Origin of the sequence: Paraburkholderia sp. JHI2823 (genome assembly GCF_038900695.1) — a bacterium.
Classification (GTDB): Bacteria; Pseudomonadota; Gammaproteobacteria; order Burkholderiales; family Burkholderiaceae; genus Paraburkholderia; species Paraburkholderia mimosarum.
On record NZ_JAYMRY010000003.1, the window covers coordinates 115,343 to 173,013 of the forward strand.

Consider the following 57,671-nt stretch of genomic DNA (forward strand, 5'->3'; position numbering starts at 1 on the left):
GGCTTCGCGCCTCGGCGCGTGTCTCCGCACAAACCCTGGCTTTTCCGCTTTACCCGCGCGGGTTGCCAATTTGTGCTGCCGGACTTCATTTTTGGCCTCCTACATTGCGTCTCAGCGGCGTGATGTCGCACACGCCTTCGGCGTAGGGCAGCAGCCTCAACGGACACAAGAGCGGCTTAATGGAGAGAGCGCGAATGAACGTCATAGCGGAACCAGCATCCTCGACCGAGCTGCGCAAAGGCGCACTCGGGTTGGGTTTTATCGTCTTTTTCGTGATCTCCGCAGCCGGCCCGCTGGTGGCGATCGCGGGTGGCTTTCCGCTCGGCATCATGCTGGGCAATGGCGCCGGCACACCCGCGCTCCTGATCGCGACGGTCGCAATCCTCCTGATGTTTGCGTCCGGCTATACGGCCATGTCCCGTCACATCACCAATGCGGGCGGCTTTTACGCGTTCACGGCGCGAGGTTTGGGCGGCACGGCGGGCGGGGCCGCCGCATTGCTGGCGCTGCTCGGCTACAACACGATGCAGATCGGTCTGTATGGCATGTTCGGCGCGGTCTCAGCGGGCTTTCTCAGCATGCATCTGGGTATCGACGTGCCGTGGTGGACGTGTTCGCTCGCTGCGATGGCGAGCATTGCCTTGCTGGGCTATCGTCAGATCGATCTCTCCGCGAAGGTGCTCTCGTTGCTGGTCATGGGCGAATACGTGGTCGTGCTGATTCTAGACCTGGCCATTCTGAAAGCGGGCGGCGCACACGGTATCGACACGGTTTCCTTCAGGCCGCATGTGTTCATGGCCGGATCGCCCGCAATCGGTTTTCTGTTCTGCTTTGCGAGCTTCATTGGCTTCGAGGCCACGACGATCTATAGCGAAGAAGCAAAAGACCCGAAGCGAACCGTGCCGCTGGCGACGTATATTTCCGTACTCCTGATCGGTGCCTTTTATGCATTTTCGGTCTGGTGCATGATCATCGGCGCGGGTAGCACTGACGTAGTGAAGACGCTCACGGCACTCTCCGACCCCACGACCTTCCTTTATTCGCTCTCGAGCCGCTACGCCAACGCAACGCTCACCGACGCGATGAGTGTGCTCTTCATCACGAGTGTGTACGCCGGTTTGCTGGCCTTCCATAATTCCGCGGCGCGATATTTTTACGCAACGGGCCGCGAAGGTCTGCTGCCTGCCCGGCTCGGCCGCACCCACCCGGTGCATAGCAGCCCGCACGCGGGATCGGTGATGCAGACTGCGCTCGCTGCGGCTGTCGTCCTGTTCTTTATCGTCGCCAGGGCCGATCCCGTGCTGACGCTCTTCTCCTGGCTCACGAACGTCGCGACGTTGTGCATCATCGCGCTGATGGCCTTGTCTTCGGCAGCGGTCATGGCGTTCTTCAGCCGGCAGCCGGCGAGGGAGGAGAGCACCCTGCGCGTTGGGTTCCTCCCGCTTGTCTCCGGTGTTGCGCTGGGCGCGGTACTGGTTCTGGCCATCGTCAATTTCCCGACGCTCACGGGAGCGGGTCCGCTGCTTTCCTACTCCCTCACGGCGCTGCTGCCCATATTTGCCGTGCTTGGCGTGGTTGCGGCCTCCCGTCTGAAACGACGCGACCCGCGGGCGTTCGCGCAACTCGGCAGCTCGAAGCTCTGATTCACACGTCCGCCTGGGGGGCGCCGGCGCGCGCACCCAGGCGACGCCAACCAACTACAAAACGACCATGAAACGCGAAATCTCCATCAATTCATTAGTGATACTAACCGCTGGAGTATGCGGCAGTGCGTATGCACAAAGCAGCGTAACGCTTTATGGAACTGTCGACGCCGGTGTGATCTATTCGACCAACCAGCAGGTGACGCATGCGGACGGCTCGGTGAGCGGCGGTCATGCGGTTCAGATGAGCGGCGGCAATCTCGTGCCGTCGCGTTGGGGGCTGATGGGCTCCGAAGACCTGGGCGGCGGTGTCAAAGCGACGTTCGCCCTCGAAAATCAGTTCCTGACCGGGACGGGCGCCATGCTGCAAAGCGGTGCGCTATTCAGCCGGCAAGCGTGGGTAGGTCTGGGCGATGAACGCTTCGGCACGCTCACCGCGGGTCGCCAATACGATTCCTATTCGGATTTCCTCGGCGTGTACGCATCGAGCAATAGCTGGGCAACGCTGTACGGCGCCCATATCGGCGATGTCGACAATCTCAACGAGGCCTTCAACTTCAACAACGCGCTCAAATTCACGAGCGCGAACTTTGGCGGATTCACGTTCGGGGGAACGTTCAGTTTCGGCGGACAGGCGGGGGATTTCGCGGCGAAGCGTGGTTACGCGCTTGCCGCTGCATACAATCAGGGCCCGTTTTCGCTCAGTGCCGGCTATCTGTCGTTGAACCAGCCTTTAGACGCAGCCCTTGGCGGGAAAACCGGCTACATCGGCGACTTCGCCTGCAGTAACGCGGCCGCGCAGTATTGCCAGCTGCAGAATGCGCAATCGCTGAAGGCATGGGGCGTGGGCGGATCGGTCGCGATCGACAAGCTCACGCTTGCGCTGGTGTATACGCACACGCGCCTTGAGGATAGCCAGTATTTCGCCAGCGCGACGAACCCGGTCGGCTCCGATGTTTCTTTCGATATCGCCGAACTGAACGCCGTCTACAACCTGAGTCCCGAGTGGACGTTAGGCGCGGCATACCTCTTCAACAATGCGAAAGTGAGCGGCGGGAGTTCGACACGCTTCCACCAGATCAATCTTGGCGCCAACTACGCACTGTCGAAAAGGACGGCACTGTACATGGTGGCCATTGCCCAGAAGTCATCGGGCGCGGGCCTCGGCGTCGACCCGGCTACCGGCGCCAATACGAACTACGCGCAGATCCCCAATCTCGTGAACAGCAATTCCGACCGGCAGCTGGCCGTGATGGCTGGTGTGCGCGTGAACTTCTAGGCGGAGTGGTTTGTGTATGTGCCGCCCGCCAAGGCGGGGCGGTCGCCGCGTCGGGCCGGGCAGGGTGCTCTTCCGGCGTTAGCCCAGGTCGCGGCGCGATGATGACCTTTGCATCAGGTGATGTGCCCCTTCGGACCGCAGGTATCCGCACTATCCCTAAGCCCTCCATTGCTTGCCGATCTGTGCTGACGGTCGCCATTTCCGGACGCTTAAAGTACTTCGAGCGTTCGCGATAGCGGCGGCAGGCACTGAGGGAGACTCAGCCTCGGCGCGACGATCATGGAACGGTGGGAGCAGACGCCGGGCTGGTCCGGTTGATCAATGAAATGCGTTCTGACGCGACAACGCGCGAGCGGGAAATACGATGCACACTGACGAAACGGCTACGTACTACACGGCCACGAAGAAATACGAGCTGAGCTTTCCTTCACTGGAAAACGATATCGAAGCCGACGTTGTCATCATCGGGGGCGGCTTTTCAGGCATCCACACCGCGCTCGAACTGGCCGAGCACGGCGTGACGAACACGGTGGTGCTCGAAGCGCGTTATCTCGGCTTTGGCGGGACCGGCCGCAATGGCGGGCAGGTGATGGCAGGCATCGGTCACGACCTCGACGCCATCAAGAAGGACGTGGGCGAAGACGGTCTGCGCACCATCTTCGCGCTCAGCGATCTGGGGCCGCAGATCATGCGCGAACGCATCAAGCGCTATAACATCGACGCCGATTTTTGCAGCGGTTACGGCTATCTTGCCTACAACGCGCGTCAAGCGAAAACGCTGCGCAGCTGGGAAAAGGATTTCAAGTCACTTGGCAGTTCGTATGAAATTCGCTATGTCGAGGGCGCGGACGTCAAGCAGATCATCGGCTCGGACGTCTATCACGCAGGCCTTCTCCATATGGGCGGCGGCCACGTTCACTCGTTGAACCTGCTGCTCGGCGAAGCCAGGGCCGCGTCGGAAATCTATGGCGTGCGCATCTTCGAGTACAGTCCCGCGCTGCAGATCACCTATGGCGGCACGGTACACGTGCGCACCGCGAAGGGCAGCGTCAAGGCGAAAAAAATCGTTTGGGCGTGCGACGGGTTCAACAACAACGTCGAGCCGGAACTGCACAAAAGCACGATCAACGTCTACGCGTTCAACTCGATGACCGAGCCCCTGAGCGACGAACTGATCGAGCGAATCAGCCCGATTCGTGGCGCTTACAGCGACATCCGGCCCGTCATCAATTATTACCGCGTCACGAACGAGAACCGGTTGCTGTTCGGCTCCTCCACGTCGCTCGTCGAGCACATTCCCGCCGACCTGAAAGCGTGGAACCGGAAGCTGATGCTCGAAGTGTTCCCTTATCTGCAGGACGTGAAGATCGATCTGGCGTGGGGCGGCCCGATGGCCTCGACGCTCAATCTGTTCCCCCAGATCGGCACGCTGCCCGACCGGCCCAATGCGTTCTTCGTGCAAGGCTATTCGGGATTCGGCGTCACGCCGAGCCAGATCATTTGCAAGATTCTCACGGAAGGCATTCTCGGCGGATCGGACCGTTACCGCCTGGTCAGCTCGATCCCGCGCGCCACGATACGCGGCAAGGATCAATATCGCGCGCTGCTGGTCACGCTGGGCAAAGTGATGCACCAGAGCTCGGGCTACTGGCACGGCCGCCGGTGAACGAGAGCCGCAACCCATTTATTGAAAAGGAGTCGTTGAACATGAGTCTTGGCGCAATTCAACAGGGCATCAAAATTTCGGAACTCGATGCATGGGGCAAGCTGAGCGACCTCGGTGCGCAAATCCTGGAGGGGGGTGACATCGCTGCATTCGGCAAGATGACGCATGGCGCGCCGACCGATCCCATTTCTGCGGCCTACTTCGGCACGACGAAGGGTAAGTTCCGCCTCGTGTATCCGTTCTCGGAGCAGGCCACCGTGGTCGATGGCCAGATTCGCATCACGGACGAATCGACGGGCGAAACGCGCACGTTCACGGCCGGCGATTCGTGGTTCGTGACCAAGGGGACGTCGACCGTTTGGGAAGTGCTATCGGAAGGCTTCGTCAAGCACTACCTCGCATTCGCGTGAGGCCCGCCAGGCTGCGTTCAAACCGATACACGGGCTTCGGCCCCTCTCTTGGTGCAAGCAAACAATGACGAATCCCGCCACGCAAGCGGCACGAGCCGCCTTCAAGCAGTTTCTCGACCGCGACCTCGGTCTCTTCGTCAATGGCGGCCCTCAGCGCGCGCACTCAGGGCGCTGGCTCGACGTATTCAATCCCGCTACGGGCGAGCCAATTGCGCGCGTGCCGGACGCGGACAGCGTTGACGTGGACCGTGCTGTCGCGAGCGCGCATGAAGCATTCGAACAGCGTCGCTGGAGCGGCCTGCGCCCCGCCGACCGCGAGCGCATCCTGCTGCAGCTTGCCGACGTACTCGAACGGCACGGCGAAGAACTCGCCCAGCTCGAAACCTTGAATCAGGGGAAATCGATCAACGTTGCGCGCGCAATCGAAGTCGGGGCGACCGTGGAGTACGTGCGGTACATGGCCGGCTGGGCGACGAAAATTCACGGCGAAACGCTCGATGTGTCGATTCCGTTTCCGCCTGGCGCGAAATACACGGCATTCACGCGCAAGGAGCCGGTTGGCGTGGTGGCCGGTATCGTGCCATGGAATTTTCCGTTGATGATCGCGGTGTGGAAGCTGATTCCGGCGCTCGCCGCGGGCTGCACGGTGGTCATCAAGCCGTCGCCGGAAACGCCGCTCACGGCGCTGCGCCTGGCCGAACTGGCCATCGAGGCGGGCATTCCGCCTGGCGTATTCAACGTCGTGACAGGCGGGCGGGAATGCGGCGCCGCGCTTGCCGCGCATCCCCGCATCGCGAAGATTTCCTTTACGGGTTCGACGCCTACCGGGAAGCTGGTTGGCGCGGCGGCGCTGCAGAACCTCACCCGCTTCTCGCTCGAACTGGGCGGAAAGAATCCGGCGGTGATGCTGGCCGACGTGGACGTCGACCAGGCCATTCAGGGCGTGCTGGCTGGCGGCTTTCTCAATCAAGGGCAGGTTTGCGCGGCGGTGTCGCGCGTGTACGTGCATCGCAGCCAATATCGCAGGATTGCCGATGGCCTCGCCGACATTGCGCTGCAGATGAAAATCGGGCCCGGCTGCGACCCGGACGCGCAGATCAATCCGCTCGTGTCGGCGGCGCATCGCGAGCGGGTGGAGCGTCACATCGCGGTCGCGAAGGAAGCGGGTCTTCGCTTTCTCGCAGGCGGCGCGGCCGTAGAGGGGCCTGGCTTTTACGTGCGTCCGACCGTGATTGCCGACGTGCCGCCCGATGCAGCGATCATTCGCGACGAGGTTTTCGGTCCGGTGATCGCGCTAGTTCCGTTCGACGATCCTCAAGATGCGCTGCGGCTCGCCAACGCGTCGCCTTATGGCCTCGCGGCGAGCTTGTGGACCAACGATCTGCGCGCCGCCATGAACATGGTGCGGGAGATCGATGCGGGCACAGTATGGGTGAACGCTCATGTACCGCTCGATCCGAACATGCCGTTCGGCGGTATGAAGCAGTCCGGCATGGGCCGCGAGTTCGGCAAGGGTGCCGTCGAGAGCTTCACGGAGACGAAATCCATCTGTATCGCGCACTGATTCTTCCGCACTGGCCCTCCCTGGCGTTTATTTAGAACTAAAATGTCGAACGAGCGCTGGCTTTCAGTATGCTCAAGCGCTGATGGGCACGAGGTAAGCCTGTGGGAGAGTGGCGATGGAATTCAGGGTCCGGGCAACGTCCGATGTGCATGATCATTCGTTCGCGGTGAACGGCTGGGAGCAGGTGTATAACCAGCTCACGCCGGGGCGTTTCGAGAGTGTCGTCATGCAGGCCCAGGCGCCCGGTTTCCTGTTTTTTCGCGAGTCGACGAACCGGCGGGTCGCGCAAGCGGGCATCGCACCGCGTGGGCTCTCTTCGTTGGCGCTGCCGCTCCAACGCCCCGTTTCCGGGACGTTCCAGGGGTGCCGCCTCGATGGCTACGCCCTCTGGTTGCTGGGGTCCGGGGAGGAGTTTCGCTTCTATACGCCGGAGACGATGCATTATCTCGGCGTCAGCATCCCCACCAGCGACCTGCATGCACTCGCGGCAGCAGTGCTGGGCGAGAAGGCGCTGCCGCTGCTCGAGCGCAGCGTGGTGCCGGTGCCGACCGAGGAGGGCGAACGGGTTAGCGCCGAACTTTCCCGATTCCTCGATGCATTCCAGCGGCAACCCGCTGCTTTCGAGAATCCCGCTGCGGGCAAGCGGTTTCGTGACGAAATCATGAGCATGCTGCTGGAACTCTTCAATCCCCATCACGCCGACAAGCGCGACGTAACGCACGCGACCTACGCCGAAATCGTTCGGCGCAGCGAGCGCATCCTTCAGGATCGCCTGGAGGAACCGCAGACGGTCCTCGACCTGTGCGTGGCGCTGCGTTGCAGCCGTCGTACCTTGCAGACGAGTTTTCAGCGCGTTGCCAACGTGACTCCCATCGAATACTTACGCTCCGTGCGTTTGAACGGCGTGCGCCGCCTGTTGCGTTCGACCAGCCAGGACGAGCTCATGGTGGGGGATGCAGCTGCCCGATGGGGCTTTACGCACCCTAGCTATTTCGCGCGCGAGTACCGCGATCTGTTCGGCGAATTGCCGTCCCAGACGCCTCGCAAAGGTTGAACGCCTCGCGACGCCTTTCCACCTGAAGCACGACCGGTTCGCGGTGCGTTGCGCGCTCATGAGGAAAAACACCCCAAAGATTGGATCAATGTCCAACTTTTGGGGTGCAAATTACTAGCCGGGCTTTTCTTTGCCGGGGTAATGCATTCACTACCCCAGGCATCTGAACCGGCGATCAGAAGCTGTGGTACATGCCAACGTTGGCTTTCCACTGGGTGCCGCCCGATGCGGTGGCGCCGCTGTCAGCAGCCGAAGCGAAAGCGCCCTGAGCATGGACGTAGGCGCCCATGGCGTACACCGAGGTGCTCTTCGACAGCGAGTACGTAGCACCCAGCGACGCCTGGTTGATCGAAGCCATCGTGCGGCCTTCAGCGGCTTGCGCAGGTGCGGCTGCCGAACCGTAGACGTACGTGTAGCCAGCAGCCAGCGACAGTGCCGCGTTCGCCTGGTATTGCAGAAGGGCGCCCATCACGTTGAAGTGAATCGAGTCCTGGCCAACGGCGCCGTTGCCTTGGTACTGAGCGTTCGAGTAACGCAGGCCAGCCGTGAACTGGCCGAACTGGTATTGGCCTGCAACTTGAGCGATGCCTGCTTTCTTGAACGCAATGCCTTGGTTGTAACCCGAGCTCGCGTAGCCCAGCGCAGTACCGAACGACGGTTGTGCCGTTGCGTTACCCCAGAAGCCGTCCTGGCTATCAGCGCGGAAGTAGCCGCCAGCGACCGTCAGACCACCTTGAGCGTAGTCAGCAGCCACCGACCACGATTGATTCTGGCCCATAGAACCGGCAACGCCACCGAACGAGTACGCGCCTTCAGCCTGGAAGCCGCCGATGACCGGCGTGATGTACTTCACGGCGTTGTTTTGGTTCGTCGTGTTGTCGTTGTTGTCCACGTCGCCCGGGGTCGAGAATGCGAGTGCCGAAATGCAGTCGCCCGTCAGGCATTGAACCATTTCAGTCACGGCGTCGAGCTGGCGACCGAAACGCACGGTACCGTACTGGTCCGAAGCGAGGCCTACGTAGGCCTGGCGGTTGAACAGCGAACGCGTCTCCGCCCCAGCGGCGTTGAAGGCAATGGGGCCCTGGCCGCCGATTTTACCGGTACCGATGCTGTAACCATTTTCGATCTTGAAGACTGCCTTGAGGCCGCCGCCGAGATCTTCCTGACCCTTCATGCCCCACTTGTTCGAACCGGAGGCACCGCCTTCCATCGCGACCAACGACTTGCCACCGACGTTCGACGTGTAGCCGATACTCGAGTCGAGCATGCCGTACAGGGTGACCGACGACTGTGCCATTGCTGCCGAAGATGCTGCGAAAGCGGCAACAGCGATAACGCTTGCCTTGATTTTGCTGTGTTTCATCTGTATTTCAGTTCCCTGAGTGTCTTTTGGATTGTTTATGTGTTGTTGCGCGCTGGAGGATAAGGGACCCCCTGCAACTCAAGGAAACGAAAAAAAAAGCTGTCGCAAAAACGTAACAAAGGGCGCAATGTCTTGTGCGGCCGGCGCTTGATGGACTATTCCGTCCGAGGCCGGCAACGCCGAATGGGCGACCGCTTTCCGGCTGCCGCTGACGTTTGAATGTCAGGCCGAACCATCCTGTGACTGACGCTTCATGGCCGACTGCGGTGCTCCACGCAGCCGGTAGAAGCCGGCCAAGGCCTTCCGTGTGGAAGTGCGCGGGCCAGCAGCCTCTCCAGTTCGTCGTTGGAAAGACCGATGCGAATTCGCCCTCCGATCAGTGCGATCGTCGCGGGGTCGGCGCCCGGATCAGGGACCAACGCTTCCACTTCGCGCGCGGTGCAAACGTTCTCCGGATAGGGCATGCCGTGAGCGATGATGGTCGACTCCAGCGCGACAACCGGGCGGCTGCCGGCGATCCTTGTAGCGGCGACAGGGGGGCTGAACGCCAAAGGAATGTGCGAGGTCTGCAACCATGTCCCTGGATCTTCGGGTATCTTGAACTTGAGTATGCGGCATCGGAGCGCTTCACGGCTCGTTGCCGGACGGGCTTCGTGCTGTGATCTGACGTTTTGACAGGCGTTGCCATGTGGCAGGAACGTTTTATCTACTTTCCTGAGAAGGCTGCAATCGAGGACGTGGTATCCGATCGACTGGCGGCCTGGCCGGCTATGGAATCGTTCCGAGGCCTTGTCGCCGAACCGGCCGGAACCGTGCGCGGCACGGCCATTGTCTTTCATGGAAATGCGGGGCATGCGGGACACCGTGCCTTCTATGGCGAGGCGCTTAACCGGCTGGGGCTTCGCGTGATCCTCGCCGAATATCCGGGTTACGGGCCACGCGAGGGCTCGCCAGATGAAGAAGGGCTGGTCGCCGATGCGCGAGAGACCATCGAGCTTGCGCATCGTTTCTACGGCGCCCCGGTGCTGCTCATCGGGGAATCGCTCGGGGCCGGCGTGGTTGCTGCAGCCGGCTCGCGCGAACCCGACAAGATTGCCGGCCTGCTGCTCATCACGCCATGGGACAGGCTCGAGCACGTCGCCGCTTTCCACTACCCATGGGCGCCGGTGAAGTGGCTGGTGCATGGCCGATACGACAGCGTGGCCCACCTGGCTGCGTTCGGCCGCCCGGTTTTCGTCATGGTTGCCGAACGGGACACCATCGTCCCGGCACGTTTGGGCGAAGCGCTTTGCAACGCGTTGAACGGTCCGAAACAAGTGAAGATCGTGGAGGCGGCTGAGCACAACGACTGGATTGGCCGCGTCGACGCTAGTTGGTGGCGAGAGGCAATCGGTTTCCTGCTTACACCTTCCCGATCATGAAATCCCGCTCCGTCCCGCCCCAGTGTGAACGCTTCTATGTCCTCGATGCGAAGAACAGGCCTGTCGAAGTGTTCGATCGCAGCGAGTGGTCGCGCTGGATGGCCGAAAACGAATTGATCTTTCGCCGCACGCTGCTCGAGGAGTCCGGCGTGACGGTCACGACGCGCTTTCGCGGTGTGGCCGACACGCGGACTGGGGAGTCCGCGCTCTTCGTGACGCGCATCGCCGGAATGGCGGTTCAAGATGACAACGAGAGCTATGGCGCAAGCACGCTCGGTGAAGCGCTCGAGTGCCACGAACGTATCGTGCAGAAGATCCTTCGGATGTTGACCGGGCAGTGAGCGGTGCGGAGATTTACCGCTGAAGGCCTGCCGCTTTCGAGTGTGCATCCGTCGCCTGTTCCGACACGGGAGCGCGGACCCCGAGGTCCCCGAGGGTCCCCGGTAGTCAGACGAATCGCACCCTCGTTGTCTCCCGCAGCGCAGTGAATAAAATTTTTCTCGTTTTCACCATCTTGAAAATTTAAATTCACATGGTCATACTACACGCGTACCTTGACCAGGACGACTCATTCCTCCCGTGAGCAAAACCGAATTCCCCGGTGTGATCGAGCGCATTCACTATGCATCCGCCACCGCGTCGGCGGCGTTGAAGCCCGTCGCGCGATGGCTTGCCTCGCATTCGCTCGACGCCGCGACGCTCACGATCGAAGAAGTCGCGCAAGCGTGCGGCGGCTCCGCTGCCAGCGTCAACCGGTTTGCCAGGCACGCCGGATATCGCGGGTTTTCGGAGCTGAAGGCGGAACTCGCCGCAGTCGTGCGGCAAGCGTTGCAACCGGTGGAGAAACTGGAAGCGCCGACGGCCCAGCAAGGTATCGGCGCATGGCTGGCAGATCATCAACGCAACCTTGTCGCGATGGATTCGTCGTTGCAACAGGAGCGACTGGCCCAGACGGTGACGCGTATCGTTGCGAGCCACTCTGTGTATTGTCTCGGGCTCGGTTTGAGCACCTGGTTGACCGGACTATTGGCGGACACGCTGATGCCATATCACCGGCGCGTCGTATGGGCCGCTGCTGGAGGCGGCAGCGAGCAAGCCGCACGACACATGGCGCACATTGGCACAGGCGACACGTTGATCGCGATCTCGCTGCCCCGCTATTCGCGCGACACGGTCGAGCTTGCGCGATTTGCCCGCGAACGCGGCGCTTTCGTCGTCGCCCTGACCGACAACCCGACCGCGCCGCTCGCCGCGACGGCCGACGCGGTGTTGCTGGCTCCGGCTGAACATCGGGTGCTGTCGTCGAGTGCGGTGGCCATGGTGGCGCTCATCGAAACATTGACATCGGAAGTGCTGAAAGCAACACCGGAGACAAAAGCAATGGCGGCCACTTTGTCACAAACGGTGTTGCCGTACCTCGTGTTCGACACCACACCGTCGACGCAGGCTAAAGCCGAAGCGGGCACGAGGCGCAGCAGCAAGAGCAGGGGCATTAGCCGAACGGGCGGCGATGGCAGTGCTGGGGTGCCTCGCAGGGTTCGCAACCGATCGTGACGCCGCGACGGTCACCTTCAATTGTCTCAGCAGGTCGAGAAGCAGAGGAGACACCATGAACACAACCTCCGATAGCGCTGCCGGCTCATCGGTCCAGCAGCTCAGGGACACGACGGGACTTGCAGGGCATCCGCGCGGGCTCACCACGCTGTTCTTCACCGAGATGTGGGAGCGATTCAGCTTCTACGGCATGAGAGCCATTCTCGTGCTGTACATGGTTGCGGCCCCGGGGCTTGGCGGCCTTGGTTACGACACGCCCCATGCGACGGCGATCTATGGCACGTATTCGATGGCCGCGTTTCTGCTCGCGCTTCCCGGCGGCATCATCGCCGACCAGTGGCTCGGCACGCGTCGAGCGGTGCTGATCGGCGGCATCATCATCGCATGCGGCCACTTCACCATGGCCATTCCTGCGGTCCCGACGTTCTTCGCCGGGCTCGTGCTTGTCGCATGCGGGACGGGTCTGCTCAAGCCGAATGTGAGCGCACTCGTGGGCGGCCTCTACTCACAGGATGACGAGCGCCGCGACAGCGGATTTTCGATCTTCTACATGGGCATCAACATCGGCGCATTCCTCGCGCCGCTCGTCTGCGGCTTTCTTGCGGAAGCTGAGCCGTTCAGGAAGTTGCTTCGCTCATTCGGTATCGATCCGGTCAATAGCTGGCACTTCGGTTTTGCAGCCGCAGGCGTCGGCATGTTGATCGGGCTCATCGTTTTCTGGCGGCAAAGAGGCCGTCTCGCGCATGTCGGCAACCGGAACGTGGCAAAGCCTGTAGAGGCGACACAGAAGCCGCAAGGTGGTCTGCTGCGGACGTCGGTCTATATCGCGCTCGGCGTGTTCACCGTCATTGGCACGTTGCTCGCCGGAAGCAACTGGCAGAACGTGCTTCCTTTCCTGCTGGCCTTCGATGCGCTCGTTATCGTTGTGATGATGGGGATGCAGGAACAACTGACACGCGCCGAGTGGAAGCGCCTCGCCGTGATGGGCATCTATTTCGTCGTGACGATTGCTTTCTGGTCCGCATATGAACAGAAAGGCTCGAGCCTGAGTCTCTTTGCCAAGGATATGGTGCAGCGAAATCTCGGCAGCTTCCTCGTACCGGCAGCCTGGTTCCAGTCGCTGACCGCACTGTACGTGATCCTGCTCGCCCCGGTGTTCGCGGCGCTCTGGGCATGGCTCGGGCCCCGGCAACCCTCGAGCCTCGCGAAGCTCGCCCTGGCGCCGCTGTTGATCGGCATTGGCTACGCCGGGTTTGCGATCATGGCCTCGTCGCTCTATGTCGGCGCCAGGGTCAATCCGCTCTGGCTTGCCGGTCTGTTCCTGTTCGAAGTGTTTGGCGAACTCTGCCTGAGCCCTGTCGGCTTGAACCTCGTTACGAAGCTCGCACCCGTGAAGCTCGTTGGATTGATGATGGGACTCTGGTTCTTCGGTAGCTCGTTCGGGTACAAGCTCGCTGGTTACTTTGCGGGCTTTTACATGCCCGTCCCGGCACGGTTGACATTGCTCTATGGGGGCATCGCCGCAGGGCTCATCGCCGTTTCGGCCCTGCTGTTCCTCATGATGCCGATGATGAGAAAGCTCGTTGGGGAAGAGCCGGCCCAGGCGGCGACTCACGCGCATTGATCCGATACGTAGGAGGAGTGAAATGGCACAGTACGTCCTGGCAATCCACGGCGGCGCCGGAACGCTGCAGCGCGGCGTCATGTCGGCGGAACAGGAAGCCGCTCATCGGGCAGCACTCGAAGAAGCGCTCGAGGCAGGCCATCAGGTTCTAAAAGGCGGTGGATCGAGCGTCGAGGCCGTCGTCGCCGCCGTTGTCGCGTTGGAGAATTGCCCGCTTTTCAACGCAGGGCGCGGCTCCGTATTCACGCATGCGGGCACGCACGAAATGGACGCGGCCATCATGGAAGGCCATACGGGGCGCGCAGGCGCGGTGGCTGGCGTGTCCCGCATCAAGAATCCGGTCGTTGCGGCACAGCGCGTGATGGATCGCTCAACGCACGTGTTGCTCTCGGGAGCGGGGGCTGAGCAATTCGCCGCCGACGAAGGTCTGGCTCTCGAGAGCCCCGAATACTTCTACACCGACTTTCGCTGGCAGCAGTTGCTCGCCGTGCGCGACACCGGACGCGAATTGCTTGATCACGACGGCACGGCACTGCTTCGCAAACAAGATCCTGGCGACGCGAGCGGACTCATCAATGGCGAGCACAAGTTCGGCACGGTCGGTGCGGTCGCGCTCGATGCAATGGGGCATCTGGCAGCGGCGACCTCCACCGGTGGCTTGACGAACAAGCGCCACGGGCGAATCGGCGATTCCCCGCTGATCGGATGCGGCACGTTTGCGGACGCACGCGTAGCCGTGTCCACGACGGGAACGGGAGAAGCGTTTATCCGCGCTGTCGCGGCTCATGACGTCGCAGCGCGAATGAAGTACGGTCACGCAACAGTCGATGAGGCTGCGCGCGCGGTCGTGAGCGAGGCGATCCCGCAGCAACGCGGCACGGGAGGGCTCATTGCCGTCGATGTCGAGGGGCATGTTTCGATGCCGTTCAACACCGAAGGCATGTATCGCGGCGTTGTTCAGAGCGATGGCAAGCGGTACATCGATATCTATCGGTAGCTGACGGCCTTCGCCTGGGAGCCTTCGGATGAAATCGGTGCACTTGCGATAGCCATAGTCGGGGCAACGAGCCTGCACACTGGCGGAATTTCGTGAGCTGACGCCTCGCAAAGGTTGAACACCTGGCGGGCGTAAGCCTCGCGACGCCCTATCCACCTGAAGCACGACCGGTTCGCGGTGCGTTGCGCGCTCATGAGGTGCGCAACGCCTGCGAACCGGTTTTGTTTTATGGCGCCTGCGCGTGAATTTGCACGCAGATAGTGCCGCCGCATTGCTTTGGGGCAGTGCGCGCCCCATCGGCGGGCGGGGCCGGGCGTGGCCGCAGGCACTCGCCGCCTGTTCGACGGTGCCCGCAGTTGCGTATGCGGTGAGCGTCTACACGCTGCTCTTCGCCTCGAATCGAGGGGGCATGCACCTGCTGGCACGGATCTCGCTCAATGTCGTGCCGAGAGGTGCGAAGCAATTTGCATCATCTTAGGATCGCTAGGGTTCCGGTCGGTGCAACGCATGAGTCCATGCCGCGCGTTCGATGCCTGGTCCGAGAGCAATCCGGTCTCGTCCACCACCTTGTCCGCAAGGCGGCGATGAGGCTCCACGGAGGGATAAAAGCCCGGGAGGTCGCGATGTCGTTCGGTCGCCCTCTCACGTCCTATCCCTTCGCAAAGGAGCCTCCATGCCGTCCAGCTTCGCTTCAGCTACCGCGCAGCCTGATCTTCCACACGTCGATGTGCTTTGGGAAACCGTGATTCCCGCGGGCACGCACTGGTCGGGCATCCTGCGCCGCGGCCTCGCGCTGCGCGTGATCGACCTCGAAGGCGGCGCGAATCTCGCCGCCGTGTTTCATCGCCAGGAAGATCTGCTCGAACGCTACAACATGGCCGATACGCTCAAGGCGCAGCACACGGCCCATCTCACGCGCGGCCACGTGCTCTACACCGACATGGGCCGCGTGATTGCCTCGATCACGGCCGATACGCTCGGCTGGCACGATCCGCTCGGCGGCGTCGGCGACGCGGCACTGTTTGCACGCAAGTACGGCGAAAAGCGCTACCAGGCGCATCGCAACGAGATGATCCGCAACGGGCGCGACAGCCTCGTGCTCGAACTCGCCAAGTACGGCCTCGGCGCGCGCGATCTCGTGGCCAACGTGAACTTCTTCAGCAAGGTCGCCGTGGGGGAGGACGGTGCGCTCGAATTCGTGCCGCGCCACTCGCGCGCGGGCGCGGCGTTCGACCTGCGCTTCGAAATGAACACGCTCGCCGCGTTCTCGACGGCGCCGCATCCGCTCGATCCGCACGCTCAATACGCGCCGAAGCCCGTGAAGCTCGTCGCCTGGCGCGCCTATGCGGCCGACGCCTGCGCGCCTGCCGACGATCCGTGCCGCACGGCCTGCGCCGAGAACGAGCGCGGCTTCGTCAACACCGACCGTCTGTTCGCCTGAGCGCAAGGGAGCCGTCATGCCGATCATCGAAAGCGCGCTCGACGAGCGCAACGCACACACCGACTTCACCTTGCCCGCGGGCGAGCCGTGGCTGCACGACATGAAGCGTGGCGAGACGCTGCGCATCGTCGATCTCGAAGGCAACCAGGCCGTGGACACGCTCTTCTACAGCAGCGCCGACCCCACGGAGCGATATAGCGCGCAGGACACCATCCGCGCACAGCGCAACCTCTATCTGAGCGCGGGCAGCGTGCTCATGTCGAACCGTGGCGCGCCGCTCCTTACCATCGTCGCCGACACGTGCGGCCGTCATGACACGCTGGGCGGCGCCTGCGCGGCCGAGAGCAACACGGTGCGCTACGCGCTCGAAAAGCGCCATATGCACAGCTGCCGCGACAGCTACCTCAACGCGCTCGCGCACTGCACCTGCGGCGTCGGCGCACTGCTCGGCAAGCGCGACATCGTCAGCAACATCAACTTCTTCATGAACGTGCCCGTTACGCCGCTTGGCAAGCTCACGTTCGAAGACGGCATCTCCGCGCCGGGCAAATACGTCGAAGTGCGCGCGGAACAGGACGTGACGGTGCTGATTTCGAACTGCCCGCAGCTGAACAATCCCTGCAACGGTTACAACCCGACGCCCGTGCGTCTGCTCGTCTGGGGGGCATGACGATGGCGTTCGACAAGGTTCTCATTGCCAACCGCGGCGAGATCGCGTGCCGCGTGATCCGCACGCTCAAGCGCCTCGGCATCGCATCGGTGGCCGTGTACTCCGAGGCGGACCGCCACGCGATGCACGTGATGCTCGCGGACGAGGCCGTTTGCATCGGGCCCGCGCCCGTCGCGCAAAGCTATCTGAACGCCGAGGCCATTCTCGCGGCGGCGCGCAGCACCGGCGCACAGGCCGTGCATCCGGGCTACGGCTTTCTTTCGGAAAACGAAGCGTTTGCGAGTGCATGCGAGCGGGCGGGCATCGCCTTCATCGGCCCGCGCCCCGAGCACATGACGGCCTTCGGCCTCAAGCACACGGCACGCGAGATCGCGCGCGCCAACGACGTGGCGCTGTTGCCGGGCACCGGCCTGCTGCCCGACGTGGCGTCGGCGCTCGAAGCGGCGGCAACGCTCGGCTACCCCGTGATGCTCAAGAGCACGGCGGGTGGCGGCGGCATCGGCATGTCGCTGTGCCACGATCCCGCGCAGCTCGAAACCGCCTTCGCCTCGGTCGTGCGCCTTGGCGAGAGCAACTTCGCGAATAGCGGCGTGTACCTGGAAAAGTTCGTCGAGCACGCGCGCCATATCGAAGTGCAGGTGTTCGGCGACGGCAGGGGCAATGTGATCTCGCTCGGCGAGCGCGACTGCTCGGTGCAGCGGCGCAACCAGAAGGTGATCGAGGAGACGCCCGCGCCGGGTCTGACCGACGACGAACGCCGCGCTTTGCACGCCACCGCCGTGCGTCTCGCGAAAGCGGTGAGCTATGCGAGCGCGGGCACGGTGGAGTTCGTGTTCGACACGCAAACCCGCGCGTTCTACTTCCTCGAAGTGAACACGCGGCTCCAGGTGGAGCATGGCGTGACCGAGGAGGTGTACGGCGTCGACCTCGTGGAATGGATGATCCGCCAGGCCGAGGGCACGCTTGCGCCGCTCGACACGCTCGCACCGGCCACTACGCTCGCGCCGGGCGCGGCGAGCATCCAGGTGCGCGTCTACGCCGAAGATCCGAATCGCCAGTTCCAGCCGAGTTCGGGGCTGCTCACGCACGTGGCGTTTCCCGCCGATGCGCGCGTGGACACGTGGATCGACGCGGGCACCGAAGTCAGCGCGTTCTACGACCCGCTGCTCGCGAAGATCATCGCCACGGGCGCGACGCGCGAAGCGGCGCTCGCGAAACTCGGCGAGGCGCTCTCGCGAACCGGGCTCTACGGCATCGAAACGAATCTCGACTATCTGCGCGCGATCGTTGGCTCCGCAACGTTCGTGGCCGGCGAGCAGACCACGGGTTTTCTCGGCCGCTTCCTCTTTGCGCCGCACACCATCGACGTGCTCGACGGCGGCGTGCAGACCACGGTGCAGCAGACGCCGGGGCGCCTCGGTTACTGGGACGTGGGCGTGCCGCCCTCGGGCCCGATGGACGACCGCTCGTTCAATCTCGCCAACGCGCTGCTCGGCAACGCGCCCGATGCGGCGGGCCTCGAATTCACGATGGTGGGCGCGACGCTGCGCTTCAACACGGAAACGCTGTTCGTGCTCGGCGGCGCGCCGCTGTCCGCGACGCTGGACCGCGAGCCGGTGCCGTACTGGCAGGTGGTGCGCGCGAGCGCGGGAATGGTGCTCAAGCTCGGCGGCGTGACGGGTGCCGGTGTGCGCGCGTGCCTCGCGGTGAAGGGCGGCCTGCAGGTGCCCGACTATCTCGGCAGCAAGGCGACCTTCACGCTCGGCCAGTTCGGCGGCCACGCGGGTCGCGCGCTGCGCAAGGGCGACGTGCTGCATCTCGCGCCGGATGCAGGCAAGGGCGGGACGGTCGAAGCGGGCACGCGGCTCGCGGCGGAACGCGTGCCGGTGCTCACGCACGAGTGGGCGCTGGCGGTGCTCGACGGCCCGCACGGCGCGCCCGACTTTCTCACGCGCGAAGACATTGCGATGCTCTACGAAGCGCGCTGGACCGTGCACTACAACTCGAGCCGCACAGGGGTGCGCCTGATCGGCCCGAAGCCGCAATGGGCGCGCGCGGACGGCGGCGAGGCGGGGCTGCATCCCTCGAACATCCACGACAACGCCTATGCGATCGGCGCCGTGGACTTCACGGGCGACATGCCCGTGATTCTCGGTCCGGACGGCCCGAGCCTGGGCGGCTTCGTGTGCCCGGTCACGGTGATCGGCGAGGAACTGTGGAAGCTCGGGCAGCTGCGCCCCGGCGATACGGTGCGGTTCGTGCCCGCCGCGCCTGACACGCTTGCCGCTGCAAAAGAAAATGCGCACGAATGCGTGCTCTATCGCGCCGAGCAGGCGGGCGAAGGCGTGGGCGTGGTCTATCGCCGTTCGGGCGACCGCAACCTGTTGATCGAATACGGGCCGCCCGTACTCGATCTGAAACTACGTTTCCGTGTGCATGCGCTGATGAACTGGCTCGAAGCGCACCGCCTGCCGGGTATCGTCGATCTCACGCCGGGTATTCGCTCGTTGCAGGTGCATTTCGATCCCGCGCTGCTCACGCGCGACCAGCTGATCGATCATCTCAAGGATGCCGAGGCAGCGCTGCCCGCCGTCGATGCGATGCGCGTGCCGAACCGCATCGTCCATTTGCCGCTCTCGTGGGACGACCCGTCCACGCGGGTCGCCATCGAGCGGTACATGCAGTCGGTGCGCCCCGACGCGCCGTGGTGCCCGAGCAATATCGAGTTCATCCGCCGCATCAACGGCCTGGCGAGCATCGACGACGTGAAACGCATCGTCTTCGACGCGCGCTATCTCGTGCTCGGCCTCGGCGACGTCTATCTCGGCGCGCCCGTGGCGACGCCGGTCGACCCGCGCCACCGGCTCGTCACCACCAAGTACAACCCGGCGCGCACGTGGACGCCGGAGAACGCCGTGGGCATCGGCGGCGCGTATCTCTGCGTGTACGGCATGGAGGGTCCGGGCGGTTATCAGTTCGTGGGCCGCACCGTGCAGATGTGGAATCGCTATCGCACGACGACCGAGTTCGCGCCGGGCAAGCCCTGGCTGCTGCGCTTCTTCGACGAAATCCGCTTCTACGAGGTGAGCGAAGCGGAACTTGCCGAGTGGCGCAGCGAATTCCTCGCGGGGCGGCGCAATCTGCGCATCGAGGAGTCGGTGTTCGATCTCGGCGAATACGAGCGCTTCCTGCGCGACGAGGCCGCCTCGATCGCCGCGTTCAAGGCGACGCAGCAAGCCTCGTTCGATGCCGAGCGCGAGCGCTGGCGCGCGGCGGGGCAGGCGGACTACGTGGCCGAGGCCGCGGAGGACGAAGCGGCAAGCGCGGCGCGCGCCGCCGTTGCCTTGGCCGACGACTGTCTTGCGATCGGCGCCGATGTTTCGGGCAGCGTCTGGAAGCTGCTCGTTGCAGTGGGTGAGCGCGTCGAAGAGGGCCAGGATCTGGCGATTCTCGAATCGATGAAGATGGAAGTGACCGTGACCGCGAGTGCGGCCGGGGTGATCGAAGCCCTCGATTGCGCGGCGGGCGACGCCGTGGTCACGGGCCAGCGCCTGATGGTGATTCGTGTGGAATCCGAAGTATCAGGCGATACCGAACAAGCAACCGCCGTAAGCGGCGAGGAGGCCGCATGCGAATGAATCAGCACGACGATCTGCCCATGACCATCGATGCGCTGCGCGCACGGTATCTGGACGGCAGCCTCACCCCGGCGCAACTCGTCGAGCGCATCGCCGCGCGTACCGCCGGCGACGATCCGCATCGCGTGTGGATCCGCGCGCTCACGCGCGACGAGATGATGCGTTACGCCGATGCGCTCGCGCAACACGATCCGGCCACGTTGCCGCTTTACGGCGTGCCGTTCGCGATCAAGGACAACATCGATCTCGCGGGCGTGCCGACCACGGCCGGATGCCCCGCCTATGCGTACACGCCGGAGCGCAGCGCGCCCGTGGTCGAGCGGCTGATCGCGGCGGGCGCGATTCCGGTGGGCAAGACCAACCTCGACCAGTTCGCCACGGGGCTTTCGGGCCAGCGCTCACCCTATGGCGCGTGCCGCAACGCGCTCGATCCGGAGTACGCCTCGGGCGGTTCCAGCTCGGGCTCGGCCGTTGCCGTGGCGCTTGGTCTCGCCGCGTTCTCGCTAGGCACCGATACGGCGGGTTCGGGCCGCGTGCCGGCGGCCTTTCATGGTCTGGTGGGTCTCAAGCCGACGAAAGGCGTGCTGAGCACGATGGGCGTGGTGCCCGCGTGTCGCTCGCTCGATTGCGTCTCGATCTTCGCGCCTTCGGCAAACGACGCGCAGCGCGTGTTCGAATGCGCACGCGGCGTGACCGAAGGCGATCCCTATGCGCGCGCCTGGCAACCGGGAGGCCGCGAAGGCGGCTCGCTCGCGGGCGTGCGCTTCGGCGTGCCGCGCGCGGCGCAACTGAACTTCTACGGTGACGCCTCGTATGCGGCAGCGTTCGACGCGGCGCTCGCGAAGCTGCGCGCAGCCGGGGCAGAGCTCGTAGAGATCGACTTCGAGCCGTTCCTCGCCACGGCGCGGCTGCTCTACGAAGGTCCGTTCGTGGCCGAGCGACTTGCCGCGATTCGCCCGTTCTTCGAGGCGCAACCCGAGGCGCTGCACGCCGTCACGCGCGAGATCGTGGGCGGCGCGGCGCGCTGGAGCGCGGCCGACGCTTTCGCGGCGTTCGACCGGCTCGCCGCGCTGCGCATGGAGAGCGAACGCGTGTGGCCGCATGTCGACGCGCTCGTCACGCCGACCTCGCCGACCACGTCGACGGTGGCGGAACTCGAAGCGGACCCGATTGGCGTGAACGCGCGCTTTGGCTACTACACGAACTTCGTGAACCTCCTCGATCTCAGTGCGCTCGCCGTGCCGGCGGGCGAATGCACGACGGGCCGGCACGCGGGCAAGCCGTTCGGCATCACATTCGTTGCGCGTGCACACGACGACGCCTATCTGCTCGGCCTCGCCCGTGCCTGGCTGGGTGAGCATGGGTGCCCGGCGCCGCGTGACGCAAAGGACGACCCGGCGCCCACGGTTCGCGTGGCCGTGGTGGGCGCGCACCTGAGCGGCGAACCGCTCAATGGGCAACTGACCGGGCGCGGCGCACGGCTCGTCGAAAGCACCACCACGGCGAATGCCTATCGTCTTTACGCGCTCCCGCAGGCCCGACCGCAAGATCCCGCGAAGCCTGGCCTCGTGCGTGTGAACGAAGGGGGCACGGCGATCGAGGTCGAAGTCTGGGAGATGCCGACGGCTGCCTTCGGCTCGTTCGTCGCGGCCATTCCGGCGCCGCTCGGCATCGGCACGCTCGAACTCGCGAGCGGGAGCACTGCGCTCGGCTTTCTGTGCGAGAGCGCCGCGCTGGCGAACGCACCCGACATCAGCGCTTACGGCGGTTGGCGCGCGTATCGCGCGGCACAGTCGCAGTCGCAAACCCAAACCGAGCGCATCGGAGCATGAATCCCCACGCCCTTATATCAAGCAGTCCGCTGCATCTTTACTCCTGGAGATCCGTCATGAAGAGAACTCACCTTTCGTTCGCAAGCAAGGCATTCGAGGCGAGCAACACGCGCCAGGCGCAAGCTTCCGCACCCCTGCGCCGCTGGGCGTTACGCGCCGCAAGCGCACTCGCCCTCGCCACGGGCCTCTTCGCAGCCGGCGTGCAGGCCGCGAACGCCGCGCCGCTGCGTATCGGCTATAGCGACTGGCCGGGCTGGGTGGCATGGCAGGTGGCGATCGACAAGGGATGGTTCAAGGAGGCCGGCCTCGACGTGAAGTTCGACTGGTTCGACTACGCGGCCTCGATGGACGCCTACGCGGCCAACAAGCTCGACGCCGTGCTCGTCACCAACGGCGACGCGCTCACGATGGGCGCGAACGGCGCGAAGAACGTGATGGCGCTCATCACCGACTATTCGAACGGCAACGACATGGTCATTGCCAAGCCGCCCGCGCGCAAGATCCAGGATCTCAAGGGCAAAAAGATCGGCGTGGAGTTCGGCGTGGTCGATCACCTGCTGCTGCTCGACGCGCTCCAGCGTGCAGGCATGAAGGAGAGCGACGTCACGCTCGTGAACGCGAAAACCAACGAAACGCCGCAGGTGCTGGCTTCCGCCGACGTCGCGGCCATCGCCGCGTGGCAGCCGAATGCGGGCGAGGCGCAGCGCGCCGTGCCGGGCGCACGCCCCGTGTTCACCTCCGCCGACGAGCCTGGCCTCATCTACGACGTGCTCGCCGTGAACCCCGTGAGCCTGGCCGCGCACAAGGCCGATTACGAGAAGCTCGCGAAAGTCTGGTACCGCGTCGTGAAGTACATCGACGACCCCGCCACGCAGCCCGACGCCGTGAAGATCATGGCCGCGCGCGTGGGCCTCACGCCGGCGCAGTATCTGCCGCTCCTCAAGGGCACGAAGCTGCTCACGCTGCCCGAGGCGCAACAAGCCTACGTGAAGGCCGACGGCTTTCGCTCGCTCTATGGTTCGAGCAAAGCCGCCGACGTGTTCAACGTGAAGTACCAGGTCTACAAGAGCTCGCAGGACGTGAACGCCTACGTGGACCCGTCGCTCACGAGCGCGCTCAAGTAAGGCCACGCTCGTCGAGCCAGTCGTCATCTAGCAGGAGAACAACATGGCCGGAATCAGCCAGACAGGGTGGTTTGCCGTACGCCGCGAGCTTTCGCCGCGCGGGAAGTGGATGTTGGGCATCGGCTCGTTTTTGTTGCCGCTGCTCGTGTGGTGCGTGGTGAGCTACGTGCCCTTCGTCTGGCATCCGCAGGTCTTGATCACGCAACCGGGCAGCGTCGATTATTTCCAGCCCGGCATGCGTGTCGAGAAGGCCGTGTTCGCCGACGAACTCGACCATGCGCGCGAAACGCATGCGGCGCTGCCGGCGGGGGTGAGCGCAAACCCGGTGTATCTGCCCGCGCCGCACGAGGTGCTGCGCGCGTTCTATACCGCGTTCACGACACCGCCCGCCGCGCAGGACGGCGTATGGCTGCATCAGAGCCTGTGGCATAGCATCCAGATCATTTTCTGGGGCTTCGTCGTCTCGTCGCTCGTCGGCGTGCCGCTCGGCATCGTATGCGGCACCTATAGCGTGCTCGCGCGCCTGCAGGAGCCGTTCTTCGAGTTCTTCCGCTATTTGCCGGCGCCCGCGTTCGGTGCGCTGATGGTGGCCGTGCTCGGCATTTACGACGCGCCCAAGATCGCCATCATCGTGATCGGCACGCTGTTCCAGCAGGTGCTCATCGTCGCCAACACCACGCGCAAGCTCGAATACGGCCTGCTGGAAGCGGCGATGACGCTCGGCACCGCGCGCCTGAAACTGCTCACGCACGTGGTGGTACCCGGCATCCTGCCCGACCTCTACCGCGACCAGCGCATCCTGCTCGGCTGGGCGTGGACCTACCTGATCGTTGCGGAACTGGTGGGCACGAGTTCGGGCATCACCTGGTACATCACGCAGCAGGCGCGCTACCAGCACTTCGACAACGTCTACGCGGCGATCATGATGATCGGCATCATCGGCCTCGGCACCGATCTCGTGCTCGCCTGCCTCGGGCGCAAGCTGTTTCCGTGGGACCGCACGCTCAAGGCGTGAGGCATGTAACGCCCGGCAGTCATTCGCTCTAATCGCAGCGCATAGCATCTCAAGGACCGCATCATGTTCAATCCGCAAACCGTTCCCGACTATCTCCTCCAGTCCGATGCGGTGCGCGCGCGTTTCGAACGGCTGAAAACGCGTGAGCCGATTCTCGAAGTGCGCAATCTCACGAAGCGCTTCGTCACGCCGCAAGGCGAGCACACAGCGCTCGCCGACGTGAGCTTCACCACTCACCGGCGCGAGTTCGTGTGCGTGATCGGACCTTCGGGCTGCGGAAAATCCACGCTCATTCGGATTCTCGCGGGCCTCGAAACTCAATCGTCGGGTGAAGTGCGCGTGAACGGCAAGGCGGTGAGCGGGCCCGGCGCCGACCGCGGCATGGTATTCCAGGGCTATACGCTGTTTCCATGGCTCACCGTCAAGAAAAACGTCATGTTCGGACTACGAATGAACGGACAGGGGCGGGCGCAGGCCGAGCGAGAGGCGCTGCAATGGCTCGATCTCGTGGGCCTCGAAAAATTCGCCAACGCCTATCCGCACCAGCTTTCGGGAGGCATGAAGCAGCGGGTGGCGATTGCGCGCGCGCTCGCCAACCGGCCCGGCATCCTGTTGATGGACGAGCCGTTCGGCGCACTCGACGCCCAAACGCGCGCGAAGATGCAGGCCCACCTGCTCGACATCTGGCGCAACGTCGACGTCACGATTTTTTTCATTACGCACGATCTCGACGAGGCGATCTATCTCGCCGATCGCATTCTCGTGTTAAAGGCGAACCCCGGTGCGGTGCAGGAGCTGATCGAAGTGCCCGTGCCGAGGCCGCGCAGCTACGCACAGTTCAATTCGCCGGAGTTTCTCGCGACGCGTGCGCGGCTGGAAGGGCTCATTCATCCCCCAGAGCAGCCTTCCGGGGACGACGCCGCCGTCCAGCCGCACATGATCCGTCTCACGGACATTCACGATTCGGTCGAGTAATGAATACGGTTTAGACGGCAGCGGCGGCGCGCGCGTTGGCCTCTTCGCGCTTGACGCGCTCGATATCGCGAAAGCGTGCGGCGGGATGGTGCGCCGGCAAGGTTGCCGCGGCGCCGAAGAGCTTCTCGCGCAAGGTGCCAGGCGCGTATTCGCGCGGGTAGACGCCGCGGCGCTGCAGCTCCGGCACGAGATGGTTGACGACGTCCTCAAAGGTCTCGTGCGCGACCGCGTAGGCGAGGTTGAAGCCGTCGACGTCGGTCGCCTCCACCCATTGCTGGAGGATATCGGCGACGGTCGTGGGCGAGCCGACGAACACCGGCCCGAGGCCGCCAACACCGCCCCACCTGGCGAGTTCTTCGATGGTCCATGCCTTGTCGCCGCCGGAGAGGTGCTCGACCGCGGAAACGATCGCATTGGTCTCCACGCGCCTGACCGTATCGGTCGGCAGGTATTGGCCGAAGTCGATGCCGGTCCAGCCCGACATGAAGACGAGCGATCCGTCGTATGAGACATGCTTGCCGTATGCCTCGAATTTCGCTTGCGCCCTGGCATCGGTTTCGTCCACGATCACCGTCACCAGGTTGTAGACGAGCAGCTCGCGGGGGTCGCGTCCGGCGAGCGCTGCTTCGCGGCGCACGTCGCTCACATAGCTGCGCAGCAGCGACTGCGTGGGCGCGGCGACGAATACGCATTCGGCATGCCGGGCCGCGAAGGTCTTTCCGGGGCCGGACGCGCCGGCCTGAAACAACACGGGCGTGCGCTGGGGCGATGGCTCGCACAGGTGATAACCTGGCACATCGAAGTATTTGCCCTTGTGCCCAATTTCATGCACTTTTTCCGGCCGCGTGAACACCCGCCGCTCCCGGTCGCGAACGACGGCGCCGTCTTCCCAGCTGCCCTCCAGGAGCTTGTAGAGCACTTCCACGTACTCCGTTGCGACTTCGTAGCGGCTATTGTGGTCGAGCAGCCCCGCCTGTCCCGTGTTCTTCGCGCCGCTCTCGAGGTACGAAGTGACGACATTCCACGCGAGCCGGCCTTGCGTGTGATGGTCGGCCGTTGAGAGGCGCCGCGCGAACGTGTAGGGATGCTCGAAGCTCGTGGAAGCCGTGATGCCGATGCCAAGGTGCTCGGTGACCATCGCGATGGGCGCGGCGAGCTGGAGCGGATCGTTCACCGGAATCTGCGCGGCTTGATGGAGCGCGTGATAGTTGCTGCCCTTGTAGACGTCGTAATAGCCGATCACGTCGGCAATGAAGATCGCGTCGAACACGCCGCGTTCGAGGATCTTCGCGAGATCCGTCCAGTAGGCGAGATCCTTGTATTGCCACGAGCGGTCGCGCGGATGGGTCCAGAGTCCGGGAGACTGGTGGCCCACGCAGTTCATTTCGAAGGCGTTCAAGCGGATGTTCTTGCTCATGGTGCTCACGTGCTCCTGTCAGCCGGTGCGTGCCTGGTGGGAACGAGCAGTATAGAAATGCGCGATTGGGCGATCCAATATCGAATTCGCGAATCGATATCGGCACAGCAGATTTGTGCGCAAGGCGGTGCGCCGCGCTTGTCTCCACGCAGCAATGACGGATGCGGTCCATAGGTCGCCTTAGCAATGGCGTTCGCATGAATATGAGCAACCCTTCGTTGGACTCGCCACGGCGCATCGTTAGGATGAACGCATTGCTTCGTCCACGCGACCTTCATGTCCTCGCCGATCCTCACTGCCCACGCCATCACGAAGCGCTTCGGCGCAACGATTGCCTTGGCGCGGCTCGACTTCTCGATCCGCGCAGGCGAAGTGGTGGCGCTCATGGGCGCGAATGGCGCCGGCAAGTCAACGCTCGTGAAGATCCTGAGCGGCGTGCAGGCGCCCGACGAAGGCCGCATGGCGCTCGGCGGAAGCGAATACGCGCCGCGCACGCCGCACGAAGCGCGGCGCCAGGGTGTGGCGACCGTGCACCAGTCGATCGCCGATACGGTCGTGCCGTCGCTTTCCATAGCGGAAAACCTGCTGCTGGAGCAGCTATGCGATCGCGGCGCGCCGTGGTGGACGCCGCGCGCGGCACGCCGTGCCCGCGCGAAATCGCTTGCCGCTCGTGTTGGGCTCGATGCCGACCTCGATGCACCGCTCGGCTCCCTGTCGCTTGCGGGACAGCAGCGCGTCGCGCTGGCGCGGGCGCTCTCGACGCGGCCGAGCCTGCTGATTCTCGACGAGCCGACGGCGAGCCTGTCGGCGGCGGAGGCGGAGCGTCTCTACGTCTTGATCGAGGCGTTGCGTGCCGAGGGTGTGGCGGTACTGCTCGTCTCGCATCGCGTTGCGGACTTGAGGCGGCTGGCGACGCGCGTCGCGATCGTTCGCGACGGACGGATCGTGGCGGAGCGCCGCGCACCGATCGATTTCGACGCGGCGCTCGAAACGATGATCGGCCGGCCATTGCCGTCGCGCCAGCGTGCGCGCGCAGCGGCCGGCGAGACGGCGGCTCCGGTGCTGAGCCTGCGCGGCATGCGGCTCGGCCCGCAGGGCGACGCCTTCGACCTGGCGGTGCGCGAAGGCGAAATCGTCGCCGTGGTCGGGCCGGTGGGTGCGGGCAAGTCCCGGCTTGCACAGGTGATCTTCGGGGCCGCGCGTGCGGGAGGCGGCACGATGACGCTCGACGCTCGCGCGTGGCAGCCGCGCTCACCCGCCGACGCGATCCGCGCAGGCGTGTTCCTTGCCGGCGAGGACCGCTGGCGCACGTCGCTATTCCCGGACACGGTGCCGTTCGCGTCTATCGCCGGAACGATCAGCTTTCCCTTTCTCGCGCGCTGGCGGCGTAGTGGTCTCGCGCCTCGGGCACGCGAAGAGGCCGCCGCCCGTGAGGCGATCCAGGCGTTCGGCATCCGATGCGCGGGGCCCGGCGATCGTCTCGCGCGGCTCTCCGGCGGCAATCAGCAGAAAGTGCTGCTCGCGCGCTGGCATACCGAACCCGCCCGCGTATTGCTGCTCGACGAGCCGTTCCAGGGCGTGGACGCGCTCGCGCGTGCGGACATCGCTTCCACGCTGCGGCGTGGCTCGGCTGGCCGCGCCACGATCGTATTCGTCAGCGATCTCGACGAGGCCCACGAAGTCGCCGATCGCATCGTGCATTTCGACCGCGGTTCGATCGAACGGACTCGACCCGCCATGCCCCTCATTCAAACGGAACCGTGAAGCATCATGAAATCAGCCGCACCGACTCTCGAGCATGATGAATCACGCGCATCCAGCACCAGGCCGCGCCGCCGTCCAAACGCGCTCGCGTTGCTCGAACGCGCTGCCATCCTGGCGGTGCTTGCCGTGCTCATTGCCGTCTTCAGCGTGAAAGAGCCGGCATTCATCAGCATTGCCAACCTTTTCAGCATTCTTCAGGCGGTGTCGATCGTCGCGCTGCTCGGCATTGGCGTGACGATCACACTCGCGGCCGGCGGCTTCGATCTTTCCGTGGGCAGCGTGGCGGCTTCGGCGCAGATGGCCGCGAGTTACGTGCTCGTGGTGTGGCATGGCAATGCATGGGGCGCCGCAGCGGCGTGCCTCACCCTGGGCATTGCGGCAGGGCTCTTCAATGGTGTGCTGATCACGCGGCTGCACGTGCCGGATCAGCTCGCCACGCTCGGCACGCTATTCCTCCTTGCGGGCCTGCAACTCATTCCCACCGGCGGACGTTCGCTCGCCACCGGCACGATCCTTCCGGATGGCAGCGAAGCGAGCGGTATGTTTCCGGACGGCTTCCTCGCACTCGGACGCGCGCGTCTTTTCGAAGTCGTTCCGGTGCCCGTGCTCGTGCTGCTCGGCGTGAGCGTGGTGGTCTCGTTCGTCATGGCGTCGACGCGTTGGGGGCGCGTGTTTTATGCGATCGGCGGCAACGAGACCGCCGCACGGCTGGCCGGCGCCCCCGCGGCGCGCTACCGGAGCGCGGCTTACGTGGCTTCCGCGACGATCGCGTCGCTGGGCGGCCTGCTCATTGCCGCTCGCGTGGGGCGCGGCGACGTCAGTGCGGGACATTCGCTGCTGCTCGATGCCGTGGCGGCCGCGCTCGTGGGCTACGCGGTGTGGGGCGCGCGGCGGCCGAACGTGCCCGGCACCGTGATCGGCGCAGTGTTCGTAGGCGTTCTGCTCAACGGGCTGACCATGCTCAACGCGCCGTATTACCTGCAGGACTTCATCAAAGGCGCGCTGCTGGTGGTGGCGCTGGCGTTCACCTTCAGCGTTGGACGCAGGGCCGATGCGCGAGGCTGAGCGCCGTTGTGTCGACATGCGGGGGCGATGGGTCCGTCGCGCGATGAATGATCAGTTACTCAACCTGTTCGACTGGAGCGAAAAACATGGCAGAGATACGGGAGCGCAACGAGGCGGCGCAAGCGAGCACCGCAGCCGGCACGGCGCCGCAGGCGGTGCGGGTGATCGCCACCGACGGCGAAGCGATCGAGGTGGCCCGGGCACTGGCCGCCCGCCTCGCGCAGGGCGCCGCCGAGCGCGATAGCGAAAGGCGACTGCCGCGCGAGGAAATCGAGTGGTTTTCGCAATCGGGACTGTGGGGCATCACGGTGCCGAAAGCGTATGGTGGCGCGGGCGTGTCGTTCGTCACCCTCACGGAAGTCTTCAAGCTGATCTCAGCGGCGGATCCGTCGCTGGGCCAGTTGCCGCAGAATCATTTCGGCCTCGTGGACGTGATCGCGCTCACGGGCACCGAAGAGCAGAAGCGTTATCTGTTCGGTGAAGTGCTCGCGGGCAAACGCTTCGGCAACGGATTTTCCGAGAAAGGCACGAAACACGTGCTCGATCTGAAGACGCGCGTGCGGCGCGACGGCGACGACTACGTGGTGGACGGCACGAAGTTCTATTCGACAGGTGCGCTCTTCGCGCACTTCGTCCCGGTGCTCGGTCTCGACGAAGAAGGTCGCGGCTGGCTCGCCTACATCCCACGGGACACGCCAGGACTCGCGGTCGTGGACGACTGGTCAGGCTTCGGTCAGCGCACGACGGCGAGCGGCACGGTTACGCTGGAAAACGTGCGGGTGCCTGCTTCGCTCGTGTTGCCGGCGCATCGCGTTTCGGAACTGCCGACGCTCAATGGGCCCGTTTCGCAGATCCTGCAGGCCGCAATCGATGCCGGAATCGCGCGCGCCGCGATCGACGACACGCTTGCGTTCGTGCGCTCGCGTTCGCGCCCGTGGGTGGACAGCGGCGTGGAGCGTGCGAGCGAGGATCCGTTGACCGTGCGCGAAATCGGCAATTTGCACATTCGCCTGCATGCGGCGGAGGCGCTGCTCGAACGGGCGGCCCGCCTGTTCGACGAGATCGCGGCGCAAGGCACGACCACGGAAGACGACGTCGCGCGCGCATCGGTTGCGGTCGGCGAGGCCAAGGTGCTCACCACGGAAACGGCCCTGCTCGCGGGAGAGAAGCTCTTCGAACTCGCGGGAACCCAGTCGACGCTGGCCGCGCACAACCTCGACCGCCACTGGCGCAACGCGCGTACGCATACGCTGCACGATCCGGTGCGCTGGAAGTACCACCTCGTCGGTAACTTCTATCTCAATGGTGTCAAACCGGCGCGTCACGCCTGGAACTGATGCGCTCTCACCCACGATCTCGATCCACAATCCAAACGTACGGGAACATCATGAGCATAACGAAACAAAAAGTGGCGGACGGTGCGCGATGGGGTCTGCCGGTGCGTCGCGCATTCGGTGCGATCGCGCTTTGCGCGGCCGGGATGCTGGGTGCGGCCGCACATGCGGATGCGCTCAAGGGAGCGCCTGCTCCTTTCGACCGGGGCGGCGTGAAGATCGCTTTGGTCAACTACCTTTCGGAGGGCGACTTCTTCCAGGCGTATGAGGCCGGCGCCCAGAAGCAAGCGAGGGCGCTCGGGGTCGACCTGCGGATCTACGAGGGGCGCCAGGACGCGGCGCAGCAGCGCGACCAGATCCAGCAGGCGATCAACCTGGGCGTGGCGGCCATCATCGTCAACCACGGCTTGCCGGAATCGCTCAAGGACGTCGTGCAGCAGGCGCTGGACAAAGGTATCAAGGTCGTGGCGTTCGACGTCAATCTCGCCAATCCGCGGATTGCGCAGATAGAGCAGAGCGATCATGATCTCGCGTCCCTGCTGCTCGCCCAGGCGGTGAAGGATAACGGCAAGTCGTTTTCGGCGGGCTACGTGTATGTAGCAGGCTTCGCGCCGCTCGACCGGCGAGACGAAGTGTGGCAGGCGTTCAAGCACGACAATCCGGGCGTGCAGGAGAAGGCGCGTTGGGGCACGGTGGACAATCCCATCGCTCAGTCGGTGGCGAACCAGGCGGCAGCGGCGTACCGCGCCCACCCGGAGATCCGGGTGGTATTCGCCCCTTACGACGAGTTCGCACGCGGCGCCAATCTGGCGGCCGGCGAGGCGAATCTCTCCGATAAGGTGCGCATCTATAGCGCGGACATTTCGACGGCGGATATCGAAGCGATCCGCGCGCCCAATAGCGCATGGGTCGCGACGGCCGCGACGAATCCAGCCGTGGTGGGCGCGGTATCGGTGCGGGCTGCGGCGCTCGAAGTGGCGGGGCAGCCGCCCGCTCGTCACATCGTGGTCAGACCCACGCTCGTGACGCGAGACGACCTCGTGAAGAACGACATTCGTACCGTTGCCGATCTCGGCGCGAAATTCCCGGCTTTCCGCGCGAGCGACGCCGCCACGGCGCCGTGGATACCGGCGGCCCAGTAGCGGTCCGGGCCCGCGTCCCCATGTTGCGGGCGCGGGCGTTCGATGCGCCCGCGGTGGGCGGTGCCGCAAATAAATGCTTTCTTTGACGGCGGAAATCTATTCGTGCGTCGCGCTAACGGGCGCGGCATGCCGTCAGGATGCCTCGCAGCAGATCGATAGGGGGCGGCGGGCAGCCGGGGATTGCCACATCGACGGGCAAGATCGATGACACCGGACCGCACACTGCATAGCTGCCGGCGAATATGCCACCCGTGCACGCGCATTCACCTGCCGCGACAACGAGCTTCGGCGCAGGCGTCGCCTCATAGGCGGCAAGCACGGCCGCCTTCATGTTGAGCGTCACGGGGCCGGTTATCAGCAGCAGATCCGCGTGCCGCGGACTGGCGACGAATTTGATCCCCAGACCTTCGATGTTGTAGTAAGGATTGTTCAACGCGTGAATCTCCAGCTCGCAGCCATTGCAGGAGCCCGCATCGATCTGCCGGATGCACAGCGCGCGACCGAGAACATCGAGTATTTCGCGGCGTATCTCCCGCTCCTCATGTTGCCATGCGTTTTCTGCCGTGGGCGCCGGTTCGTCTGGATGACCGCTGCGCGCGAATTGCCGGATAAGCTGCCACATCAGAGATCGTGCCCCGCGTAGTTCAGGTTGAACGACTTGTTGATCAAGGGGAAATCGGCAACGATGTTGCCGATGATCGCGTGCTCGAGCGCTGGCCAGGCCTGCCACGAAGGGTCGTGGCAATGGCAGCGCGAAACCTCGTCGTCGGCGCCGACTTCGAGCGCGACGAGCACATCGCCACGCCAGCCTTCCACCCAGCCCGTCCCGCGCGAAGGCGCGGTTGCCGGCTTCAGTTCGACGGCAAACGGTCCGGCCGGAAGATTGGCCAGCAGCGCACGTATCAGACGCAGGGACGCGTCGATTTCATCGAAGCGCACGGCAACCCGCGCCGCGACGTCGCCGCGCGGATCAGTTGCCGGCTGAACGGCGACGTCGTCATACGGAGCGGGTCGCAAGGATGCGCGCACATCGAAGGTATGGCCGCTGGCGCGGGCCGCGAGGCCGCGCACGCCGAAATGCGCGGCAACGTCGGCGGTCAATCGGCCTGTGCCGGCAAACCGGTCCTGCAATCCCGACTGGTCTTCGTAAATCTTGCGCATGGCGTGGACGTCGCGCTCCATCTGCTCACACTGCATGACCAATGCCTTAGCCGTCTCTGGGCGCATATCGACTGCCACGCCCCCCGGCACGATCCGGTCCATCAGATAACGATGCCCGAAGGCGTGAGCGTTCAGCCGGATCCAGTCCTCCTTGAGTCGTGAGAACTGGGCGAGTCCGAAGGCAAACCCCGCATCGTTGCCTAGCGCGCCAAGGTCGCCCAGATGATTGGCGACACGCTCCCTTTCCAGTAGCAGGGCGCGCAGATGCAACGCGCGGTTCGGCACCACGACACCGCATGCCTGCTCCAGCGCCATGCAGTACGCCCATGAAAACGCAACGGTCGAGTCGCCCGCAATTCGGCCCGCGACCCGATGCCCACCCGAGGCCGGGGTTCGTTGGAACAGCCGCTCGACACCGCGGTGCAAATACCCTAGACGCTGCTCCAGGCGCAGCACCTTTTCCCCTACGACCGAAAACCGGAAATGCCCCGGCTCGATGATGCCGGCGTGGATCGGGCCGACCGCGATTTCGTGAACGCCGTCTCCCGCCACTTGCACAAAGGGGTAATCCGCTTCGCTCGATTCGAATCGTTCGACACCGCTTGCCTGTCCTTGCAACGGAAAATAGTCGCGCGGCCAGTTGCCGTGATTGAGCCACGGCCGGGTGTCCTCGGCACCGCGGGCCTGCAAGCCGGTGAGATCGAAGATCGTGCGCTGCATGCGGGCCGCGTAGGGGAATATGGCGGCCAGATCGGGGAAGCCACTTTCGCCATGCGGGCTACGCGCCATCGCAAGACGCGCCCACAGTATCCCGTCTTCACATTCGTACGCGGCGTTCGCCGAAAGAACCCCTTGGGGTGTTTCGCTCCCCCACATCGCAATGAGCCGGCTCCCCTCGGATCGTGCAGTACGCGCAATGTCGAGCCAGCCCGCCTCGTCGACTTCAGCAACGCTTGCCGATACCTGGCCGGGGTTGCGCTGGAGGCGGGTCGCCGAGTCGAACGGCAACGAATCGAGTCGCATGGTCTAACCCCCCAGCATCGTCGCGGCCTGGCGATACCAGGTTGCGAGGTAAGGCGGCACATAGAGACCGAGCATCAGCCCGAGGCCCAGATGCACGAATACCGGCAGCAGAGCGGGGCGATGCTCGAGCGATTTCGCCGTTGTCGTTCCACCGAACACCATCTGCTGTACGCGCGCGAAGATGGCCGCGAATGCGACGGCGAGCGCAAGCAGAAGCAAGGGCGCGGTCCAGGGGACGGTGTTCATCGCGGTCGTCAGGATCAGGAATTCGCTTGCAAACACGCCGAACGGCGGCAGGCCGAGAATCGCGAGCGCGCCGAGCATCATTCCCCAGCCGACTGTGGGGCTGACCTGCAACAGCCCGCGAATCCCCTCGATGGTTTGCGTGCCTGCCTTCTGCGCCGCATGGCCGACCGTGAAGAAAATTGCCGACTTGACGAGGGAATGGACGGTCATGTGGAGCAGTCCGGCGAATGTCGCGATCGGGCCGCCAAGTCCGAACGCAAACGTCATGAGCCCCATGTGCTCGATCGAGGAATACGAGAACAGCCGCTTGACGTCCTTCTGGCGAAACAGCGAGAAAGACGCAATCAGCACTGACACCAGCCCGAACCCGACCAGCATCTTTCCGGGCAGCCCATTGCCCAGCGCGCCATCGGCAAGCACCTTGCAGCGCAGCACCGCATAGAGCGCGACATTGAGCAGCAGTCCTGAAAGTACCGCCGATATCGGTGTGGGGCCTTCCGCGTGGGCGTCGGGCAACCAGCTGTGCATCGGTACGAGTCCGACCTTGGTGCCGTAACCCACGAGCAGGAACACGAAGGCGATCGACACGATGTTCGGGTCGAGCTGCGTCCTGGCCGCGGCGAGGCTCGTCCAGAGCAGCGCATCGCTGCCGCTCAATTGCTGGCTGGCCGCGAGGTAAAGCAGGATCGTGCCGAACAACGCCTGCGCGATCCCGACACCGCAGAGGATGAAATACTTCCACGCGGCCTCGAGGCTCGCGGCCGTGCGATAGACGCTCACTAGCAGCACGGTCGCGAGCGTGGCGGCTTCCATCGCGACCCACAGCACGCCGAGATTGTCGGTGAGCAGCGCGAGCAGCATCGCGAACATGAAGAGCTGGTACATGCTGTGGTAGAGCCGCATACGGTTTGGCGTCATCCGGCCGCGGTCCTCTTCGACCTGCATGTACGGCCGCGAGAACAGCGACGTCGTCCAGCCGACGAACGCGGTCAGCGCGACGAGGTACACGTTGAGCGGGTCGACAAAGAATGCGCGTCCGAATGCGAACGACGGCCCATGCTCGACGGTGCGCGCGGCGAGCACGACCGTCGCCGCGAAGGTCGCGAAGCTGAAGGCGACGTTCAGGTGACGTGCGACATGGCTCGCTCGCGTGAGCGCGAGGCATGCGGCGGCCACGAGCGGAATGCCGAGCACGGCTAGCACGACGTGGGCGTCACTCATCCTTGAGTTTCTCGATGTGATGGATGTCCAGGCTGTCGAACTGCTCGCGGATCTGGAACATGAATACGCCCAGAATCAGGAGTCCGACCAGCACGTCGAGCCCGATGCCTAGCTCCACGATCATCGGCATGCCGTTGGTCGCGGCCGTTGCGGCGAAGAACAGGCCGTTCTCCATCGACAGGAAGCCGATGACCTGGGGAATCGCCTTCGCGCGCGTGATCATCGCCATGAACGACAGCAGCACGCACGCGAGCGCGATTCCGAGCGTGCCGTGCGCGACCGAAGTCGCGAGCTGGCTGATCGGCGAGGCGACGTTGAACGCAATGATGACGAGCACGATGCCGATCAGCATCGTCGTCGGAATGTTGATGAGCGGCTCGACATCGGTGCGGACGTCGAGCCTGCGCACGAGCCGGTACAGGATCCACGGAAGCAGGCCGACTTTCAGCACCAGCGTCAGGCCGGCGGACACGTACAGGTGCGCATCGTCCGTCACGAATCCGAGGATCGCGTTGGCGAGCACGAGTGCGACGCCCTGCAGCGTATAGAGGTGAATCAGCGAGAGAATGCGGCGCTGGCTGAGCATCGCGAACGACAACGCGAGCAGGACGGCCGCGAGGAAATTGATGAGTTGCGTGGCGTAACCGTGCATTCATGCCCCCAGCAGAATGTGCACGAGCATGCCGATTACCGCGAGCAGGAAAGCGGTGGCGAGAAACTCGGGAACCCGAAATATGCGCATCTTCGCGTTGGCGGTTTCCACGGCGGCGAGCGCCGCGCCCCCCACCATCAGCTTGATGAAAAGCGCTGGCAACGCGAGCAGCAGGGCAAACGGGTTGCCCGCCCCGGCGATCCCCCACGGCACGAACAGCGCCAGACCGATGCACGAGTACGCGAACAGCTTGAGGCTCGCCGCCCATTCCATCAGCGCGAGGTGACGCCCTGAATATTCGAGGATCAGCGCCTCGTGGATCATCGTCAGTTCGAGGTGAGTGGTCGGATTGTCGACGGGCAGTCGTGCATTCTCGGCGAGCGACACCAGCGTGAACGCGATGCCCGCGAAGGCGAGGCTCGGATAGATCGTGAGCTCGCCCCGGCCGAGTGTCGCGACGATGCTCGTGAGCAGGGTCGACTGCGTGATCAGCGAGGCCGAGAACAGCACCATCAGCAGCGCGGGTTCCGCGAGAAAGCCGATCAGCATTTCGCGGCGGGCGCCGAGCGTGCCGAACGCGGTGCCGATATCCATCGCGGCGAGCGACAGCGCGACGCGCGCCAGCGCGAAGAGGCCGACGAGCGCGATCGCATCCGCGGCGGGCGACAGCGGCAGTTCGGTCGACAGTGTGGGCACGATCGCACACGCGAGCGTCATCGCTGCCCAGACGACGTAGGGTGCGCCACGGAACACCGGACTTGCGCTGTGCGCGACGACCGACTCCTTGTTGAAGAGCTTGTGGAGCATCCGGTAGGGCTGCCAGATCGACGGCGCGCGCCGGTTCTGCAGCCATGCCCGGCACTGGTTGATCCAGCCCGTCAGCAGCGGTGCGCCGGCAAGCGCCACGACAATTTCGAGGGCCTGGGAAATCACGCCGGAGAGGCTCACCATCGTCTCACCAGCATCAGGAGGATGATCAGCACCGCGAAGCTGTAGGTCAGGTACACGGCGATCTTGCCCGTCTGCAGCCGGCCCGCCCATTGCGCCGCGCGTTGCGTGAGCGCGGCGATGCGCTCGTAGAGCATGGACCAGGTGCGGTCGGTGACCGACACCCGGTAGACCGGCTGCGCATCGAACGGCGACGGCAATTGCCGCTCGACCTGCAGCAGCGGTGCGAAGATCTCCCGGATCGGCTGCCCGAACCCTTCGGCCGTGTCCTGCATCCGTGCTGTCGGGAACGGGAAGCCGCAGCTCCAGGGGGCGGCGCGCCGCAGACGGCCGTGGTAGAAGCGCCGCACCAGCACCCACGCGAGCGCGCAGCAGGCGATGAAGAACAGCATGAACACGGCGGGCATGTAACTCGCCCGGGCCGTCGAAACCGGCGCGAACAGCAGCCAACCGTGATTGCTCCCGGCGACACCGGCTCCGACGAGCGAATGCGTGACGGGGTCGAGCAGCTTGACGAACTGCACGGGCATCAGCCCGAGCAGCACCCCCGCCACGGCGAACCAGCAGAACGCGAGCCGTTCCCAGGTATTCGCGTCGCGCGCGCGGCCCAGTTTTGCTTCTCTCGGCTGCCCGAGGAACACGATGCCGAAGAACTTGACCATCGTATAGCCCGCGAGCGCGGCCGACATCGCGACCAGCGCGGCCACGATCGGCACCGTCATGGCGAGCACGGAATCGGGCAAGCCCGGCGCGAACAGGAAGCTCTGCAGCAGGAGCCACTCCGCGACGAATCCGCTCAGCGGCGGCAATCCTGCGCTGGCAGCAACGCCGGCGAGCACGGCCCACGCGGTCCACGGCATGTAGCGGATCAGGCCGCCGAGCTTGCCGAGATTGCGCTCGCCGGTGGCGTGCAGCACGGCGCCCGTACCGAGGAACAGCAGACTTTTGAACGATGCGTGCGCAACGATCTGATAGAGCATCGCGGTCATCGCGAGGGCCGACAGGCGCGGCATGCCGCATGAATGAAACAGCACTGCGAGCCCGAGCGCGGCGAACATCAAGCCGACGTTGTCGATCGACGAATAGGCGAGCAGGCGCTTCATGTCGACCTGGATCGTGCTGAACACCACCCCGAGCAGCGTGGTGCCGACGCCGAGCACGAGCAGCAGCACGCCCCACCACGCGATCTGCACATGGAGCAGATCGAACAGCGTGCGCAGCATGCCGTAGAGGCCGACTTTCAGCACGAATCCGCTCAGGAGCGCGGACACCGGAGACGGTGCCGCGGGGTGGGCATCGGGCAGCCAGACATGCAGCGGGAACAGGCCCGCCTTGGCGCCGAATCCGGTGAGCGCGAACAGGAACGCAAGCGACGCCCAGAATGCGTCGAGCGACTGCGCGCGCATGTTCGCGAATGTGTAATCGCCGGTGCGAGCCTGCAGAATGCCGAAGCAAAGGAGCAGTGCGAGCGCGCCGACGTGCGATATCAGGAAATACAGGTAAGCGGCGCGACGGATTTCGCCGATTCGATGGTTGGTCATCACGAGGAACGTTGCCGACAGCGTCAGCGTTTCCCAGGCGACCATGAACACGTAGGCGTCGTCCGCGACGAGCACGAGCGCGATGCTCGCGACACACACGTGGTATTCGAAACAGATGAGCCCCGGTGCGGTCCCTTCGCCCTTGCGGAAATAGCCGGCGGAAAAGGCTCCGATCCCCGCGCTGACGAGGCCTAGAACGAACAGGAAATAGCCGGACAAGCGGTCGAGGCGCAGATGGAACGGAAGGCCGGGGAGGCCGACGGGCAGGACCAGGGTGGATGGCTCGGCGAAGATGCCGGCAAGGCCTGTCGCGCCCAGCAGCAATCCGGCGAGCGCGCCGAGCGGAAACAGACCGTGTGCGACAACACGCGTGCGATGCAGAACACAGAGACCCAGCGCGCCGACCGCGAGCCAGGCAGCCACGACCAGCAGGACGAAATGGACGACAGGCACGGGTGCCATCCGCAATGTCTCCAGTGCACTCGGATTGGAGGAGGATGGACAGTGCCCGGTACACCGGCCCTGTCCTGGCCGTAATATTACATCGAAAGTTTCATATGGCTAGCAGCATATGATAATGACGTTATCATATGAGATACATGCGGCGAAAAGCGGGGGCTTCACGCGCGCCGGATCGCGTCGCCATTGGATTCGAGGGCGAGTGTATTATAATCTGATTATCATACTTGCCTTTTCTTCCCTGCCAATGGAAACGAAAACCGCGCGCTTGACCATCCTGATCGACCCCGCCAAGAAGGAAGCATTCGAGAAGCTCTGTGCCGCGCAGGACCTGACGTCGTCTCAGGTTGTCCGGCAGCTGATCCGCGAATATCTCGAACAGCACGGCGTGACCTACAAGACCAAGAGTCCGCTCGCCAAGCGGGTCGGGCGTAACGCTGGCTAAACCCGGGCTGGCTGAACCCGGGCTGGCTGAACCCGGGGGCGGGTTCAGGCGCCGCATTCCCAGTGCGCGTGCCCGTTCGCGCGCCAGATCAACCGTTTCGGGTCCAGGCTTGCGCCGCTCTTGAGCCGCCTCGCAATGGAAGGCAGCTTCAGGTCATCGGCCCACGCATACGAGAAGGCGCGATCGAGCAGCACCTGCGAGGACGGCAGGCGGCTTCTGCCTTTCCAGGCGAAAGCGACAAAATTGCTGTCGTCCGCGCATCGGACCACCGCGTATGAGCAACCGAACACGGATTTCAGTCGTTCGACGTACAGGTCGAGCGCCGGTTCGTCGTCGGTGAAATTCATCGCGAGGACGCCCGTTTCCGACAACCGTTCGCGGCATGCGGAGAAGAACGCGATATCGGCGCACTGGTGGGCGATCCCGCCCGGCACGTAGGCGTCGACCAGGATGGCGTCCGCGGCGAAGCCTTCGTGGCGGATGTAGTCCGCGCCATCGGCGAGCACGACGCGCAAACGCGCGTCGTCTGCCGGTATCCTGAACACGTCGCGCAGCGCAATCACTTCAGGGTCGACCTCGACCGCGGTGATCTTCACCTCGGGCAGATGCCGATAGCAGTACTTTGCCAGCGACCCCCCGCCCAGCCCGATCATGCAGATGTGCCTCGGAGCCGGCTGCAGCAGCAGGAATCCCATCATCGTGCGCGTGTAGCCGAGCGTGAGCCTGTCCGGCGCGCGAAGCGACATGCAGCTCTGGGTGGCAAAGTGATCGAAGTGCAAGGACACCGCGTGCTGCGTTTCCAGCACGAAGGGTCGCTTGTCGTTCAATGGCGTCGAGAGGAACTCGAGGAATGCGTCACTGGATGTCCGGTCGCCGTCCATTCTCGATATATCCCATAGTCAAACATAAGCACCGATGCGTTTCGCGTGCGGTTGCAAGGCGCCAGATCGGGTCCGTTTCCGGAAAGCCGGCCTTGCACAGAACAGCCGCGCGCACACGGCATTATAATGCAAAGCACATTTCCTTACCTCTGGATTATAATTGGTGAATTGCCGCCCTTCAGCGAACTTGCGGGCGGATTCGCTGAGGATGTCGTCATGATCGATCTGGATGGAGCGTTGCTGCTGCCTGACCGGCGCCTGGTGCGTCTGCGGGAAATTACCGGAAATCGGGGGCTGGTCGCGGTGGGAGTCGGGCGCGGCGGCGAACGCGGCTTCCAGATGGTCCACCGGTTCCATGAGGTCGGCGAGCAGCTCGCGGCGGGCGGCATTCACCTGGCGTTTGTTTATCCGCGCGAATCGTCCCGGCACGTGCTGGATGCGATCTCGGTGGCGAGCGCGCGGTTCCGGCGCCATCCATGGCTCCTTCTGGACGTGGACGGACAATGTTTCAGGCAGGGCGTGTGGCCCCGATCGCTCGAGGCGGTGCACCTGGACCAGGACATGAAGCGACTCGCCGGCGTCGGCATCGACCTGCAAGACACGTCGTGGGAAAGCCAGCTCCGAGCGTTCCTCACGCGCTGCCAGATGGAGACTTCGCCCTGAATCCGCGCCGTCGGCGCGCTTCAGAATTCCCGCATTCTGCCGTTATGCAGTGGATTGCATGCCGAGTTGCGCAGCTGAGGTTGCCGAATTCCGGGAACGCCTGCGTAGATGGGCTTGTGCGGGCACACAGTCTCCTTAATAGCATGGAAAACCCTGGAATGGATGCCGGAAGCGACTACTGCATTCCGGTCGGCGACCTGCCTATGCCCGTCATTCGTTACGACGCGCATGGCCAACGGCGCTATATGAATCGCGCGGCCAGGGCGATGATGAACGCCGCAACAGGCGTGTCGAACGTCGAAGCCGGCGTGCTTTTACCGCAGGCGCTGCAGAAATACCTCGATGCGATCCACGAGGTCGCGTCCACCGGCATCGCGCGCGAAATCGAGCTCACGTTCGATGCCTTGCCGGAGGCCCAGCGCAAACACTACCTGGTGCAGTTCGTAAGCGAGCCGGTTCAGAACGGCGCCGCGGGGGTGCTCGCGATCTACGTCGATATCACTGCCCGCAAACAGGCGGAGGCGAAGCTCCGCGAGCGCGAGGCGTTTCTCGAATCGCTGCTCGATACCGTCCCCATTCCTGTCTTTTCCAAGGACAGGGAAGGGCGGTATCTACACCTGAATCGGGCTTTCGAAGAATTCCTTGGGATTGCGAAGCAACGATTCATTGGCAAGACCGTCTTCGAGACGAGCCCGCACGAGTTGGCCCAAACCTATTTCGACATGGACGAGGATCTCTTTGCGAAAGGCGGGATCCAGCGATACGAATTCAAGGTTCAGAACGCAAGCAAGGCCGTGCGCGACGTGGAGTTCAGCAAGGCGGTTTTCCACGACGATGAAGGTCGCCAGGCCGGTTTGATCGGCGCCATCCTGGACATCACCGAACGCAAACAGGCTGAATTCGAGCAGCGGGCACAGTTCGAGAGGATTGTTCAGCTCAACAGGCGTCTCGAAGACAAGGCGCTCGAACTTTCCGACGCACGCGCACAGCTGATGACGGTGCTGCATACCATCCCCGACATGGTTTGGCTGAAGAGCACCGCTGGCAATTTTCTGCTGTGCAATCACAGCTTCGAGCAGTTCGTCGGCAAACCGAAAGCGGGAATTCTCGGAAAAACCGGGTACGACATCTTCGATGCCGACGTCGCCGATTTCTTCCGGGAACGCAACGAGGCCGCAATCGGCGCGATGCACGTTTGTGTGAGCGAGGAGTGGGTGGTGGCGCCGGCCACCGGCGAAAAGACCCTGCTCGAGACCCGAATGCTTCCCGTGTTCGACGCGGGAGGAACGGTGGCGGGCGTACTCGGCGTGGCGCGAGACACGACCGAAAGGCGGCGCTTCGACGAAAGGCTCGCCACCCGGGAGCGGGAGTTCAGAACGCTCGTCGAGAATTCTCCTGACACGGTCGCCCGTTACGGCAGGGACTTCCGGCGTATTTACGTCAATCCGACTTTCGCATCGCTTTCTGCTGGCGGTGCAGAGGCGCTGCTCGGCAAGACGCCGAGTGAGTTTCCGGGCGGTCCCAGTACGGTTCTCTATGAGCGGCAGATTGCGGAAGTGTTCGCAAGCGCGAGCGACAGGGAGTTCGAGTTGACCTGGCCGGCCAGCCGCGGCAAGCAACTTTGTCATCTGATCAGGTTGACGCCGGAACTGGGGCCGGGCGGAGCGGTTGAAACCGTCCTCGCCGTGGGGCGCGACATCTCGGAACTCCACGCGTCCAGAGGAAAAATCCATCGTATGGCGTATTTCGATGCGCTCACGACGCTGCCGAACCGCGTCATGTTCAACGAGCATCTGCGCCGGGCAATCTCCGTGCGTTCATCGGGCCGTTTTACCGCCGTCATGATGATCGACATGGACCGCTTCAAGGAGGTCAACGATACGATGGGCCACGCGGTCGGTGATGATCTGCTGCGTGAGGCGGCGCGCCGTCTGCTCGCGTGCGTGCGTCCCGGCGATACCGTTGCCCGTTTTGGAGGAGACGAGTTCGCCATTCTGATGCCCGAGGTCGCGGATCGCAGCGTGCTCGAACGAATCTCCGCGACCATCATCAATCAGCTCGATGAGCCATTCCTGCTCGACGGAAGGGAAGTGTTCGTTTCCTGCAGCGTCGGCATCGCGCTCCATCCCGTCGACAGCACGGATGCCAAGGATTTGCTCAGATATGCCGACTCGGCAATGTACCTCGCGAAGCGCTCTGGGCGGCGCGGGTTTCGCTTTTATACGAGAGACCTGACCATCGAGGCGACTGCGCGTCTTTCGCTCGAATCCGAGTTGCGTCGTGCGATCGATCAAGGCGAGCTCGAACTGTACTACCAGCCTCAGATTTTGCTTCGCAGTGCAGAAGTCATCGGATCGGAGGCCTTGCTGAGATGGAATCGCGCCGGCGAGGGGTTCGTTCAGCCCGCCCAGTTCGTGCCGCTCGCCGAGGAAACCGGGCTGATCGTCGAAATCGGGCGATGGGTGCTTCGCGAGGCCTGTCGCTCCGCCGCGCAATGGAACGCCGGGGGTGGCCCGCGCCATAGAGTGTCGATCAATCTGTCCGCCAGACAGTTTCAGTCGCGCGACCTGGCGCTGATGGTAAGGAATATCCTCGATGAAACCGGTTGCCGACCCGAGTGGCTGGAATTCGAAATCACCGAAAGCCTGCTGCTGGAGGAGGACGACTCGGTCATGAGCGCGCTTCTGGCATTCGAAAGCATGGGCCTGTCGATCGCAATCGACGATTTCGGCACCGGTTATTCGGCGCTCAGCTATTTGACGCGCTTTCCTATCGACACGCTCAAGATCGATCGAACCTTCGTGCAGCAAGCCACGACCGACCGGCGCCACGCCGAGCTTGTGAAGGCGATCCTTTCCATCGCACGTTGTCTGGGGCAGCGGGTCGTTGCTGAAGGCGTCGAAACGATAGAACAAGCGGCATTTCTCGATGCCCATGGTTGTGAGGTCGCACAAGGATTCCTCTACAGCAGACCGCTCAGGAAGTCCGACATTGCGTCGTTTCCCCGTTATCTCACGGCGGGGACGCCCGGCGCCCGGACGGTAGTCTGACTATCAATATCCTTCGGCAACCTCGAAGGACCAGGGTGCCAGATGACTGATATTTCCGCCAATATCGAGAGAGCGATGGACCGCCTGGCGACGCATTCGCCCGCGCGCGCCTATGATGGGAGCGCGGCGAGGTTTCTCTGCGGGCATTCAGCGGTTTGCGGGATGACCTCGGAGCCGCAAGTTGCGCGATGACTTTGCAGGGATCCCGATCTGTCAAAACGGAGGTAAATCCAAATGAACGCAACCAGAATGATCAAGTTGGCAAGTGGTGCCTTGATCGCACTTGCATCAGTGTTGGCCTATGCCCAATCGTCTGAAGGCGATGCGACGACGCCTGCCGCATCGGCGAAGTCCACCAAGGCGGAAAACCATGCGCTCGGCAAGAAAGTGCGTGCTGCCCTCACGAAAACCAAGGATCTGCACGCTGAGAACATCACCGTGAAGGCGCACGGCGGCACCGTATCGCTGGATGGGACGGTACCCGACGCCTCGCAGATCGATCTCGCGACGACGGCCGCCAAGGGCGTGGCTGGCGTAACTTCGGTCGAGAATCATCTCACGATCAAGGAACCGGGGCAGTAATCCTGCCCAGTAGTCGAAAGCGCGCGGCACGTGTGCCGCGCCCCGAATGCACGATCGATTTCGTTCAGTCGTCGATCGTTTCATGCGCCGCCTGCGCGCCCCGCCGCCAGTAAGCAGAGGCGCGGATACGCCGCTTGTCCACGCCGCGCTCGTTGCAGAGGTGCGCGCGCACCGCGCGTATCGCCGAGGCTTCGCCAGCGGCCCAGACATAGCCCTCGCCGGGCGGCAGCCAGACTTCGGACACGGCATCGGCTAGCGGGTATGCCGATTCGCTTTCCTCGCGATAGCACCAGATGGCATAGAGATCGGCTTCGGTCGGCAGCGCGATGCGGGCCGCGCGATTCGCCACTTCGACGACCACGGCCACGCGTGCGCCGGCCGGCAGCTCGGTGAGGCGCCGCTGGATGGCCGGCAGTGCCGTTTCGTCGCCGACCAGCAGATGCCAGTCGAAGCCCGTGGGGATCACCATCGAGCCGCGCGGTCCGCCCACGCCGAGGTACTGGCCGGGCTGCGCCTGCCTCGCCCATGCCGTGGCCGGGCCGGCCTCGTGCAGCGCGAATTCGATGTCGAGTTCATTGGCCTGCGCGTCGAAACGGCGGGGCGTGTAATCGCGCGCGGCCGGCCGCTCCATACCTTCCGGGAACACGATGCCATCCGGGCCGAAGCTTGGCAGTACTGGCTTTTCCTCTCCGTTGGCGGGGAAGAACACCTTCACGTGATCGTCGAACGATGCCGACACGAAATCGCTCAGGTCGCCCGTGAGGGTCACGCGCACGAGCGCGGGCGAGAGCGCGTCGACGCGCGCCACGCGCAACAGTCGGAACTTCAGCGGATGACGCACGCGGGCGATTTCGAGTTGGGGTGAATTCTGCATCCAGGACTCCGGAAGAATGCGGCATGGACCGCCGCGGGCCATCTCGCGAATGATGAAGAAAGGCGGCCCTCAAGCGCCGCCGTTTTCGATTTCCTCGGTGGCGCGCGCGAGAATCGCGGCGATGCGGCGCTGTTCCTCGGGCGCGACGTCGGTGCGACGCAGCAGTGCGCGCTTGAGCGCGCGGCGCGCCTCGATCAGTTCACGTACCCAGCCGCTGCCTTCGGCCGGATCTTCGCCGGCCATTGCACGGCGCATGACTTCCATCTTGCGGCCAAAGTGCGTGAGCTTCGCGAGAATCAGGTCGGCGCGTTCGCGGTTGGCTTCGAGGTACGCGCGGCCTTCGGGAGAAAGTTCGTAGCGCTTGCGGTTTCCTTCGAGCGTCACGCTCACGTAGCCGAGTTCTTCCAGATACGTGAGGGCCGGGTAGACCATGCCGGGGCTCGGGCTGTAAAAGCCGTTCGAGCGCGCGTCGAGCGCCTTGATGAGTTCGTAGCCGTGGCTCGGCCGTTCGGCGAGCAGCACGAGCAACATGAGTTGCAGGTCTTCCGACGTGAACTTGCGGCCGCGGCCGAACCCGTCGCCGTCGCCGAAGCCGCGGCCGAAACCTTCGCCAAAGCGATCGCCGAAGTCGCCGGGGCCGTCGCCGCCGCGATGCCGGCCCATGGCGTGGCGCAGGGCATGCCAGGCGTGCAAGGCTGCGCGAGGGCCGCCGAAGAGGGCGCGCGGATCGGGCTGGATATGGCCGTGACGGCCGGTGTAACCAGAATCAGGGCGGTGGCGCATGAGGCCTCCTTGATCGTAAGTATCTTAAAACATGTCGTACGATATATATCTTAAGAGTGTTTGTCAAAGCGTTTATTTGGGGATACCGCATGCACAAGAAAGTGTGCGGGAACGCAGAAATTGCGTCTAGGAAGAAAAAATCTGCGGGAGCGGCGAAATTTGGCGTGTAGCGCACAATTTCTCGCTAAGCTATCGAGTTGAGATCTCGAAGCGAAGAGTTGAGGCCAATCCTTCGTTCGAAGCTTCGCCGCGCGAGGCGCCGGTGTATCACCGTGTGCCTCGCGCGGCGAAGCCGCATCAGAACTTGTGGCGCATGCCGATGCGAACGACCGCCTGCTTGTTGTCCGCCGATGCGGACGGCCCGTTGATCGCCGCCACGGCGGCGTTGCCGGTCGAATCCGTTCCCGAGGCTTTCTGATAAACGCCAATCAGATAGACATCGGTGCGCTTCGAAAGCAGATAGTCGAGACCTGTCGCGACCTGGTTGTATGTCGCGCCGTCTTTTCCCGCCATCGAATTGCCGTGCGTATGGTTGTACGCAACGCCCCACAGCAACATCGGCGTGAATTGATAGCGGAAATTGACTTCGACGTTGTTGAAGATTGCTGTTCCGCTCAGACCGCGCGGGTTGGGTCCGGAAGACAGGTCGCCGAGATTGCGAAAGCGCGTGTTCGAGTAGACCACGCCCGCGGTGCCAGAGCCGGCTGTCCATGCGGCTGCGGCGGCGAATACACCCATCGAGTTCGCTGATGCGTAACCCGAGTACACGGGCGAGACCATGTTGCTGCCGGGCACGCCGTTGGCGACAGCGGCCGGGCTGCCGGTGCTGCCGAAGAACGCCGTGTTGGGGTTCTGCACGTCCAGGTAGCCCGCGGCAAGCGTGAGCGCGCCATTCGCATAGCCCGCTGTCGCCGACCAGATGCGATTGCGCGCGAAGTTGCCGGCCACGCCGCCCGGGCTGAACATGCCCGCGAAGGTCAAGCCCGCATACGCGTTGCTCGTGATCTTGATCGCGTTGTTGGTGGCGTTGGTGTTGTTGATGTTATCGAGGTCGCCGGGATGCGCGACCATGTAGCCGCCCCATTGGCCGCCCGCCTCCATCGTGCCGATCATGTCGACGTTCGTGTCGTACTGCCGCCCGAGCGTGAGCGTGCCGTATGGCGAAGCCATGCCCACGTACGCTTTCTTGCCGAACAGCAAGCCGCCCTGGGCCGCCTTGCCCGTGCTCGCGTCGAAGCCGTTTTCCAGCACGAATATCGTTTTGAGGCCACCGCCCAGGTCCTCGGTGCCGCGCAGTCCCCAGCGGCTTTGCTGTATCACGCCGCTCAAAAGACGCACGGCGCTGTGCCCGGCAACGCCGCCGCTGGCGTTGGCCGTGGCGGCGTTGCTGAAATAGCTGATGCCCTCGTCGATGATGCCGTATAGCGTGACGGAGCTTTGTGCCTGCGCGAGCGCGGGTGTGGCAGCCGCGGCGCAAACTGCGAGAAGCGCTTTATTCATGTGGTCTGACGCTCAGGTTGGGACTGCACGAACAGGGGCGCGCCATGCGAAGCGGGCACGCGCAAGGCCGGGCGGTCTCATGCGGACCGCCTGGGGGGAAAAGGTTGCGTGAAAGGGCGCCGCGAAGGGCGCTTAGGTTATGTGCCGATTACGGGCGGGCGCGGCAGGCTGTGCGCCGCGGCCTGCTCATAGGCGTGGCCCAGTTGCAGCACGCCCCAGTCGTCGCGATAGCGGCCCGCGATCTGCATGCCGACGGGCAGGCCCGAGGCGCTGAAGCCGCACGGCACGGCCAGCACGGGCGCTTCTGTCGAGGAGAGATACCAGCAGATGCGCATCCAGTCGATGTACGTCGTAAATCGCTGGCCCATGAACGATTCGGGCCAGCGCAGCGAGGCGTCGAATGGATGCATCTGCGTGGCCGGCAGCACATAGAACGAATGCTGGTTCATGAATTCGCGCATGCGCTGGAACAGCGCAGTCTTGCGCACGAACATCTGGCCCAGGTCGGCGGCGCTCATCGAGCGGTGCAGGCGGCACTCGTCCTCTATCTCCGGCTTGAGCAGCGACTGCGCTTGCGCATCGAACTGCTGGACGAGCGTGCCGATCATCCACGCGCGCTCCATTCGGAACACGTCTTCGGCGTCGGCGAGGTCGGGGTCCGCGAACGCGACTTCGCAACCGAGCGATTCGAACACCGCCGCCTGTGCGTGCACCATACGCTGGATTTCCGGGTCCACGGGCAGCCCTGCGAGATTCTGCGAAAACGCCATGCGTACGCCGCGAAAATCGCGTTGCAGGGGTCGCGCGAACACGCTGCCGGGCTCGCCGAGTTCCGTCGCGATCTCGCCGCTCGGGCCTGCGATCGCGCTGAGCAGCAACGCGGTGTCGGCTACGTTGCGCGCCATGGGTCCGTCCACGCCGAGCGTGGTCCAGCCGTTGAGATCAGGCGCGCGCGGCACGCGGCCCGGCGAAGGGCGCAGGCCCACGATGCCGTTCCAGGCCGCGGGGTTGCGCAGCGAGCCGCCCATATCGCTGCCGCAAGCCAGCGGGTTCATGCCGCAAGCCACCGAAGCTGCAGCGCCGCCGCTGCTGCCGCCCGCGGACTTGCCCGGATCCCACGGGTTACGCGTGACGCCGAACACGTCGTTGAACGTATGGGAGCCGGCGCCGAACTCGGGTGTATTCGACTTGCCGATCATGAGCGCGCCCGCCGCATCGCAGCGCCGCACGATCAGCGCGCTATGGTCCGGCACGTGATGCTCGAAGGCTTTCGAGCCGTACGTCGTGCGAACGCCGCGCGTGGCAGTCAGGTCCTTCTGCGAAACGGGAAGCCCGTGCAATGTCCCTTGCCACTCGCCGCGCGCCCAGCGTGCGTCGATCTCCCGTGCGCGGGCGCGCAATTGTTCCGGGTCGCCCGTTGTGACGAGCGCGTTGACACGCGGATTGACGGCTTCGATGCGGTCAAGGTGGGCGTCGAGTATCTCAGCGGCGCTCACTTCGCGTTTGCGTTGCAGTTCGAGCAACGAGAGTGCGGACAAATCGCATAACGAATCAATTTCGGTGTTGGATCGGGCGATGTGCGGCATGTCGTACATGGAGAATGGCTCGGTTGTTGCGGGTGAAAGGTGTGCGCTACGGCGATCAGATCTCTTCGCCGGAGCGTTCGGTGATGTATGCGAGCGGCACGAGCGAGATCAGACCGCATACGATCACGTACCAGGCCGGCGAAGTCGGGGCGCCCGTCGCGCCGATGAGCCAGGTCACGATGAACTGCGCAAAGCCGCCGAAAATCGACACGCCCGCCGCATAAGAAAGCGAAAGCCCGGTTGCGCGCGTGCTACGTGGAAAGAGTTCCGGCAGCAGCGGACCGGTCGCGCCCGCATTGATGGAGTGCAATGCCGCCAGCCCACAGACGACGAGATAGAGCGTGAGCACAGAAGGATGGTCCGTGATCGCGAGAAAGCCGGGCAGGATCAGCAGCGTGAGCAGCGCGCGCGAAATAAACGCCACACGTTTGCGGCCGAATCGATCCGACCAGCTTCCACCCACAGGCGACATCACGAGCATCACGGCGCCGGAAAGAATGCCACACCACATGGCCGTATCCATCGGCAGGTGCAAGACCTTGATGGCATACGTCGACATGTAATAGAGCACGATGAAGTGCGCGGACGTTCCGCCGATTACCAGCAGAAAGGCGAAGAGGAGCTGTATGCCGTCGCGCGTGAAGACGGTGCGCAGGACGCCGTGCTCGCCGTTCACGGCATCGGGTGCGAGGTGTGCGTCGCTGCCGATGCGCGCGCGAAGATAGAGACCAACCGGCGCGATCAACACGCCCGCGAGAAACGGCAGACGCCAGCCCCAGCTTTCGAGCGCGGCCGTAGTGAGGAAGTGCGAGAGCAAAAAGCCCACCAAAGAGCCGGCGAGTGCAGCGGCGCCCTGGCTCGCAAACTGCCAGCTCGTGATGAAGCCACGCCGGTCAGCGCGCGCGCGCTCGGCGAGCAGCGTCGTTGCCACACCGACTTCGCCGCCTGCGGAGAACCCCTGCAGGAGCCGCGCGACGAGCACGATGAGCGGCGCGGCGAGGCCGATTTGCGCGTAGGTCGGCGCCAGGCCGATCATGCCCGTGCCGAGCGCCATGCACAGCAGCGTGAGGTTCATGGCGGCGACGCGTCCAAAACGGTCCGCGAGCAGCCCGAACATCACGCCGCCCAGCGGCCGGGCGATGAAGCCCACGCCGAAGGTCCCCACGGAAAGCAGCAACTGCTGTTGTGACGTGGCCAGCGGGAAGAACAGCTTGCCAAGCAGCACGGCAAAGAAGCTGTAGACGGTGAGATCGAAGAACTCGAAAGCATTGCCGATCGTGACCGCGACGATCAGGCCGCGGGTCGAGATGGATTTCGCCGGCGCCGCTGGGGCGAGCGCTGCGGAGCGCAGGGTGGGTGACTTCATGAACGGCATTCCTGTCGAGAGTGAATCGTTCGTCGATATGGTCTATGCGTGAGGAGTCCTGCATGACGCGCTCATGACGACAGGAAGAGTCTAGGGAGCCAAAATAAAGCCGCTGATTTGCTTTTTCTTATTGTGATAACGCGCGGTTATCACATGCCCGCAAGCGATGCGGGCTAAGCCGCATGGTTCCAGCATTTCTTCCGGGGTAGGATGAACAGTGTCACACGCCAGGGTCAGCCCTGGATCCTGTCCTGTCTCAATAGCGGAATCACGACCTTGAAGCACAACCAGTTACGCGCGCTTGTCGCCATTGCCGAGCATGGCAGCTTGCGAGCCGCGGCTAAAACTGTCTGCCTTTCGCAGCCAGCGCTCACCAAGGCGATCCGCGAGCTCGAACAGGATCTTGGCGTACCCCTGGTCGCACGCAGCGCTCGTGGTGCTCAACTTACGCAGTTCGGCAGGGCGATCTATGCGCGGGCCAAGCTCATTCTCGCTGAGATGCAGCACGCGCGTGAAGATGTGTATCGGCTATCGGGACTCGAGGGCGGTGTCGTGTCATGCGCGGTGACCCCGTTGATATCGCTGAAGTACATAGCGCGCGCCATCAGAATGTTCAGAAAACGCATGGCAACGACGCGGCTTTCGGTGCAGGAAGGCTTTCTGACTCAGGCAATGGCGGGGGTGCGCGATGGTTCGCTTGACTTCGCCATCGCTATTCTCGACGACACCAGGATATCGAACGAATTCCAGTTTCGTTCACTTCTTGAAGCAGAACTGATCATTTCTGCGCGGCAGGGCCATCCGCTCGCCAACGCGCAGTCAATCTTCGAGCTCGGGAGTGCCGAATGGATGTTGAACACGACGCCCGAAAGCATGGGCCGCGTCTTGCAGGATTATTTCGTCGCTATGGGTGCGGGCGCACCACGAGTGGTGATGGAGTGCAGCTCGTTCAGCGCCAGTTTTTCGATGTCGGCGAACAGCGATCTGCTGTCTTGCTGCCCCAAGGCCTTTCTCGAGACGCCGTGGTTCAGTAGCCGGGTGGTCGCCGTTCCGGTCACGGAAGGCTTGCCGCGTGTGACGGTCGGAATCGTTTCGCGACGCGACGCACTGAATACGGCAGCATGCGACTATTTGATTGATTGTTTTGCGGAGGCGGTGTCGGCGCTGTCGCCTTGATTGGGGCTTGAGATTGTCGCAGCAAACACGGCGTGACCGACATCATGAGCGAAATCTCGTCCGCATCCGAAGAACAAAGCACGGGCATCGAGCAGGTCAACCGCGCCGTCACGCAGATGGACGAGGTCACCCAGCAGAACGCCGCACTGGTCGAAGAAGCCTCCGCCGCTGCGCAATCGATGGCCCAGCAGGCGCAGGCACTGCGCGAAGCGGTCGCCGTCTTCAAGGTCGGGGAGTCGTCCGTCATGGCAGCAGGTCGCACGCCACTCGGCGCGACGGTCCCGAGTCCTGCGAAACCGCCGCGGGTGCACTATGTGCAGCGCACCGCGGCGTATCGGGCTGAGACCCGTTCGGCCCACCCAAGGGCGGAACCCGAAGGGCGCCCGGGTAAGGGCAGCCCACTGCCCGCGCGATGAACGTCAAATCATCGTGATCGTCACCGATTTGCTCTGCAAATAGGCTTCGAGTGCTTCGGGACCGCCTTCGGACCCATAGCCGGAATCCTTGACACCGCCGAATGGCATTTCGGCCGGTACGAGCGCCGCCTGGTTGATGAACAGCATGCCGGCCTGAATGCGCTGGGTCAGCTGGTGGACATTCGCGAGCGAGCGCGTGAACGCGTAGCTGGCCAGTCCGTAGGGCAGGCGATTGGCTTCGCCGATCGCCTCGTCGAGCGTGTCGAAGCCCCTGATTGCGGCGATTGGACCGAACGGTTCGTCGTTGAATACCGACGCTTCGAGCGGGACGTCGGTCAGCACCGTCGGGGCGAAGAAGTTGCCGTGCGTGCCGATTCGTTCCCCGCCCGTCGCAACCTTCGCGCCCGATTCACGTGCATTCGCAACGATCCGTTCCATGGCCGCCACGCGCCGCGCGTTCGCGAGCGGCCCGAGCGTCGTGCCCTGCGCCAGACCGTCGCCGACCTTCTGTCCTTGCGCGAGCGCGACGAACGCCTGTGCGAATTCATCGCGGATGCTGTTATGCACGAGAAAGCGTGTCGGCGAAATGCAGACTTGACCGGCATTGCGGAACTTGGCGCTACCGATGACCTTGGCCGCGAGCGCAATATCGGCGTCGGCGGCGACGATCACGGGGGCATGGCCGCCCAGTTCCATGGTCGAACGCTTCATGTGCGCGCCCGCCAGTGCCGCGAGTTGCTTGCCGACCGGCGTCGAGCCGGTGAACGTGACCTTGCGGATGACCGGGTGCTTGATCAGGTACTCGGAAATTTCGGCGGGATTGCCGTACACGAGGCCCACCGTGCCGGCCGGCACGCCGGCGTCGACGAAGGCCTGCAGCAGGCCCGCCGGCGATGCGGGGGTTTCTTCGGGGGCCTTCACGAGAAACGAGCAGCCGCTCGCGAGCGCGGCCGACAGTTTGCGCACGATCTGGTTGACCGGGAAATTCCAGGGCGTGAAGGCGGCGACGGGACCGACCGGATCCTTGATGACGAGTTGCTGGGCGTTCGGATTGCGTGCGGGGACGACGCGGCCGTACACGCGCATCCCTTCGTCGGCGAACCATTCGATGATGTCGGCCGCGCTCGACACCTCGATTTTCGATTCGGCGAGCGGCTTGCCTTGCTCCATCGTCATCAGGCGAGCGATGTCCTCGGCACGCTCGCGCACGAGGCCGGCGGCGCGGCGCATGACGGCTGCACGTTCGGCGGCCGGAACCCGGCGCCATTTCTCGAAGCCCTGTTGAGCGGCAGCGAGCGCCCGGTCCAGGTCGGCGATGCCCGCATGCGCGACCTTGCCAATCGGCTCGCCGGTGGCGGGGTTCAGTACGTCGATGGTGCGGCCGTCGACGGCCTGGGACCATTCGCCTGCGATGAGCAACTGGACGTCGGGATAGACGGGGATATTCATGAGCGTCTCCTTTGAAAGTGCGTCGGAATAGCTTGGGTGCCGCGTGGGCACGTAGAGTACGCTATTCTTTGGAGGCTTGCTCAGTCCCAAAAAAGTGCCAGCGAATCCGGAAGGGGTATCGGGACGACGGTTCGCACGAGACCTGGCGTTACGCCATCACCGCTGCGTCAAAAGATCGAGCGGCCGATGCGCGTGGTCAGCCACGCCAGGGCCAGCGAGCCCACCAGCGAATTGCCCGTCGCGTCGAGTCCCGGCGACCACACGCATATCGCGAATTCACCGGGCAGCACCGTGACGATTCCGCCGCCCACGCCGCTTTTCGCGGGCAAACCCACGCGGTAGACCAAGTCGCCGGCGGTGACGTAGGTTCCGCCGGTCAGCATCAGCGCCGAAAGGCGCCTGGCCGAACTCGCGTCGAGCACGCGCTCGATGCTCATAGCCCTCGCCTGGCGGCAGCCAGACTTCGGACACGGCATCGACTAGCGGGTGTGCCGATTCGCGTTCCTCGCGATAACACCAGATGGCATACAGATCTGGGAACGCAGAAAACGTCACCCCGAAAGCCGCCGTGAGCGTCTGAGGGGTGCGGTCAACGTCGCGCAGTGGTTGCGCGGCGGTTGTCCTACGAGTCGCGGTGCCCGGCTGGCAGCGCGCGGCGTGTCCTGGGAAGGCAGTGCCGTATCGCCAGCATGAGCGCCGAACCCACTAACACCGTCGCGAGTGGAAACGTGCCGGCGGTATTGAGCGCGATTTCCATCGGACGTTCGCGGAGCAGTTGCATGCGACGTCGTGTCATCGCCGCACCGAGCGTGTGTAGCTCCTCTTTTAGCACGCGCTCCGCATCGGGCAGCAGGATCGTTTCCTCATCGGCCACATGATGGGTGACCTCGCGAATCAATTGATGAAAGAGGCCGTCATATGCGGCGTCGTCAGGCCCCATCGCGCGCAGCCTGGCGATAGTCGTGCGCATTTCGTCGTGTTCCGGACGGCTTTTCGTGAGCGTGCTTTCGTTGCCGAGTGCCCGGTCCAGCGCGGGGTAGAAGATTTCTTCCTCGAGCTGCGCATGGATTTCGACGGCGGTGCAAACGCCATTGACGATCGCGCGCTTGCGCCACCACGGCGTGGACGAATGATACCGGTGTGCTGCGGCGAGCACGTGCATATGATCGAGCCGGATCAAGGCCGTGATCGTCGGCGACATCGATGAAGCGCTATCAGGCATGGTGGTTCTCCGTGACGCCGGGGGCGCACGTGGTGGCCTGTGGGCCCCGCGTCCCTGGTTGGCTCGGTGGCTCAGCGCATTCGCCGTGCCCGCGCAGCCGCGCGCCGAGCCTGAACGCCTGGTCGGGCGATGCGCGCCGCCATCAGCGCGGGAACGCATTTGCCTGGCCGGAAGCTACAATTGGCCGTCAATATCAGCAGGGAGTGAAGCAGATGAACGATGCGTTCGAACGCCGTGCACTTCTACTGCACCTCGCAGATGTGCTTGAAGCGGTGAACTGGCTCATTAATCATGGTCTCGATCGCGAAGCGGTGGGCCAGCTTGCCCTGACGAATGAAACGCTTAGCCGCTTGCCACTGCTTCAGCAGGTGTCGGCGCATATGACATCGACGCAGTTCGTGCGAGCGGCTACCAGCGCATTTGTCGAATGGCCACGCGAGTTGCTGGAGCCCACACTCGATCGCAAGCGTCTTGCCTCGGCTGTCCGGCGCCACCTGTTCGAAGACAACGCGGACGGCTGGCGTGCCTACGTCGCGGGGCTACGCGCCGAGGTTCCCTGGTTCGGTGTCGGCTTGCCGGTAGCGAGGCCCAGAGGGGACGCTCGTGCTTCATCGATTGCCGAGAATGTGGCCTCTCCTACGTCGAAAGAAGCGTCTGCCGGCAGCGAACCGGCGCAGCGCGATCAACCGGTCGAACAGGAGCGGGGAAGCGTCGAGGCCACGCCTGGCATCTATCCGACGTGGCCGTGGAAGTCCTGAATCCCGCGTGCGAGAAAGCGACGTACCCGATCACGCGGAGACGAAGGGACGCCCGGTCTGCTGGCCGGGGGCCAGTTTTTCCAATGATCAGCCGGTCTTTACAGACCTCGTTTCATTAGCAGATAGCGCCGCCAGTGGGCACAGCCGTTTGCGAAAACGGGTTCACAGTAGCGGCGACGCACGGTTCAGCCGTCGTTTACCGCCTCGCCGATCGCGGTGACCAGAATTGGCACCCAGCCCGCCTCAATTGCACGACGGTGCCGGGTTGCGATCTCTACAGGCTCCCGTCGGCGAGTCATCCCAACGACTTCCCTTGCGATATGCGCATGTGTGCCGCGCCCGAGCCGCCCGCGCTGGGCTCACGCGGCCGCGGACCCCGGACCGGCGGCCAGCGCTGGGGCACGCACGGAACGCCGCTTGCTGAAACAGCACGCAGTGCTATTTCCAGGAGGTTGCCGCCATGAGCAAAGACAGCAAAGCCCCGTCCTATCCCTTTGCGTCCGGCGGCTGGGGATCGCTGAAATCGGTCGCCGGGATCCTCACGCAGGAAAAGGTTCCCCTCAAAGACAGCACCATCCTGCTCAAGCAGAACAAGCCGGATGGCTTCATGTGCGTGAGCTGCTCGTGGGCGAAGCCGGCCGATCCGCACATGTTCGAGTTTTGCGAAAGCGGCGCGAAAGCCACCGCCTGGGATACGACGGCGAGGCGCATGACCCCCGACTTCTTCGACGTCCACCGCGTCAGTTCGCTGCTGAGCTGGCCCGATCACGATCTCGAGGAAGCCGGTCGGATCACCGCACCGATGCGCTACGACGCGGCAACCGACAAGTACGTCGAAGTCACCTGGGAGCAGGCGTTCGCCGAGATCAGCCAGGAGCTGAACGCGCTCGATCCCGAAACCGTCGTGTTCTACACGTCGGGGCGCGCGTCGCTGGAAACCGCCTACATGTACCAGCTGTTCGTGCGCATGTACGGATGCAACAACCTGCCCGACAGCTCGAACATGTGCCACGAGAGCAGCAGCGTCGGGCTGAAGGAAGCGATCGGCGTCGGCGTCGGGACCATCACGCTGGAAGACTTCGGGAAGACGGATCTGATGTTCTTCTTCGGACAGAACACCGGCACCAACAGCCCGCGAATGCTTCATCAGTTGCAACACGCGCGCGAGCGAGGCGTACCGATCATTACGTTCAATCCGTTGCGGGAACCCGGGCTCGTGTCGTTCGCGAACCCTCAGTCGCCGGTGCAGATGCTGACGCCCGCGCAAACCCGGATCAGCACGCAGTATCACCAGGTCAAGGCAGGCGGCGACACCGCGGCGATGCTCGGCCTCTGCAAGGCCGTCATCGAAGCCGACGATCAGGCTCGGGCGCAAGGTCTGCCGCGTGTGCTCGACGTCGAATTCATCGATACGCATACCACGGGCTTCGAGGATTTCGCCGCGTGCGCTCGTGCGACCGAATGGAGCGAGATCGAGAAGATCAGCGGTCTCGGCCGCGCCGCGCTGCTCGAAGCCGCCGACGAGTACATGAAAGCCAACGCCGTGATGGCTCACTACGGAATGGGGCTCACGCAGCACCGTCTGGGCGTGCAGAACGTGAGAATGCTGTGCAATCTCTTGTTCCTGCGCGGCAATATCGGCAAGCCGGGGGCCGGCCCGTCGCCGATCCGTGGGCA

At 64.0% G+C, this 57,671-nt stretch carries 44 protein-coding genes, 4 pseudogenes and 1 riboswitch (1 of these 49 cut by a window edge); of the genes and pseudogenes, 30 read left to right on the forward strand and 18 right to left on the reverse strand.

The window, feature by feature from the left end:
• Positions 1-194: 194 nt before the first annotated feature.
• From VSR34_RS04935 to VSR34_RS04960, 6 genes are all read left to right on the forward strand, one after another.
• Entirely contained in the window at positions 195-1,643 is a 1,449-nt protein-coding gene (locus VSR34_RS04935; protein WP_342962008.1) for an APC family permease, read from the forward strand.
• Between the two features lie 67 nt (positions 1,644-1,710).
• Positions 1,711-2,922, forward strand: coding sequence for a porin (locus VSR34_RS04940; protein WP_342962009.1), 1,212 nt, complete (start codon positions 1,711-1,713; stop codon positions 2,920-2,922).
• A 364-nt stretch (positions 2,923-3,286) separates the two neighbouring features.
• Entirely contained in the window at positions 3,287-4,588 is a 1,302-nt protein-coding gene (locus VSR34_RS04945) for an FAD-binding oxidoreductase (RefSeq protein ID WP_028210334.1), read from the forward strand.
• Between the two features lie 41 nt (positions 4,589-4,629).
• Entirely contained in the window at positions 4,630-4,998 is a 369-nt protein-coding gene (locus tag VSR34_RS04950; RefSeq protein WP_028210333.1) for a cupin domain-containing protein, read from the forward strand.
• Between the two features lie 64 nt (positions 4,999-5,062).
• The gene (locus VSR34_RS04955) at positions 5,063-6,562 is read left to right on the forward strand and encodes an aldehyde dehydrogenase family protein (RefSeq protein WP_028210332.1); all 1,500 of its coding nucleotides are present in this window, start codon (positions 5,063-5,065) and stop codon (positions 6,560-6,562) included.
• A 115-nt stretch (positions 6,563-6,677) separates the two neighbouring features.
• Positions 6,678-7,616, forward strand: a complete 939-nt coding sequence (locus tag VSR34_RS04960) for a helix-turn-helix domain-containing protein (protein WP_028210331.1) — start codon at positions 6,678-6,680, stop codon at positions 7,614-7,616.
• A 175-nt stretch (positions 7,617-7,791) separates the two neighbouring features.
• On the opposite strand, the gene VSR34_RS04965 is transcribed toward VSR34_RS04960, so the two are convergent.
• A complete protein-coding gene (locus tag VSR34_RS04965) occupies positions 7,792-8,979 on the reverse strand; it encodes a porin (RefSeq protein WP_028210330.1) in 1,188 nt (395 codons plus the stop codon).
• A gap of 314 nt (positions 8,980-9,293) precedes the next feature.
• A pseudogene (locus tag VSR34_RS04970) lies at positions 9,294-9,555 on the reverse strand (pseudouridine-5'-phosphate glycosidase); the annotation flags it as partial.
• A gap of 110 nt (positions 9,556-9,665) precedes the next feature.
• Between VSR34_RS04970 and VSR34_RS04975 the strand changes: the two are divergent.
• The 12 genes from VSR34_RS04975 (at position 9,666) to VSR34_RS05030 (ending at position 25,270) form a co-directional block, all read left to right on the forward strand.
• Complete coding sequence (locus tag VSR34_RS04975; RefSeq protein ID WP_342962010.1) at positions 9,666-10,400, forward strand: alpha/beta fold hydrolase; 735 nt, start codon at positions 9,666-9,668, stop codon at positions 10,398-10,400.
• Complete coding sequence (locus VSR34_RS04980; protein ID WP_028210328.1) at positions 10,397-10,741, forward strand: hypothetical protein; 345 nt, start codon at positions 10,397-10,399, stop codon at positions 10,739-10,741. The genes VSR34_RS04975 and VSR34_RS04980 overlap by 4 nt, the downstream gene beginning before the upstream one ends.
• Before the next feature lie 238 nt (positions 10,742-10,979).
• Positions 10,980-11,954 carry a MurR/RpiR family transcriptional regulator gene (locus tag VSR34_RS04985; RefSeq protein ID WP_342962011.1) on the forward strand — a complete coding sequence of 325 codons (975 nt, stop codon included), beginning with the start codon at positions 10,980-10,982 and terminating at the stop codon, positions 11,952-11,954.
• Between the two features lie 55 nt (positions 11,955-12,009).
• A complete protein-coding gene (locus VSR34_RS04990; RefSeq protein WP_028210327.1) occupies positions 12,010-13,578 on the forward strand; it encodes a peptide MFS transporter in 1,569 nt (522 codons plus the stop codon).
• A gap of 22 nt (positions 13,579-13,600) precedes the next feature.
• On the forward strand, positions 13,601-14,575 hold the full coding sequence (locus tag VSR34_RS04995) for an isoaspartyl peptidase/L-asparaginase (RefSeq protein ID WP_028230388.1): 975 nt from the start codon (positions 13,601-13,603) through the stop codon (positions 14,573-14,575).
• Positions 14,576-15,047: 472 nt separating this feature from the next.
• A riboswitch (guanidine-I (ykkC/yxkD leader) is annotated at positions 15,048-15,194 on the forward strand.
• Positions 15,195-15,248: 54 nt separating this feature from the next.
• Positions 15,249-16,016 (forward strand): urea amidolyase associated protein UAAP1, encoded by a 768-nt coding sequence (locus tag VSR34_RS05000; RefSeq protein WP_028230389.1) that lies wholly within the window; start codon positions 15,249-15,251, stop codon positions 16,014-16,016.
• 16 nt (positions 16,017-16,032) lie between these two features.
• Positions 16,033-16,686 (forward strand): urea amidolyase associated protein UAAP2, encoded by a 654-nt coding sequence (locus VSR34_RS05005; RefSeq protein ID WP_028210324.1) that lies wholly within the window; start codon positions 16,033-16,035, stop codon positions 16,684-16,686.
• Between the two features lie 2 nt (positions 16,687-16,688).
• A complete protein-coding gene (locus tag VSR34_RS05010) occupies positions 16,689-20,324 on the forward strand; it encodes a 5-oxoprolinase/urea amidolyase family protein (RefSeq protein WP_342962012.1) in 3,636 nt (1,211 codons plus the stop codon).
• Positions 20,315-22,156 (forward strand): allophanate hydrolase, encoded by a 1,842-nt coding sequence (atzF, locus tag VSR34_RS05015; protein WP_342962013.1) that lies wholly within the window; start codon positions 20,315-20,317, stop codon positions 22,154-22,156. Before VSR34_RS05010 ends, atzF begins: the two co-directional genes overlap by 10 nt.
• A gap of 56 nt (positions 22,157-22,212) precedes the next feature.
• Positions 22,213-23,280: an ABC transporter substrate-binding protein gene (locus VSR34_RS05020; RefSeq protein ID WP_028230391.1), complete on the forward strand. Its 1,068-nt coding sequence runs from the start codon at positions 22,213-22,215 to the stop codon at positions 23,278-23,280.
• A gap of 43 nt (positions 23,281-23,323) precedes the next feature.
• Positions 23,324-24,295, forward strand: coding sequence for an ABC transporter permease (locus VSR34_RS05025; protein WP_028210320.1), 972 nt, complete (start codon positions 23,324-23,326; stop codon positions 24,293-24,295).
• Between the two features lie 63 nt (positions 24,296-24,358).
• Positions 24,359-25,270: an ABC transporter ATP-binding protein gene (locus VSR34_RS05030; protein ID WP_028210319.1), complete on the forward strand. Its 912-nt coding sequence runs from the start codon at positions 24,359-24,361 to the stop codon at positions 25,268-25,270.
• A 10-nt stretch (positions 25,271-25,280) separates the two neighbouring features.
• Here the strand turns inward: VSR34_RS05030 and VSR34_RS05035 are convergent, their stop codons facing one another.
• Positions 25,281-26,687, reverse strand: coding sequence for an LLM class flavin-dependent oxidoreductase (locus VSR34_RS05035; protein ID WP_028210318.1), 1,407 nt, complete (start codon positions 26,685-26,687; stop codon positions 25,281-25,283).
• 245 nt (positions 26,688-26,932) lie between these two features.
• Here VSR34_RS05035 and VSR34_RS05040 point away from each other — a divergent pair.
• The 4 genes and pseudogenes from VSR34_RS05040 to VSR34_RS05055 all read left to right on the forward strand — a co-directional run bounded on the left by VSR34_RS05040 (position 26,933) and on the right by VSR34_RS05055 (position 31,992).
• Positions 26,933-28,451 (forward strand): annotated as a pseudogene (locus VSR34_RS05040) (sugar ABC transporter ATP-binding protein).
• A 6-nt stretch (positions 28,452-28,457) separates the two neighbouring features.
• Positions 28,458-29,516 carry an ABC transporter permease gene (locus VSR34_RS05045; RefSeq protein WP_342962014.1) on the forward strand — a complete coding sequence of 353 codons (1,059 nt, stop codon included), beginning with the start codon at positions 28,458-28,460 and terminating at the stop codon, positions 29,514-29,516.
• 86 nt (positions 29,517-29,602) lie between these two features.
• Positions 29,603-30,853, forward strand: a complete 1,251-nt coding sequence (locus VSR34_RS05050) for an SfnB family sulfur acquisition oxidoreductase (RefSeq protein WP_028210315.1) — start codon at positions 29,603-29,605, stop codon at positions 30,851-30,853.
• Between the two features lie 143 nt (positions 30,854-30,996).
• The gene (locus VSR34_RS05055; protein ID WP_154671168.1) at positions 30,997-31,992 is read left to right on the forward strand and encodes a substrate-binding domain-containing protein; all 996 of its coding nucleotides are present in this window, start codon (positions 30,997-30,999) and stop codon (positions 31,990-31,992) included.
• A gap of 112 nt (positions 31,993-32,104) precedes the next feature.
• Here VSR34_RS05055 and VSR34_RS05060 read toward each other — a convergent pair whose 3' ends face one another.
• From VSR34_RS05060 to hyfB, 6 genes are read right to left on the reverse strand one after another with little or no spacing between them, the layout of a single operon-like run.
• Entirely contained in the window at positions 32,105-32,614 is a 510-nt protein-coding gene (locus VSR34_RS05060) for a formate hydrogenlyase (RefSeq protein WP_342962015.1), read from the reverse strand.
• Positions 32,614-34,176, reverse strand: coding sequence for an NADH-quinone oxidoreductase subunit C (locus VSR34_RS05065; RefSeq protein WP_342962016.1), 1,563 nt, complete (start codon positions 34,174-34,176; stop codon positions 32,614-32,616). Before VSR34_RS05065 ends, VSR34_RS05060 begins: the two co-directional genes overlap by 1 nt.
• Positions 34,177-34,179: 3 nt before the next feature.
• Complete coding sequence (locus tag VSR34_RS05070; protein ID WP_028230396.1) at positions 34,180-35,643, reverse strand: hydrogenase 4 subunit F; 1,464 nt, start codon at positions 35,641-35,643, stop codon at positions 34,180-34,182.
• Positions 35,636-36,295: a formate hydrogenlyase gene (locus tag VSR34_RS05075; RefSeq protein WP_028210310.1), complete on the reverse strand. Its 660-nt coding sequence runs from the start codon at positions 36,293-36,295 to the stop codon at positions 35,636-35,638. The genes VSR34_RS05070 and VSR34_RS05075 overlap by 8 nt, the downstream gene beginning before the upstream one ends.
• Entirely contained in the window at positions 36,296-37,246 is a 951-nt protein-coding gene (locus VSR34_RS05080) for an NADH-quinone oxidoreductase subunit H (protein ID WP_028210309.1), read from the reverse strand.
• Positions 37,240-39,246, reverse strand: coding sequence for a hydrogenase 4 subunit B (gene hyfB / locus VSR34_RS05085; RefSeq protein WP_028230397.1), 2,007 nt, complete (start codon positions 39,244-39,246; stop codon positions 37,240-37,242). The genes VSR34_RS05080 and hyfB overlap by 7 nt, the downstream gene beginning before the upstream one ends.
• Positions 39,247-39,490: 244 nt before the next feature.
• On the opposite strand from hyfB, the gene VSR34_RS05090 reads away from it, so the two are divergent.
• The gene (locus tag VSR34_RS05090; protein ID WP_028210307.1) at positions 39,491-39,688 is read left to right on the forward strand and encodes a ribbon-helix-helix protein, CopG family; all 198 of its coding nucleotides are present in this window, start codon (positions 39,491-39,493) and stop codon (positions 39,686-39,688) included.
• 44 nt (positions 39,689-39,732) lie between these two features.
• Here VSR34_RS05090 and VSR34_RS05095 read toward each other — a convergent pair whose 3' ends face one another.
• Positions 39,733-40,569 carry a spermidine synthase gene (locus tag VSR34_RS05095; RefSeq protein WP_028210306.1) on the reverse strand — a complete coding sequence of 279 codons (837 nt, stop codon included), beginning with the start codon at positions 40,567-40,569 and terminating at the stop codon, positions 39,733-39,735.
• A 216-nt stretch (positions 40,570-40,785) separates the two neighbouring features.
• Between VSR34_RS05095 and VSR34_RS05100 the strand changes: the two genes are divergently transcribed.
• From VSR34_RS05100 to VSR34_RS05110, 3 genes are all read left to right on the forward strand, one after another.
• Positions 40,786-41,232 (forward strand): hypothetical protein, encoded by a 447-nt coding sequence (locus VSR34_RS05100; protein WP_028210305.1) that lies wholly within the window; start codon positions 40,786-40,788, stop codon positions 41,230-41,232.
• Between the two features lie 158 nt (positions 41,233-41,390).
• The gene (locus tag VSR34_RS05105; protein WP_342962017.1) at positions 41,391-44,282 is read left to right on the forward strand and encodes an EAL domain-containing protein; all 2,892 of its coding nucleotides are present in this window, start codon (positions 41,391-41,393) and stop codon (positions 44,280-44,282) included.
• A gap of 234 nt (positions 44,283-44,516) precedes the next feature.
• Positions 44,517-44,864: a BON domain-containing protein gene (locus VSR34_RS05110; RefSeq protein WP_028210304.1), complete on the forward strand. Its 348-nt coding sequence runs from the start codon at positions 44,517-44,519 to the stop codon at positions 44,862-44,864.
• 64 nt (positions 44,865-44,928) lie between these two features.
• Here the strand turns inward: VSR34_RS05110 and VSR34_RS05115 are convergent, their stop codons facing one another.
• From VSR34_RS05115 to VSR34_RS05135, 5 genes are all read right to left on the reverse strand, one after another.
• A complete protein-coding gene (locus VSR34_RS05115) occupies positions 44,929-45,738 on the reverse strand; it encodes a siderophore-interacting protein (RefSeq protein WP_342962018.1) in 810 nt (269 codons plus the stop codon).
• A gap of 69 nt (positions 45,739-45,807) precedes the next feature.
• A complete protein-coding gene (locus VSR34_RS05120; RefSeq protein WP_081723339.1) occupies positions 45,808-46,521 on the reverse strand; it encodes a PadR family transcriptional regulator in 714 nt (237 codons plus the stop codon).
• 297 nt (positions 46,522-46,818) lie between these two features.
• A complete protein-coding gene (locus VSR34_RS05125; protein ID WP_342962019.1) occupies positions 46,819-48,021 on the reverse strand; it encodes a porin in 1,203 nt (400 codons plus the stop codon).
• Positions 48,022-48,158: 137 nt separating this feature from the next.
• Positions 48,159-49,616 (reverse strand): amidase, encoded by a 1,458-nt coding sequence (locus tag VSR34_RS05130; RefSeq protein WP_342962020.1) that lies wholly within the window; start codon positions 49,614-49,616, stop codon positions 48,159-48,161.
• Between the two features lie 46 nt (positions 49,617-49,662).
• Positions 49,663-50,973, reverse strand: coding sequence for an MFS transporter (locus VSR34_RS05135; protein ID WP_342962021.1), 1,311 nt, complete (start codon positions 50,971-50,973; stop codon positions 49,663-49,665).
• A 276-nt stretch (positions 50,974-51,249) separates the two neighbouring features.
• Between VSR34_RS05135 and VSR34_RS05140 the strand changes: the two genes are divergently transcribed.
• Positions 51,250-52,149: a LysR substrate-binding domain-containing protein gene (locus tag VSR34_RS05140; RefSeq protein ID WP_028210299.1), complete on the forward strand. Its 900-nt coding sequence runs from the start codon at positions 51,250-51,252 to the stop codon at positions 52,147-52,149.
• Positions 52,150-52,181: 32 nt separating this feature from the next.
• Positions 52,182-52,565: pseudogene (locus tag VSR34_RS05145) on the forward strand (chemotaxis protein); the annotation flags it as partial.
• Between the two features lie 3 nt (positions 52,566-52,568).
• Here VSR34_RS05145 and VSR34_RS05150 read toward each other — a convergent pair.
• The 3 genes and pseudogenes from VSR34_RS05150 to VSR34_RS05160 all read right to left on the reverse strand — a co-directional run bounded on the left by VSR34_RS05150 (position 52,569) and on the right by VSR34_RS05160 (position 55,236).
• Positions 52,569-54,014 (reverse strand): NAD-dependent succinate-semialdehyde dehydrogenase, encoded by a 1,446-nt coding sequence (locus VSR34_RS05150; protein WP_028210297.1) that lies wholly within the window; start codon positions 54,012-54,014, stop codon positions 52,569-52,571.
• A 167-nt stretch (positions 54,015-54,181) separates the two neighbouring features.
• A pseudogene (locus tag VSR34_RS05155) lies at positions 54,182-54,442 on the reverse strand (glutaminase); the annotation flags it as partial.
• Between the two features lie 194 nt (positions 54,443-54,636).
• Positions 54,637-55,236 carry a hemerythrin domain-containing protein gene (locus tag VSR34_RS05160; protein WP_028230405.1) on the reverse strand — a complete coding sequence of 200 codons (600 nt, stop codon included), beginning with the start codon at positions 55,234-55,236 and terminating at the stop codon, positions 54,637-54,639.
• Positions 55,237-55,448: 212 nt separating this feature from the next.
• Between VSR34_RS05160 and VSR34_RS05165 the strand changes: the two genes are divergently transcribed.
• Both VSR34_RS05165 and VSR34_RS05170 read left to right on the forward strand, forming a co-directional pair.
• On the forward strand, positions 55,449-55,994 hold the full coding sequence (locus VSR34_RS05165) for a hypothetical protein (RefSeq protein ID WP_342962022.1): 546 nt from the start codon (positions 55,449-55,451) through the stop codon (positions 55,992-55,994).
• 460 nt (positions 55,995-56,454) lie between these two features.
• Positions 56,455-57,671, forward strand: the 5' portion of a protein-coding gene (locus VSR34_RS05170; protein WP_342962023.1) for an FdhF/YdeP family oxidoreductase. It continues 1,087 nt past the right edge of the window; 1,217 of the gene's 2,304 nt are visible here — the first part of the coding sequence; it begins with the start codon at positions 56,455-56,457; its stop codon lies off the right edge, out of view.

What these genes read in the sequence shown, in the direction of transcription:
- VSR34_RS04935 (WP_342962008.1), top strand. Translation starts at nt 195, where the DNA reads ATGAACGTCATAGCGGAACCAGCATCCTCGACCGAGCTGCGCAAAGGC.
- VSR34_RS04940 (WP_342962009.1), top strand. Translation starts at nt 1,711, where the DNA reads ATGAAACGCGAAATCTCCATCAATTCATTAGTGATACTAACCGCTGGA.
- VSR34_RS04945 (WP_028210334.1), top strand. Translation starts at nt 3,287, where the DNA reads ATGCACACTGACGAAACGGCTACGTACTACACGGCCACGAAGAAATAC.
- VSR34_RS04950 (WP_028210333.1), top strand. Translation starts at nt 4,630, where the DNA reads ATGAGTCTTGGCGCAATTCAACAGGGCATCAAAATTTCGGAACTCGAT.
- VSR34_RS04955 (WP_028210332.1), top strand. Translation starts at nt 5,063, where the DNA reads ATGACGAATCCCGCCACGCAAGCGGCACGAGCCGCCTTCAAGCAGTTT.
- VSR34_RS04960 (WP_028210331.1), top strand. Translation starts at nt 6,678, where the DNA reads ATGGAATTCAGGGTCCGGGCAACGTCCGATGTGCATGATCATTCGTTC.
- VSR34_RS04965 (WP_028210330.1), bottom strand. Translation starts at nt 8,979, where the DNA reads ATGAAACACAGCAAAATCAAGGCAAGCGTTATCGCTGTTGCCGCTTTC.
- VSR34_RS04975 (WP_342962010.1), top strand. Translation starts at nt 9,666, where the DNA reads ATGTGGCAGGAACGTTTTATCTACTTTCCTGAGAAGGCTGCAATCGAG.
- VSR34_RS04980 (WP_028210328.1), top strand. Translation starts at nt 10,397, where the DNA reads ATGAAATCCCGCTCCGTCCCGCCCCAGTGTGAACGCTTCTATGTCCTC.
- VSR34_RS04990 (WP_028210327.1), top strand. Translation starts at nt 12,010, where the DNA reads ATGAACACAACCTCCGATAGCGCTGCCGGCTCATCGGTCCAGCAGCTC.
- VSR34_RS04995 (WP_028230388.1), top strand. Translation starts at nt 13,601, where the DNA reads ATGGCACAGTACGTCCTGGCAATCCACGGCGGCGCCGGAACGCTGCAG.
- VSR34_RS05000 (WP_028230389.1), top strand. Translation starts at nt 15,249, where the DNA reads ATGCCGTCCAGCTTCGCTTCAGCTACCGCGCAGCCTGATCTTCCACAC.
- VSR34_RS05005 (WP_028210324.1), top strand. Translation starts at nt 16,033, where the DNA reads ATGCCGATCATCGAAAGCGCGCTCGACGAGCGCAACGCACACACCGAC.
- VSR34_RS05010 (WP_342962012.1), top strand. Translation starts at nt 16,689, where the DNA reads ATGGCGTTCGACAAGGTTCTCATTGCCAACCGCGGCGAGATCGCGTGC.
- atzF (WP_342962013.1), top strand. Translation starts at nt 20,315, where the DNA reads ATGCGAATGAATCAGCACGACGATCTGCCCATGACCATCGATGCGCTG.
- VSR34_RS05020 (WP_028230391.1), top strand. Translation starts at nt 22,213, where the DNA reads ATGAAGAGAACTCACCTTTCGTTCGCAAGCAAGGCATTCGAGGCGAGC.
- VSR34_RS05025 (WP_028210320.1), top strand. Translation starts at nt 23,324, where the DNA reads ATGGCCGGAATCAGCCAGACAGGGTGGTTTGCCGTACGCCGCGAGCTT.
- VSR34_RS05030 (WP_028210319.1), top strand. Translation starts at nt 24,359, where the DNA reads ATGTTCAATCCGCAAACCGTTCCCGACTATCTCCTCCAGTCCGATGCG.
- VSR34_RS05035 (WP_028210318.1), bottom strand. Translation starts at nt 26,687, where the DNA reads ATGAGCAAGAACATCCGCTTGAACGCCTTCGAAATGAACTGCGTGGGC.
- VSR34_RS05045 (WP_342962014.1), top strand. Translation starts at nt 28,458, where the DNA reads ATGAAATCAGCCGCACCGACTCTCGAGCATGATGAATCACGCGCATCC.
- VSR34_RS05050 (WP_028210315.1), top strand. Translation starts at nt 29,603, where the DNA reads ATGGCAGAGATACGGGAGCGCAACGAGGCGGCGCAAGCGAGCACCGCA.
- VSR34_RS05055 (WP_154671168.1), top strand. Translation starts at nt 30,997, where the DNA reads ATGCTGGGTGCGGCCGCACATGCGGATGCGCTCAAGGGAGCGCCTGCT.
- VSR34_RS05060 (WP_342962015.1), bottom strand. Translation starts at nt 32,614, where the DNA reads ATGTGGCAGCTTATCCGGCAATTCGCGCGCAGCGGTCATCCAGACGAA.
- VSR34_RS05065 (WP_342962016.1), bottom strand. Translation starts at nt 34,176, where the DNA reads ATGCGACTCGATTCGTTGCCGTTCGACTCGGCGACCCGCCTCCAGCGC.
- VSR34_RS05070 (WP_028230396.1), bottom strand. Translation starts at nt 35,643, where the DNA reads ATGAGTGACGCCCACGTCGTGCTAGCCGTGCTCGGCATTCCGCTCGTG.
- VSR34_RS05075 (WP_028210310.1), bottom strand. Translation starts at nt 36,295, where the DNA reads ATGCACGGTTACGCCACGCAACTCATCAATTTCCTCGCGGCCGTCCTG.
- VSR34_RS05080 (WP_028210309.1), bottom strand. Translation starts at nt 37,246, where the DNA reads ATGGTGAGCCTCTCCGGCGTGATTTCCCAGGCCCTCGAAATTGTCGTG.
- hyfB (WP_028230397.1), bottom strand. Translation starts at nt 39,246, where the DNA reads ATGGCACCCGTGCCTGTCGTCCATTTCGTCCTGCTGGTCGTGGCTGCC.
- VSR34_RS05090 (WP_028210307.1), top strand. Translation starts at nt 39,491, where the DNA reads ATGGAAACGAAAACCGCGCGCTTGACCATCCTGATCGACCCCGCCAAG.
- VSR34_RS05095 (WP_028210306.1), bottom strand. Translation starts at nt 40,569, where the DNA reads ATGGACGGCGACCGGACATCCAGTGACGCATTCCTCGAGTTCCTCTCG.
- VSR34_RS05100 (WP_028210305.1), top strand. Translation starts at nt 40,786, where the DNA reads ATGATCGATCTGGATGGAGCGTTGCTGCTGCCTGACCGGCGCCTGGTG.
- VSR34_RS05105 (WP_342962017.1), top strand. Translation starts at nt 41,391, where the DNA reads ATGGATGCCGGAAGCGACTACTGCATTCCGGTCGGCGACCTGCCTATG.
- VSR34_RS05110 (WP_028210304.1), top strand. Translation starts at nt 44,517, where the DNA reads ATGAACGCAACCAGAATGATCAAGTTGGCAAGTGGTGCCTTGATCGCA.
- VSR34_RS05115 (WP_342962018.1), bottom strand. Translation starts at nt 45,738, where the DNA reads ATGCAGAATTCACCCCAACTCGAAATCGCCCGCGTGCGTCATCCGCTG.
- VSR34_RS05120 (WP_081723339.1), bottom strand. Translation starts at nt 46,521, where the DNA reads ATGCGCCACCGCCCTGATTCTGGTTACACCGGCCGTCACGGCCATATC.
- VSR34_RS05125 (WP_342962019.1), bottom strand. Translation starts at nt 48,021, where the DNA reads ATGAATAAAGCGCTTCTCGCAGTTTGCGCCGCGGCTGCCACACCCGCG.
- VSR34_RS05130 (WP_342962020.1), bottom strand. Translation starts at nt 49,616, where the DNA reads ATGTACGACATGCCGCACATCGCCCGATCCAACACCGAAATTGATTCG.
- VSR34_RS05135 (WP_342962021.1), bottom strand. Translation starts at nt 50,973, where the DNA reads ATGAAGTCACCCACCCTGCGCTCCGCAGCGCTCGCCCCAGCGGCGCCG.
- VSR34_RS05150 (WP_028210297.1), bottom strand. Translation starts at nt 54,014, where the DNA reads ATGAATATCCCCGTCTATCCCGACGTCCAGTTGCTCATCGCAGGCGAA.
- VSR34_RS05160 (WP_028230405.1), bottom strand. Translation starts at nt 55,236, where the DNA reads ATGCCTGATAGCGCTTCATCGATGTCGCCGACGATCACGGCCTTGATC.
- VSR34_RS05165 (WP_342962022.1), top strand. Translation starts at nt 55,449, where the DNA reads ATGAACGATGCGTTCGAACGCCGTGCACTTCTACTGCACCTCGCAGAT.